The following is a 55803-nucleotide window of genomic DNA, read 5'->3' as shown; positions in this document are numbered from 1 at the left end:
GACGGCCCGCCGGAAGCACTCCTGCTTCCGGCGGGCCGTCCGCTTCCCGCCACACGGTCCTGCGTCCCACCCGCCGAAGCCGTGCGGGCCACGCTCCGGGGAACCAAGGCCCCGGGCGCACAGCGCGTGCGGCTACGAGAGGCCCGCCGGGCCGCGGTTCAGGCAGGGCACGGCGTAGTTGGTGATCACCGTGCAGACGTCCGTCGCATGGGGTTCCGCCAGCTCCTCGACGGAGACGTCCCCGGTGCCGAAGCTCCACCAGACGTCGGACCCGGCAGGAAGCAAGGTGTCGATCCGGGCCATTTCGCCTCCGGCGCCGCAGTGCGCGTTCGGGTTCGGGCGCACCGGGAGCCACGGTGACTCCTCGCGGGCGCGTTCCCAGGCCGCCTTGCCGATCACCGAGAGATTGACGGTGAACCGCACGCTTCTCGCGGCGTTGCCCCGGGACTTCTGGAAGTCCAGCTGGGCCCAGGCCTTGTCGTGCGGCAGCGCGTACCGCTGACCGGAGCCTTTGAAGCCCAGCGTACGCAGGTGCGGCACGATCCGAGCGCGCATCGCGTGCCCCGAGCACAGGCCCTCTGTTCAAAGGACCATTGCTTTGCCGATCATGGTGAGCAACGGTTCGAGTGGGTGCCTGTGCCGCGCCTGTCCCGATCGGGACGTACGGCGGAGGAGCTCCTAGGGGGGAGGTCCCCGGATGCGGCAGACGCATTTCTTCCGGTGGCTGCTGATGTGCGGCCTGACGCTGGTCGCGTGCTCATTGGGCGTGCACATCGCCACGCCGGATTACCCTGAACTCCGGCAGATCGACCTGACCGTGCTCGACGAGAAGCCCGACGGCAGGTGCACGGTCCGGTGGACGGATCCTTTCGAACACCGCGAGCGCGAAGCGCCGTACCTGTGCGATGCCGGACGGAGTTGGCGCCTGAAGGCACCGAACTACGAGACGGACCCCGGCTTCGGCTGGGACAGCGGATTCGTGATCTCCGAAGGCCCGGACAAGGGCGAGCTGTACTCACTGGAGGAGGACGACGGCGACCGTCAGAAGCAGATCGACCTCTCCGACACGCTGGTGGCGGTCGGGCTGCTGCTGACGATCGTCGCCCTCGTCGGCGGAAGCGCCGGCGCGCTGCGCGGGGACACCGATGCGCTGCGCGGGGACACCGGCGCACTGCGCGGGATCATCAGCGCACTGAACCGTGGGCGCGGTGCGGCCCCGAAGGTCGTCCGTGAGGCGATGCGGCTGCGGGAGGCCGCCGCGCTGGTGGCCCAGGACCACAGGAAGGCCGTGGAAGCGGTACGGACGGCATGGGCCCCGCTGCACCGGGAACTGGTGGACGGTGAGCTGAGCCGGATTCCCGTCACGCGGCTCCGGAAGACGGCCGGAGCGCGGGCGCGGGTCAGGGAGTTGGAGACAGGCGGGGTCCGGACCGTACGGGATGTGCTGGACACCGGGGAGTGGCGTCTGGGGCAGATTCCCGATGTGGGGCGGCCTGCGGCCGAGCGGGTGATGGCCGCCGCACGGCGGATCGCCGACGAGGTGCACGAGGCCGTGGCGGTGCGGATCGATACGACGCGGCCCGAGCCGCGGGCCACGGCACTGGTCGTCGCCCTGCAGGTGTTGGTGGAGGCCGGGCCAGGAGTACAGCACACGGCGGAGACCGGCGGGGAACTGATGGCGCGGCTGGATCCGTTGCTGGCCGACGCCGCACCGGCATCCAGCTGGAAGCAGATGCTCCGTGCGGGGAAGGAGGAGCGTCACAACGCCCGGGAGGCCGTGGCCGAACTGCGCGTGCTGCTGGCCGAGGCCGAACGGGAAGGCTTCGCACGGCGGTTTCGCCAAGCCTCCGTCGACCTGTTGCGGGGACCGGACAGCGGTCCGTCAGGGCTGTCCGCGTGGGTGGACTTCGACGCCCGGCCCAGGGAGTACTACGACCTGCTTGCCCAAGCCGTGGGCCCTGGACGACCTGCGGCCGGACGTCGCCGGTCCGGCCGATCCGCGGGAAGGGGCGGTCCGAGACCACGACCGCTCGGGCACTGGTGATCAGCGGACCGTGCGGTGCCACGAGGAAGGAGAACCAGCCGCCGACGGCGTCCATGCGGCGCAGACCACCCGGTCGGGGACCGTTGCCAAGGCCGCTGAGTCGGTGCCCGTACCGCAGGGTCGACGAATTGGCCGGCCAGGAGGCACATGCCCCTGCTGAAAAGCGTGAGCATCTCGGCCGCCGGTGTTCACAGGCCGCTCATGTGAGCGCGCGAAGGACAATCACCCGCCGGATGCTCACGCTTTTCAGCCGGGTGGGTGCCCCGAGCCCCCGAAAGAGCGCCTCCCGCCGGGCGGTGCAGCCGGTCGAGTACGGGGGAGGCACAGGCCACCGTCCCCATCAACGCGGCTCGGTGCCGGTGGATCGGCCGCCTCCCCAAACTGATGCGGCGTCGAGTTCCACGCCTCGGCCAGTCGGCAGGCGTGGTGCCTCTGCCGAGGAGGAGATCGCCGTCGTGGGGTTCGGCGACCTCGGCCGCAGGGCCGAGAGCGAGGAGTGCTGTGTCCGCCCGGGTGGGCCCGGCGGCTGCCGACGCCGTCCAGGCGCCGGGAGCGGCTCAGAGCCGGCTGTACTTCTCGATGTCCTCGGCGAACTCCTCGATCGCCTGCGCGGTCAACGTCGGCCGGGTGTCGGCGATGGCGGTCAGGTAGTCCTCGGTGGCGGCCGGCCTGCCCTGGCGGTGCGTGACTTCACGTTCGAACGCCGCCTGCGCGCCCTTGCGGGCCGCGAACTCGATGTCGGCCGGTGTGAACAGCTCACTGGCCGCGACCAGCCGGCCGAGGTCGACCGTGTCGGCGGCGTCCCTGAGGTAACGGGCCCAGATCGCCGTACGGGCGGTCGGGTCCGGAGGTCCGATGGGGATGACGTAGTCGAACCGGCCCGGCCGCAGGAAGGCCGCGTCCAGAGAGCGGACCGAGTTGGTGGCGCAGGCCAGCAGCCGCGCGTCCTGCTCGCGGAAGACGGGGATGAGTTTGAGCAGTTCGTTGGTCACCCCGTGCCCGGGATCGACCGCCTTCCCGGACCGTACGCCGGCGATCTCCTCGACCTCGTCGATGAAGAGCAGCACCGAGTCCAGTCCCGTCAGTTCCGTGAAAGCCTCCCGCAGCGCCGTGGCCAGCCCCTCGCTCGTGTCGGACGCGAGCCGGGACGGGAAGAGCTCCACGAACGGCCAGCCGAGCCGCGAGGCGACCGCTTTGGCGAAACTGGTCTTCCCCGTGCCGGGCGGGCCGAACAGAATGATCGCCTTGGGCGGTACGACACCGTAGCGGTCGGCCAGCGTCGGCTCCGTCAGCGGCAGCACGACACGGCGCTCGACGACGTGCTTCTCCCGCTCCATGCCCGCCATGGCGTCCCAGAGCCCCTCGGGCAGCATACGACCGCCCAGCGCCGCGAGAACGTCGGCGTTGGCGGCTCCGGGCGGTTCGAGCTTCTCGTAGTAGGTCAGGTCGTCGCGCAGCCGGTAGCCGGAGTTCTCCAGAGCCTTCGTCCCGGCGGCGCCCGCGGGCAGCAGCGCGCTGATGTGGCGCACGCCCAGTGCCCGCAATCGCCGTTCCAGCTCGCCGAGCAGAGCACTGCCGATCCCGCGCTCACGCCAGCGGGCGGCGAGCGCGACCAGGAGGACCCACCCTCGCTTGCCGTGCGCCTGGGCCACGGCCATGCCCACCAGTTCGTCGCCGACCACCGCGACCACCGCCGGCTGGCCGGCCTTGGCCGCGGCCATCACCTCGGAGACCGGAAACACCGGGTCCTCGTCGGCCCGGCGGCTCTGGTCCCAGATCTGGATGGCCTGGTCGAGATCGTCGTCGTGATAGTCCCGCAGATGCCACGCGGGCATCGCCACCACCTCATCCGGCCGGGAGCCCCATTGTCTCCCGCGGGGGCACCGGACGGCGAACCCCGCCGGACCTCTCCCGGCCGCCGACGGCGTCCCCGCGGCGCAGGCCGTCCGGCCGGGGGCCGTTGCCGAGGTCTTTGGCGTCGATGCCGGTGCCGGCAAGCTCGACGAGTCGGCCGGCCAGGCGTTCCACCTCCGCCACCACGTGAGCGGGGATGCCGCCCGCCACGTGGTCGTGGTCGGGGTCGTACTCCCAGCGCCAGTCCGTGCTCACCGGGCCGGCAGGCCGATGGCGACGTGGGCTTCGTCCAGGATCCACCCGATCCCGGAGGCGGTCCGCCGCACCTGGGCGGTGTCTGTCGGCCCGTCGGCCCCGGGGGACGCCGGAGCCGCACAGACGCAGTCCCGCCCTGCATCGCTCCGCGAAGCGGAGCGGAACGGAGCGGAGCGGAGCGCGTGGTCGCGGTACGAGCGGTCCACGCCGTGTACGCCGGACCGCCTTCGGTTCAGCTCCAGGTGTTCCCTGAAGGGTCCCGGTGCCGTCCGAGGCCGGCCGGCGGCGTACAGGCCGGCGCCGGCCGCCGTGGGCGGAACCTCGCCCGGCTGCCGCACTGCGGTTGCCCCGACCGTGTACACACGGTGACACTTTCGGAACTTAGAGTTCCCGATGTCGGGGTCCGAGGAAGCGAACCACGGTACGACCTGGCCGCGCGGCACCCCCGGGGCATCGAATCGGCCAGGAGGGACGACCATGGGCCATGTCGCGCCGAGAGTCTGGTGTTCGCTGACGTGCGTGATGCTTTTCGTCATGGCCGGGTGCGGCCGGCACGAGGCCGGCGCCGGGGCGGACACGGCCGGCGATCCGATCACCAAGGGGCTGGTCGCCGACCTGCGGAAGAGCGGGTTCCGGGTCAATCCGGGGTACCCGATGCTGTACACCCAGCAGGACTGCGAGAACTACACCTACCCCCTGCTGAAGAACTGCAGCTTGAACAACCCCGCGGCCCCGTACGTGGTGCCCGCCGTGAAGACCTGGCCGGACGAGTACGTGGACCCGGCAACGGCGAACGCTTCCGGCGAGACACGGCCCGGCTACACCACGACCTACCGGCTCGATCCGCGGGACGCGGTCGTGATCTACGGGAAGATGCCGCCCCCGGGCCGCTACATGGGCATGCAGACCTGGGAATTCAGCCAGAACGGGCAGTGGAAGGACAGTGACCGCCTCAAGTGGGAGAACACGGCCGACCGGCCTGTCCCCATGCAGTACCTGTTCGACACGATCCCACCCGACGGCCGGCGGTCGGGGCGGACCCAGAGCGTGTCCGCACTCGGGGACGTCGTCAACAACGTCGTCATGGAACGGCAGTCCGGCTACTCCTTCGAGAAGAACCGGTACTTCATCATCACCGCCAGCGCCACCACCGACCGCGCCGTACGCCGGGCCCTGCAGGCCCGGGGGGTTCCCGGCAAGGACATCTTCACCGAGCAGATCCCCGCCCGCGACGACCACGGCCCGATCGGACCGCTCGGCATGGGCAAGGACGCCATCGACTTCTTCACCGCGTTCCGGTACGCCGTCCCCGACCCCGGCCAGGAGCAGGCCGCGGACAAGTGGCGGAAGAATCCTCCGCTGACGGTGATGCGCGTACGGGCCCCCGACTCACTGGGGCCCGTCCAGCGCTACGGACCGCTGACCTTCGCGAAGCGCACGGCGAACAACGAGGCCCACCTGGCAGGTGACCTGCAGAACCTGGTCAGCGCGGTGTGCGACCGAGTCAGCAGTACGGCGCGTCTGCGGACCAGTGACTGCACGCAGCAGCCGCCGGCGTCCTCCCTGATGGTCGACCCGGTGCGGGACTACGGGTGGACCGGGCCGTACTGCCGCGAGATCAACATGAACTGCCTGGGCGACCAGCAGGACGCCGCCTACTTCCTGGCACGGCCGCTCCCGCTCGACTCCGGACAGGTCTACGCGGTGGTCGACACCCTCGCCACCGAAACCGGCAACGCGACCTACACCGCCCTGTCCGTCAACGACGCCTCACTGCTGGAGGGCGTGGCGAACGTCCTGAACACCACCCTCAAAGGTTCCGCGGACGGCTATGCGAGCACGGTCAAGAACAGCGGCAAGTTCTTCGTGCACTACTTCACCCGGGACTGCGCGGTGCTCCGGGACCTTCCCGGCTGGCCGAAGAACTGCACCGGGATCACCACTCGGATGCTGCCGTCGCACTCGGACACCTCCGCGAAGGGCGACCCCGCCCTGCACGGCATGTTCATGGCCTCGCTGCGTGACTACGTCAAGCCGGGAACCGAACGCGGGCCGGACTCCACGAAGCTGCTGACCCCGAGAATCCTCACGTTCACCCAGCCGGGGAAGTAGCTCACCGAAACCTCCGTCCCGCCGAGCCCGGCACGTCATGCGGCCCGTCGGCGACCCGTCGGCGGCCCGCGGACGGGCCGCACCATCTCACGTCGGCTCAGCAGGCTCCCGCCCGGTCCTGTTCCGGTGGAACGCGGCGGGGCATCAGCACGAAGGCGGCTCCCGCCACAACGAGCGGCAGGATGCTGACGATCAGCATGGTGAGCCGCAGACCGCCGGTGAAGTCCAGCCCGAGGTTCAGCCCCGAAGCCTGACGGAGCAGGTTCGGGTCGTACACGGTGCTGCCCGGGCTCTGCGCCATCCCGCTGCGCACGGCATCCACGGCCCGCGCGGCCCGGGCCACCGACAGCCCGCGTGCCTCCGCGTCCGCCAGCCACTGCCGCTGGAAGAAGAAGTTGAGCAGCAGAAGGTAGACGGTGGGCCCGAACGCGGAGCCGGTCACCGCGAAGGCCATCTGTGTGGAGGCCATCGTGCCGGAATGCCCGGGCGGCGCCTGGGAGAGGACCGTCTCGGACACCGATGTGGAAGCGACCACCGACCCGAGGTTGCACAGCCAGGTGGCCGGCACGAGCAGCCACACCGCCATCGTGGGGCCGGCGGTGCCCGCCAGCAACAGCCCGCTTGCCGCCATCACCAGCAGACCGGTGACCATCACCGGCCGCGGGGTGTACTTCCCGACCAGGTGTCCGGCCAGGATCACGGCACCGGCGATCAGCAGGGTGCCGGGCAGGTACAGCAGGCCGATGGACTCGGGGGACAGCGCCAGCACCACGCTGCCGAACTGCCCCAGGACGATGCTGAGCCCGGCGATCAGGAAGTTCAGCGTGAGGGTCGCCGCCAGGGCCACGCTGAACGGCGCGCTGCGGAACAGCGCCAGGTCCAACGCGGGTTCGGGAGTGCGGCGGGCGTGGAGCACGTACAGCACGACGGCGACCGTGCTGATCAGCAGCGGTACCCAGGTCTCGGGGCGGAGGACACCGTTCTGCGCCGCGGCGAGGCCGACGACGAGGGCCAGCAGGGTCACCCCGATCAGAGCGACACCCGCCACGTCGAGGCGACGGCCCGGCTGGACGGGTGACTCCGGGACGTACCGGGCGACCAGCCAGAGCGAGACCAGGCACAGCAGCGGGGCGATCAGGAACAGGAACCGCCAGCCGACGGCCGCCACCGCCCAGCCCGTGAACGCCGGGATCACCCCGCACAGGATCACGTCGACGGCCATCAGCACGCCGATGGCCACCGGCCGCTTCTCCGGCGCCACGGACACCTTCAGCAGGGCCAGCGGCACTCCCAGCAGCGCGGTCATCCCCAGCCCGTCCAGGAAGCGCATCGCCAGCAGGAAGCCATAGCTGGGGGAGAGCGTGGAGAGCAGGTCGACGACCGTGACGACGACCAGTCCCAGCATCAGCAGCCGCTTGAGCCCGACGGTGTCCCCGAGCCTGCCCGCGGCGAGGACGGAGGCGGCCATCACCAGCGTCGCCGCTCCGCCCAGCAACCCGACGACCTGCGGCGGCACATGGAGGGCCCGGCTCACCTGCGGCAGATTCAGGCTGAGCACCAGCGGGTCGACGACCGTGACCGTGAAGGCGAGGGCGAGCCCGAGGACGACCGGCAGAGTCGCCGCGCCGGTCCGCGACCCACTCGGCGGCACCGCGACACCTCCCGTGCTCCCACGTCGCATGCCGGTCGACGCTAATCCGGCAGACGTGTCCCGTCGGCCTTTCCCGGGCCGACGCGCGTGAAAGCCCGGCGTCCGGCTCAGCAGGGGCCCGTTCCGGGCCCCTGCGCGCGGGTTCTGAAGCTCCCGAAGCTGTCAGCCCCCCGCGGGGGCAACACCGATCGGGCAGGACACACCCGTCCCGACCAGGCCCGCAGTACCCGTTCGGGTTCTTGTCGAGATAGTGCTGGTGACTGCTCTCGCTCGGCCAGGATGGGTGTTCTGGCCCGCGCTGTCGGATGCTCAGCGCTCGACGAAGCGAGCCGGCCATGCGGTGATCGGCTCGCTGGACGCCGCTGTGGGACCGCCGGCCCTCCCCGCCAGGTCGAACGTCACTGGTCGCCGGAGCGGCACGGTGTTGTCATGGGTAGGGAGACGGGCGTGGACGAGCGGCCGCGAGGGCCGGGGTACCGCGCCGTCGCGAAGCGGAGGAGGTCGATGCCATGATGCACCGCCGCACGGTCGGTGACGTGATGACCGAAGAAGTCATCGCCCTCCGCCCCGACACACCGTTCCGCGAGATCGCCTCCCTGCTGGACGCGAACGACATCGCCGCGGCCCCGGTCATCGATGACGAGGGTGCCCCCATCGGCGTCGTGTCCGCGTCCGACGTGCTGCGGCACGAGACCGGCATGCCCGACCCGCAGGGGCAGGACGGGAACGACGAGCGCGCGTGGGGCAAGGCCCGGGCCCGGACCGCGGGCGCGCTCATGAGCAGCCCTGTCTTCACCGCCCGTGCCGACTGGACGATCCCCCGGGCCGCGCGGGAACTCCGCAGGCGGCACGTCAAGCAACTACCGGTCGTCGGCGACCACGGGCTCCTGACCGGCATCGTCAGCCGTAGCGACCTGCTGAACACCTTCATCCGCTCCGACGCCGAAATCCGCGGCGAGGTCGAGCGGGACGTCCTGGGGCACCTGGGGCACATCCTCGGCCTGGAAGAGGGCACCGTCGAGGTCGAGGTCCGGGACGGTGCCGTCACCCTGCGGGGTCACGTTCCGGAACCGCGTCTTGTCCCGGTGGTCGTGGGCCTGTGCCAGGGCATCGACGGTGTCGTCGCCGTGGACGCCCACCTCGCGGCCGCCCGGGCGGACTAGTCGCTGGTGACTTCGCGCGCCGGAGCGATGCACGTCGGGCTGTACGCCCGTGCTTGATCGCTCGGCGTCCGGGACTCACGGAACTGCCCGACCGGCTTGAAGAGCCCGGTTGCTGCGGCAGCGTCTTCGTCTGCGGTCAGCGACCGCAAGCGCGATGTGCCGACCGCCGGCAGCACGAGGCGGAGGGCGAGTGCTTCCCGGATGAGGTTGGTGCCGTGGCCCAGCTCTTCGGCGAGCCGTTCGCGGAAGCCCGCGAGCGCCGTTCGCCCGCTGCCCTCGTGGTAGCCGTTGGGACAGGTCGCGTAGGACCGGAAGGAGTCGCCCAGGCCGTAGGCGCCCGGGCGCCGTCGGATCTCTGCCGGCGGATCCGGGAGATCAAGCCGTACCACCTGATCTCCCGGAAGCGAGTCACTCACTCTTCCGCGAACTTCGCGACCCCGACCGGGCAGGAGACCCCCGTCCCGCCGAGGCTGTGTTGTCATGTGACCCGCCCTCGGTGGGGATTGGGTACAGAGCCCATGGCGCTGACCTCAGTCGGCCCCGTCGTCGCGGCCCCTCCTCGGTCCTGGGTCGTCAGTCGGCCAGAGGCAGGGCGGCCGCTATTTCGTTTCGCTCCTTGCGGCCGACCAGCGGGAAGACGATCCTCAAGCCTTGCTCGCTGTCCGCCGAGGAGATGACGAAGGACGAGTTGAGTACCCGCTCTTTGATCTCCGAGCGGACGAGACCGGCGCGCGGGATCGTCATCAGGTGTTCTTCCGGCCGGGCGAACGTCGGGTTCGCCCGGAAGATGAAGATGCGGCGGTCGGTCATCGCCAAGTACATGGGGGTCGGCGCCGGGATCACGGCCATTGCGCCGCCGCTCAGGAGCGCCGAGGCTGCTGCGAACGCTGTCGTCCGGCGCACGGTGACGGACGTCAGGTTGACGATGGTTGTCACCTCAACCTGCTCCCCGGACTCGAGCATGGGGTCGACGGCGGCCAAGAGAAGTCTGCGGCGCTTTCCGTTCACGGGCGTACTCCTGAGATGAGAGATCGGGTGAGAACCGTACGGGACCGTTCCGTGTGGCATGCGGCTGTCCGGCTCTTCTGGCGCCTCAGGGTCCCCGTACCCGGAAACAGCCAGGCCGGAGTCCCGCGCGGGGCCCGGCCGGCGTGAGTCGTCGGCATACCTTGCCATACGTGGTCGGGGACCCACCGAGATGCCCTGGACACATGTCTGAGAAGGACGGTGAATGTGGTGGTGGAGTGCGACCGCTGACCGGTAGCACCTCGTGCCGCATGGTCGACTCCGCATGGTGGGGGCCGACGCAGCAATACCGCCCAGGCATGCCCCCCGGTCATCTCCTCCCGTCAATCACGACGGATAGCCGACGGTCCACTCTGCAAACCCGACCACGGGCTTCGCGCAACCGCCTACCCGTCCTTCGCCTCCGGAGCCGGCGCGATACCTGTCGGGCAGGACGCTCCCCAGTTCGTCTCGAAGGGGTCACCCAGCTCGACCCCCGTCCCGCCCAGTCCGCAGTACCCGTTCGGGTTCTTGTCGAGGTACTGCTGGTGGTACGCCTCCGCCGGGTGGAAGGGGCGGCCGTCGGCCGGGAGGATCTCTGTGGTGATCGTGCCGTGGCCGGCTGCGGTGAGGACCTTCTGGTAGGCCTCGCGGGACGCTTCCGCGGCGGCGGCCTGGGCGGGGGTGTGGGTGTAGATCGCGGAGCGGTACTGGGTGCCGACGTCGTTGCCCTGGCGGAAGCCCTGGGTGGGGTTGTGGGACTCCCAGAAGGTCTTCAGGAGACGGTCGTAGGAGATGACCTTCGGGTCGTAGACCACACGGACCGCCTCAGTGTGACCGGTCAGGCCCGAGCAGACCTCCTCGTACGTGGGGTTCTCGGTGTAGCCGCCCTGGTAGCCGACCAGGGTGGTCCACACGCCCGCCGGGAGCTGCCAGAACTTGCGTTCGGCGCCCCAGAAGCAGCCCAGGCCGAAGTCGGCGATCTCCAGGCCCTCGGGGTAGGGGCCGAGGAGGGGGTTGCCGAGGACGGTGTGGCGGTCGGGGACCTCGAACGCAGGCGTGGACCGGCCCTTGAGCGCCTGCTCGGGGGTGGGCAGCTGCGGCGTTCGGCCGAAGAGCATGAGGGTCTCCCTGTCGGTCTGGGGCGGGCCCGCCCGTCACAACGGGCCCGTCGGTTCCGCCGCTCGCGGTGCGCGGGCGACGGCACTCAGGAGAACGATCCCGGTGCCGCCGGAATTCCAGCGCTCACGCGTTCGGCCCGGCGGCTGCGGCCACCGCCGCGGCCGAGGCGTCGCGGACGCCGCAGTAGTACTCGGCCATGTCGCCCCGGTAGCGCCACGGCAGCGCGTTCACGTACCCGTCGACCAGCTTGAACTGCTCGAGCGCCGCCTCGTCCCGGTCCTGGAGCGACAGGTAGTACGCCAGCAGGTGCCGCAGCTCCGGCAGCCGCGGATGCGCCGGATCGGCCGCTGCCGCGTCGGCGAGGGCGGCGTCGACCCGGGCCACCATCTCGGGCGTGCGGTCGACGGCGCTGTCCTCCGACTCGTCGTGCTCGTAGTGGGCGATGAGCGGCAGGGCCGTGAGCAGGCTGCCCAGCGGCGCGTCGGCCGCCGCCCGCTCGGCGAACTCGGTGGCCAGCCGCTCCGAGCCGCGCCACTTCGCACACCAGTACTGCAACGCCGAGAAGTGGGCCTCGTAGTGGTGCGGAGCACGAGCGGTGATGTCCGCCCACAACTTGTCCATCTCGGAGTTCGGGTAGCCGAGGCCGAGCGCGACCCAGATCTCCGTGATGTACGGGGTGGGGTCGTCGGGGTTCAGGGCGGCGGCCCGCGCTATCTCCTCGCGGGAGCGTGCCAGCATCCGGTGGAAGCCCTCGAACTGTTCCCGGGTCGTGTGGTTGGCCCGCTGGGCGCCCCGTATCTCCCAGGCGAGGATGACGGTGCTGCGGGCCCTGACCAGGGCGGCGTCCGGGTCGTCGGGGTGCTCGGTCTCCCAGCCGAGCAGCCAGGTGTCGTCCTCGGCCGCGTGCTCGGCCAGCAGGTACGCGGCGGCGGACCGGCGCTCCCAGTCGCGGCCGATGCCGCGCAGTACGTCGGCGGCGGGCCGCCACTCCCCGCCGCGCACCGCGCTCAGCGCGGCCGCCCAGTCGGCGGGCAGCGGGGCCGCGTGGTCGGTGTTCTGCCGCTCCGGGGGGAGCAGACCGAACTTCTCGGCGGCCTCCGAGTTGCCCTCGGCACTCGGCGAACGGGACTCCTTCACGTATTCCTTCACGAAGACCCAGGCCAGCCACAGGACGAAGAGCAAGGTGGGGATGGCCAGGATGCCCAGGATCCACAGCAGGACAGTCATCAGGGTGCGAGTCCGTTTCTCGGTCGTCGGGGGAGGCCGGGTGGCAACGGAAAGCTCAGGCGGTCCGCGCCGGAGGCAGCAGCGCGCGCAGCGGCCCGGTGTCGGGGCGGTCGGCGAGCGCGGCGTCCACGGCCGCGTCGAGCACGGCACCGGCCTCCGTGTCCTCGCCGCCGTCGGCGGTGGATCCGGGAAGGTGCGGGGTCGCCGCCCGCTCCCAGGAGAACTCCCAGCGCACCAGCGAGTGCGCGCTGAACTCGGCCAGCGCCATGCTCCGCAGCGAGTCACGCATCACCGGGCGGACGAACTCGCGGAAGGCGCGGCCCTTGGCGGCCGCCGCCTCGTCGGACAGCGGCAGCCGCTGTGCCAGCCGCCACAGCTGCCCGTCGTCGATCACCGTCAGCAGTCCGGGCAGGGTCGGCCGGTCCTTGGTGTAGAAGGCCAGAGCCCGGTGCAGGGGAGTGTCGAGGGAGGTGAGGGCGGCGGCCATCGCGGCGTCCAGCAGTTCGTCCCAGTCGGCGGTACGGCGGAACGTCCGTGCCTCCTCCGTCAGGACCACGTCCTCCAGTGCCGTCAGGGTCCGCTCCGAGTCGGTGAGCAGGTCGAGCGCGCCGCCCTTGGCCTCCTCGGTGCGTCCGTCGGCGGGCAGGGCCTCGATCCGGCGGACGCGTTCGGCGATCGGCGGGTGCGAGTCGTACGGGGATGCGGGCTCGTCCGGCAACTGCGTGCGCAGCTGTACGAGTTCCAGCGCGCGGGCGCTCAGCATCCGGCCGAAGCCGCCGAAGAACTCGCCGCGCGGCGGCATCAGCCGCGCCCGCACGCCGAGCGTGGCGTAGCACTCGAGGTAGAAGTCGTGCGCGGTGGCGAGGGCCGGGATCTCGCGCAGCGCCGACGAGGTCGCGTCGCGGCCTGCGATCCGGGCGGCGGCCAGGTCCGCCGCGTACTCCTGGTCGCGGGCCGTCGTCAGTGAGGCCCGCAGGTAGAAGTTGCCGTACAGCGTGTAGATCCGGGCCATCGCCCGGTACGTCAGCCCGGCCCCGGACGTGTCGATCTCCTTGGCCTCCCTGCCCTTGGCGGCGGCCTTGGCAGCGGCCTTCTCCTGGCGGGCGCGCTCCTTGGCCGCCGTGTGGCCGGCCTTGGCGTGGAGCTGTCCGATGACCCGTTCGATCTGCGTCCGGCCCCGGACGACGACGGCGGACAGCCGGGTGTCGCCGCCGGTGAAGTGGCCGTACTCGTGGGCGAGCACGGCGCGCAGCTGGGCCTCGCTCAGCCCGGTCATGAGCGGTATGCCGAGGTGGAGGCGGCGTGGGCCGGGGAGCAGGCCGAGGAGCCGTGGCCGTTCGGTGACGCCCGCGTTGACGTCGCCGGTGAGGACGATCCGGTCGGGGGCGCGGGTGCCGGCGGTGTCCGCGAGCTCCCGTACCAGCGCCCACAGCCGGGGTTCGTCGGCCTCGGTGACGGGCAGGCCCGCCACGTCCTCGTCCTTCGGCGTGCGGAGCATGAACATGCCGCGTACGACCGGGATGGCCAGCAGGACCGAGACGACCACGATCTTGCCGGCGACCGGGCCGGGCGCCCAGCGCAGCGCCGCCGCGTCGAGGGCGGCCAGTGCCGCGAGCAGGACGAGGTTCAGCGCATGGAAGCCGAGCAGCAGTGCGACGGCGCGCAGCGCGCGCGGAGTTGCGCCCATCGGGCGGATCCCCCCACAGGGCCTGTGAAAGCGGACATGGCGGAGCGGCGGCCGCTGGGAGGTGACCGCGCGGTGGTGCGTGTGTGGGGGGAAGACGCAGCAAGCGGAGTAGGCGGAGTATGCCCGACCGCAGGTCGGAGGGCAATTCCGGCCCCGGGCCGGCGGCCGGGCGCGCAGGGGCTTCGCGGCGGAGCCCCGGCCGGGCGGGGCGGGGCTTGTCAGCGCAGCAGCGTCGCCGGGCTGCCGCCGTTCGCCTCGTAGCCCGCCACCGCCAGGGCGCGGTAGACGGCGAACTCCGCCGCCGGGTCGGCGGACAGCGTCCACGGCAGGGCGCCCACGTGGCCGTCGATGTGTATCAGCTGGTTCATGGCCTCCGCCCAGCGCTCGCAGCGGACGAGGAAGAAGAGCAGCAGATGGCGGACGTGGGCCTGCATCGGGTCGTCGGAGCGGGCCGCGTGCACCGCGAAGAGCGCGCCGTGGACCGCCTTGGTCACGACCTCGCTCTGGTAGAAGCCCCGGACCAGGTTCACCTCGGGCAGGTGCTCGAAGACCGCGAAGAGCGGCAGGGCCGCCAGCAGCGAGCCCTGGGGCGCGCGGGCGGCCGCGGCCTCGGCGAACGACATCGCCAGCTCGCGCGAGCCGTGCCACTTCTCGCACCAGTAGTGCAGGGCCGCCAGGTGCGCCCCCATGTGGTTCGGCGCGCGGTCGAGGATCTTCAGCCACAGCTTCTCGAACTCCGGCTGCGAGTAGGCCAGGCCGCGCGCCACCGACAGTTCGACGATGCAGGGGATCGGGTCGCCCGGGGCCAGCAGCGCGGCCTGGCCGCACGCCTCCCTGGCCTCCTCCATGATGATCCGGAACTCGTCCGTGCCCGGCGTCGCCGTGCGCCACGCCTGCTGCACCAGGAACTCGGCGTGCACCGCCGCGCCGCCCGGGTCCTTGGGCGCCTCGGCCCGCCACACCCGCAGCCACTGCCCGCCCGGCGTCTCGCCGACCCCGCCCGGCCGCTGCTGCAGCTCCAGCGAGGCGGCGCCGGCGAAGGCCTGCACGCGCTGCCAGCGCTGTTCGTCCTCCTTCTCCGTGCCCGCGAGGAGCTGGGAGGCCGCCCGATGGTCCTGGGTCCGCTGCACCAGGTCCAGGACGTCCAGCAGGTCCTGGTCGGGTCCGGGCAGGCGGACGTCGAGCTCTTCCTGCCGCAGGAATCCGTAGTTCGCCGGGTCCGCGGCGTCCGGGTGCCCCGCGGGAACCTGCTCGATGGCACCGCGCCTGCGCCGCAGGTACGGAATCAGCACGAAGCCCAGCATGACCAGTGCCATCAGGACCCAGAGAATCTCCATGCCTCAAGCGAACCAGACGGCGCCGACAATTGGCCAACCCGTTCCACCGGCCTGTGGACAACCCGGTCGAGCGAGGGCGAGGAGGGCCCTGTCGTCCGGCACGGGACCGTCGAGTCGCGCCGTCCGGCACGGGGCCGTCGGGCCGTGCCGTCCGCCACCACTCCCGCGGGCGCACTACCCTCGGGCCCATGAGTGACAGGCAGATCAGTCAGCACTTCGAGACGCTCGCGATCCATGCGGGCAACACCGCCGACCCCCTCACGGGGGCGGTCGTCCCGCCCATTTACCAGGTCTCGACCTACAAGCAGGACGGCGTGGGCGGCCTGCGCGGCGGCTACGAGTACAGCCGCAGCGCCAACCCGACCAGGACCGCACTGGAAGAGAACCTCGCCGCCCTGGAGGGCGGCCGCCGCGGCCTCGCGTTCGCGTCCGGACTGGCTGCCGAGGACTGCCTGCTGCGTACGCTGCTCAGCCCCGGCGACCACGTCGTCATCCCCAACGACGCCTACGGCGGTACGTTCCGCCTCTTCGACAAGGTCGTCTCCCGCTGGGGTGTGGAGTGGTCGGTGGCGGACACCAGCGACCCGGCCGCCGTACGGGCCGCGATCACCCCGAAGACCAAGGCCGTGTGGGTGGAGACCCCCTCCAACCCGCTGCTCGGCATCACCGACATCGCCGCCGTCGCCCAGATCACCCGGGACGCGGGCGCGAGGCTCGTCGTCGACAACACCTTCGCCACGCCGTACCTGCAGCAGCCGCTCGCGCTCGGCGCGGACGTGGTCGTGCACTCGCTGACCAAGTACATGGGCGGCCACTCGGACGTCGTCGGCGGCGCGCTGATCGCCGGCGACGCGGCACTGGGCGAGGAACTGGCGTACCACCAGAACGCCATGGGCGCCGTCGCGGGTCCGTTCGACTCCTGGCTGGTGCTGCGTGGCGCCAAGACGCTCGCGGTGCGCATGGACCGGCACAGCGAGAACGCCACCAAGGTCGCCGAGATGCTGTCCCGGCACGCGCGCGTGACGCAGGTTCTGTACCCGGGGCTGCCGGAGCACCCCGGTCACGAGGTGGCCGCCAAGCAGATGAAGGCGTTCGGCGGCATGGTCTCCTTCCGGGTGCGGGGCGGCGAGGAGGCGGCCGTCGAGGTCTGCAACCGCGCCAAGGTGTTCACGCTCGGCGAGTCCCTCGGCGGTGTCGAGTCCCTGATCGAGCACCCCGGGCGGATGACGCACGCCTCCGCGGCGGGCTCCGCACTGGAGGTCCCCGGGGACCTGGTCCGTCTGTCGGTGGGCATCGAGAACGTCGACGACCTGCTCGAGGACCTGCAGCAGGCCCTCGGCTGACGATCACCAGCCGCTCACGGGTGGAGTCGTCTGCGACGGCGGCTCCACCCACGGCCGGACCGTCAGCACCCACACGGCGAGGGCCACGGTCACCGCGAGCAGCACCAGCCACAGCGCCCGGCGGACGGCTGTCCGGCGGCGCAGCACGCGCTCCCCGCGGTGCACCACGTCGTCGTACAGCTCCGTCGGCACCCGCGGCGGTCGCTGCTCCAGGATCCGCCGTGCGGCGGCCTCACGCTCGGTCCGGTTCACCGCCGCCTCCCCTCGTCCGGTCGTGGGCTCACGGCGCTCACGACGGCGTCACCCCGGGGCCGCGTACCGCCGGTGCCGGGCGGGCGGGTGAGCGCGACGACCGCGCGGTCGCAGAGGACGCGGACGCGGTCCGCGGGCAGCCCGAGCAGGGCCGCCGCCTGCTCCTCGGCCATCCCGTCGTACAGTCTGAGGACGACGACCAGCCGCTCCTGCGGGGTGAGGGCGGCCGTCGTGCCGGGAGACTGCCGGCGGGCGCGGCCCGGGCCTCCGTGCCGATGCCACGCCTCGCGGGCGAAGCGGGTGACCAGGTGCCGGCGAGCGCGGTCGTACGGGTCCTCGCCACGCGGCCGGTCCCAGCACGCGTACGTGTGCGCCAGGGCGAGGGTCAGCAGGCGTCGAGCGCGCGGGTTGTCGTCCGGGGCCTCCGCGGTGAGCAGCGTGGCGGCATGCAGCAGCCGCCCGGCCGCGCCCGCGACGAACACCTCGAACTCCCGGACGCGGCGAGCGCCTCGGGACGCCTGCCGTTCTCGCACCGCGCCTCCCCCCAAGGGCGACCGTGACAGCGGGACCCGTTCTCGTACGACTGTTCCCGTTCGGCTGTTCTTGTACGGCTGTTCTCGCACGGCATGCGGAACCGCGTACAGGTCCGGTCTCATATGAGGGCAGCGGCAGCCCGTCGGTCAAGAGCCGCGCAGAGGGCTCAGTACCTGCTTCGGGGCGCCGGCGGCGGACCCGGGGCGGCGGAAGGCGTTCAGGACGCCGACGGCGTGTCCGTCTGCGGTGCGCCGTGGGAGGCCTGGCGGGCGGAGAGGGCGTGGTTGAAGCGGGTCAGCAGCGAGCAGAAGGTCTCGCGCTCCCCCGGCTCCCAGTCCTGGGTCAGCTCGGCCATCAACTGCCGTCGGGAGGAGCGGACCTCCTCCAGCCGCGCCAGCCCGCGCGGCGACAGCTGCAGCACCACGGCCCGCCCGTCCTCGGGGTGGGAGGTGCGCTTGACGAGCCCGGTGTCGACGAGCGGTGCCACCTGGCGGGTGACGGTGGAGGAGTCGATGCCCATGCTCGCGGCGAGCGCCTTGACGCCCATCGGGCCCTCTTTGTCGAGGCGGTTGAGCAGCAGGTAGGCGGCGCGGTCCATGGAGTTGCGCACCTGCCCGACCCCGCCGAGCCGGGTCTGTTCGGCACGGCGGGCGAAGACCGCCACCTCGTGTTGGAGGGAGTCGAGGAGACCGGTGTCACCGGCGGTCGTCATGTCCGTCGACATGTCGGGAGTTGTGGGCATGGCGGGGGGCTCACTTCTGAAGGGCTGCTTGGGTTGGGGGACAGAGTACGCGGCTGTGGGGCAGGGCGTACCGACGCTGCGCAAACCGGTCCCGGAGGTTGGTCGCAACCGCGCCCGGTGGGCGTGAACTGCGAGACTTGAGGCATGAGCTACAGCACGGCCGGGCTGCTTCGGCCCGTCACCCTCGACGACGTACGCGGCGCGCAGAAGATGCTCTCGGGGGTGGCGCGGGTGACCGCGATGGAGGGCAGCAGGCACCTGTCCCAGCTGGTGGGCGCGCCGGTGCACCTCAAGTGCGAGAACCTGCAGCGCACGGGGTCGTTCAAGCTGCGCGGCGCCTACGTCCGGATCGCCGGGCTGCTGCCCGAGGAGCGCGCCGCGGGGGTGGTGGCCGCGAGCGCCGGCAACCACGCGCAGGGCGTCGCGCTGGCCTCGTCACTGCTCGGGGTGCACGCCACGGTGTTCATGCCGAAGGGCGCCCCGCTGCCGAAGATCAGCGCCACCCGGGACTACGGCGCCGAGGTGCGCCTGCACGGCCAGGTGGTCGACGAGACGCTGGCCGCCGCCCAGGAGTACGCGGCCCGGACCGGTGCGATGTTCATTCATCCGTTCGACCACCCCGACGTCATCGCGGGCCAGGGCACGGTCGGCCTGGAGATCCTGGAGCAGTGCCCGGGGGTGCGCACGATCGTCGTCGGCATCGGCGGCGGCGGACTCGCGGCCGGTATCGCGGTCGCGGTGAAGTCGCTGCGGCCGGACGTGCGGATCGTCGGCGTGCAGGCGGCGGGTTCGGCGGCGTACCCGCCGTCGCTGGCTGCGGGGCGGCCGGTGGCGATCGAGAACCCGGTGACGATGGCCGACGGCATCAAGGTCGGGCGGCCGGGTGACGTGCCGTTCGCGATCGTCGGCGAGCTGGTGGACGAGGTGCGCACGGTCACCGAGGACGAGTTGTCCGCCGCGCTGCTGCTGTGCCTGGAGCGGGCCAAGCTGGTCGTCGAGCCGGCCGGTGCGAGTCCGGTCGCCGCGCTGCTGGGCGGCGCGGGCGACATCGCGGGTCCGGTGGTGGCGGTGCTGTCCGGCGGCAACGTCGATCCGGTGCTGCTGCAGCGGGTGCTGCGGCACGGCATGGCCGCGCAGGGCCGCTACCTGGCCGTTCGGCTGCGGCTGACGGACCGGCCGGGCGCGCTCGCCACGCTTCTGGGGGTGTTGTCAGTGGTCGACGCTAACGTCCTCGATGTGAGTCACGTACGGACCGATCCACGGCTCGGGCTCACGGAGGCGGAGGTGGAGCTGCACCTGGAGACGAAGGGCCCGGCGCACTGCGCCGAGGTCGGCCAGGCCCTGCGGAACGCCGGCTACACGGTCATCGACTGATCCGGCGGGCGGTGGAACGCCCAGGTCACCGGCCTTTCGACTCACTCCCTGTCACTCGTTCGAGCAAATCCGTTGAGAGACGCGATATGTCGCGTTACAGTGTGTCTCGTGCCGCACGGATGAGCGCGAACGCTGCGCAGGCGAAATTCCCAGCGAAACAAGACCTGCCTCTCTAGGCTTTTCCGGCAATCCCTGACGACGTGGAGATTTCATATGCCAGGCGCCATCTATGCCGAAGGACTGGTGAAGACCTTCGGCGACGTAAGGGCTCTGGACGGCGTCGACCTCGATGTCCCCGAGGGCACGGTGCTCGGACTTCTCGGGCCGAACGGCGCGGGCAAGACCACCACCGTCCGCTGTCTGACCACCCTGCTGCGGCCCGACAGCGGCAAGGCCGTTGTCGCCGGCCTCGACGTGCTCGAACACCCCAACGAAGTGCGGCGTTCCATCGGCCTGTCCGGCCAGTTCGCCGCGGTCGACGAATATCTGACCGGCCGTGAGAACCTCCAGATGGTCGGCCGGCTCTACCAGATGCGGGCCGGCGCGGCGAAGACCCGGGCGGCTGAGCTGCTGGAGCAGTTCAACCTCGCCGACGCCGCCGACCGGCCCGCGAAGACCTACTCCGGAGGCATGCGCCGCCGGCTCGACCTGGCGGCGGCGCTCGTCGTCTCCCCGCCGGTGATGTTCATGGACGAGCCGACGACCGGCCTCGACCCGCGCAACCGCCAACAGCTGTGGGACGTCATCAAGCAGCTCGTCTCCGGTGGTACGACCCTGCTGCTGACCACCCAGTACCTGGAAGAGGCCGACCACCTGGCGCACGAGATAGCGGTCGTCGACCACGGCCGGGTCATCGCCCGCGGCACTTCCGACCAGCTCAAGGCCCGCACCGGCGGCGAGCGCGTCGAGGTCGTCGTGCACGACCGCGAGCACATCTCCACCGCCTGCGAGGTGCTGCGCGGCTTCGGCAAGGGCGACACCGCCGTCGAGGAGCACACCCGCAAGCTGACCGTGCCGGTCACCGGCGGTGCCAAGCTGCTGGCCGAGATCATCCGCGAGCTGGACGCCCGCGGGATCGAGATCGACGACATCGGACTGCGCCGCCCGACCCTCGACGACGTGTTCCTGTCCCTCACGGGCCATGTGGCCGAGGCCACGGACGAGGAGAACGGCGCGAAGGGCGCCGACGTCAGAGACCGCCGGATCGAGAAGGAGACCGTCAAGTGAGTGCCGTCACCGACAGTGCGCGGATCGAGCCGCCCGGCAACGCCGTGACGCAGTCCCTCCGGGACTCGCTGGTCATCGCCCGGCGGAATGTGATTCGCATGACCCGAATCCCCGAGATGGTCATCTTCGGGCTGATCCAGCCCATTATGTTCGTGGTGCTGTTCAGCTATGTGTTCGGCGGATCGATCAACGTCCCGGGTGCGGGTCTCAACGCCTCCGGGTACCGAGAGTTCCTGATGGCGGGCATCTTCGCACAGACCGTCACGTTCGCCACCGCCGGAGCCGGCGCGGGCATCGCCGACGACATGCACAAGGGCCTCATCGACCGGTTCCGCTCGCTGCCCATGGCCCGTGGCGCGGTCCTCACCGGCCGTACCTTCGCCGACCTGGTGCAGACGGCCCTGACCCTGGTGGTCCTCGCGGTCGTCGCCGTCCTGGTCGGCTGGCGCACGCACGAGAACTTCGGCAAGGTACTGGCCGGATTCGGCCTGCTGCTCCTGCTCGGCTATGCGTTCTCATGGATCGGTGCGCTGATCGGCCTGTCCGTACGCACCCCCGAGGCGGCCACCTCCGGCGGCCTGATCTGGCTGTTCCCGCTGACGTTCATCTCGAACGCGTTCGTACCGGCGGAGAACATGCCCTCGTTCTTGCAGACCATCGCGAACTGGAACCCGTTCAGCGCCACCGTGCAGGCCTGCCGCCAGCTCTTCGGCAACCTCCCGGCGGGCTATCCGGTGCCCGACGCCTGGCCCATGCAGCACCCGGTGTGGGCATCGTTGCTGTGGTCCGTGCTGATTCTCGTGGTGTTCCGGACGCTGGCGGTACGCAAGTACCGCTCGGCCGCGGCGTGAACGACAGCGACGACGGGGGAACCGGCAGACCGGCCGGAGCATGAGGAAGCCCCCGGCGCACGGACACAGCGCCGGGGGCTCACCGCAAGAAGGGCGGGTGCGCGTGGGCTCAGCCCTCGTACGGATCGGCCTTGAGGATCCTCACCGAGGCGATCTTGCCGTTCGGCAGCTCGTACTCCGCGTCCTCGCCGACCTTGTGGCCGATCACGCCGATGCCCAGCGGGGACTGCGGCGAGTAGGTCTCGATCTTGGAGCTGGCGTACTCGCGCGAGGCCAGCAGGAAGGTCAGAGTGTCGTCCTCGTCACCGTCGAAGGCGATCGTGACGACCATGCCCGGCGCGACGATACCGTCATCGGCCGGCGGCTTGACCTGGGCGGTCTCAAGGAGCTGAGTCAGCTGGCGCACGCGGAGCTCCTGCTTGCCCTGCTCCTCCTTGGCCGCGTGGTACCCGCCGTTCTCACGCAGGTCGCCCTCCTCGCGCGCGGCCGCGATCTTGGCGGCGATCTCCGTGCGCGCGGGACCAGTAAGGTAGGCAAGCTCGTCCTTGAGCTTGTTGTACGCCTCCTGGGTCAGCCAGGTGACGTTCTCGCTGGTCTGGGTCACAGGTGCTCCTCGTCGGTGCTGGGAATACAAAGCATCGCCCTACCCAGAAGAATGTTCCCTCTTGGATGGGCGAAACCACGAGCCTAACAACCCCCGCTCCAAAGGGGGAGGACATAAGCCGTGAGACCTGTGTCAACGCAGATCAGCACCCGCGTATTCCGGGCCGCCCGGATGCGCCGCCCGGATGGTCGCCCGGATGCGCCGGCCGACGCGTCAGCCGGCTTGGCAGCCCAGCAGCTCGGCCGTCGAGCCCCGCGCCGTCGTACGCAGCTTGACCACCTTGTCGATCCGCGTGGCCCGCTCGTCGAAGCGGAAGTCCGCCCGGCCGACCTCGTCACCGGTGGTGTCCCGCGAGCGCAGCGTGCAGTAGCCGCGGGCGTCGGCGTCCTTGTGGACCTCCAGATGGATCCGCACCGCGTGGTCCGAGGTCTGGAAGGCGACGACCTGCGCGCTGATCTTGTTCTGGCCGACGTAGTGGTAGGCGAAGTAGCCGATCAGGGCCAGCATGACCGCACCCAGGACGGCACCCGCGATCTTGAGCTTGCGGTCGGCACGCTCGTCCGGGGAGCGGCCGTAGCGGTCCTCGGGCGGCCTGGTGCTCGCCGTACTCATGATCGTCCTCTCGGCCGGGGCGGGACCTGTGTCCCGCGGGGGGCTCCCGGAGTCGTACCCCGGAATTATTCGCCCCCCGATTCGGTCACTATAGAAGCCCGCGCACGACTGCCCGACCGCCACCCCGGGACGACGTACCCGCGGGGCGGCACCGTTGACTGCCCGCTTGCGCCGGGCACCGACCTGACCTTGAGGACTGAGCCTTGACTGAGCAGTTGCGACTGATGGCCGTGCACGCGCACCCCGACGACGAGTCGAGCAAGGGCGCGGCCACCATGGCCAAGTACGTGTCCGAGGGGGTGGACGTGCTGGTGGTGACCTGCACGGGCGGAGAGCGCGGCTCCATCCTCAACCCCAAGCTGCAGGGCGACACGTACATCGAGGAGAACATCCACGAGGTACGCAGGAAGGAGATGGACGAGGCCCGGGAGATCCTCGGCGTCAAGCAGGACTGGCTCGGCTTCGTCGACTCCGGCCTGCCCGAGGGCGACCCGCTGCCGCCGCTGCCCGAGGGCTGCTTCGCCCTGGAGGACGTCGACAAGGCGGCCGGCGAGCTGGTGCGCCGGATCCGCTCCTTCCGCCCCCAGGTGATCACCACCTACGACGAGAACGGCGGCTACCCGCACCCCGACCACATCATGACCCACAAGATCACGATGGTGGCCTTCGAGGGCGCCGCGGACGCCGAGAAGTACCCGGAGGCGGAGTACGGCCCGGCGCACCAGCCGTTGAAGCTGTACTACAACCAGGGCTTCAACCGCCCGCGCACCGAGGCGCTGCACCAGGCCATGCTCGACCGCGGCCTGGAGTCCCCCTACGGCGAGTGGCTCAAGCGCTGGGAGAAGTCCGGCCACAAGGAGCGCACGATCACCACCCACGTCCCCTGCGCCGACTTCTTCGAGATCCGCGACAAGGCGCTGATCGCCCACGCCACGCAGATCGACCCCGACGGCGGCTGGTTCCGGGTGCCGATGGAGGTCCAGAAGGAGGTCTGGCCCACCGAGGAGTACGAACTCGCGAAGTCCCTGGTGGACACCTCGCTCCCCGAGGACGACCTCTTTGCGGGCGTCCGGTAGCCCTGAGGGACAATGTCTGACATGAGCGCAAGCGTGAGCCCGGCCATGACGCACCTCGTTCCCCTCGCCGAGGTCGACCCGAACAAGGTCACCCCCGGCGTCCTCGGATTCATCGTCTTCGCCGCGATGGCCCTGGCCATCTGGGGTCTGATGAAGTCCATGAACCGCCACATGAACAGGGTCTCCTTCAAGGAGGCCCCGGACCCGGAGGCGAAGTCCGGCGCATCCGCGGCCGACTCCGAGGACCGGCGGAGCTGACACCGGGCGGCGGGCGGTGCCGCCCTCACGGCCTGGCCGGCACCGCCACCCCCATCACCTCCCGCGCGTGCCGGCCCGGCACCATGCCCAGACGCCAGGCCTGCCAGCCCGCCTCCAGGCTCACCCCCCGCTCCAGCAGCAGCCGGTAGGCCGCGACGTAGTCGTCCAGCTTCCCGTCGCGCAGCGGATGGCCGCCGCGGGCGAGCCGGGACAGCTCCTCCTGGGCCACCGCCGAACCGACCTCCACCCCACCGGCAGCCGCGTACGGCAGCAGGGTGCAGCGCAGGAAGCGGGCCCAGTCCTCACCGCGGCGGTCGCCGTAGGAGGCGAAGAGGGGCACCGCCTCGTCGCACAGGGCGAGGGCCTGCTGGGTGCGGGCGTTGCCGGCGTCCACCACCGCCAGCTCCAGACACGTCCACGCCTCGCCGTGGGCGACGCCGATGCGCTGGAAGTCGGCGCGGGCGTCGACCAGCAGCTGACGGGCGAAACCGGAGTTGCGCAGCGAACCCGTCCGGGCCGCCAGCTGGTCCCGGGTCACCCGCGCCGAGTGATGCCGGGCACAGGCCAGGCCGTACACGTCGCGCATCCGGGAGAACATCGTGCGGGCCCGCTCCAGCTCGCGCACCGACCGGTCCAGGTCGCCGGTCTCCTCCAGCGCCTGACCGAGGTAGTACAGCGTCCAGGCCTCGCCGCGCGCGTCCTCGTTGTCCCGGTGCCGCACCGCCGCCTGCCGCAGCTCGTCCACCGCCTCCGACGCGTCACCGGCCACCAGCCGGGCCCGCGCCAGCTGGGTCAGCGCCCACGCCTCACCGCGGGCGTCACGGGTGCGGCCGTAGCGCTCCAGGGCCTGACGCAGATCCGCCTCCGCGTGCTCCACGTCGCCCAGGCGCAGCGCCAGCTGGCCCAGCTGGAAGTGCGCCCACGCCTCGCCGTGCACCGACCCGCCCTCCCGGTGCAGCACCAGCGAACGCGTCAGCAGGTCCAGCGCCTCGGCCAGCTGCGCCCGGTCCCGCTCCACCGCCGCCAGCGCGTGCATCGTCCAGGCCCGGTCGGTCGCCAGCTCCGGCACCGACTGCGACTGGAGCGCCTCGCGCAGCCGGGCCGCCGCCTCCGGCAGGTTCCCCTGGTGGTGCAGCGTGATGCCGAGCGAGGTCAGCGCGCGGGCCGCCCCCGCGTCGTGGTGGGCCTCCCGGTAGAGGTCGACGACCGAGGCCAGCGTCGTACGCGCCTTGTCCAGCTCACCGAGTTGCCGGGCCGCGATACCGGTGCGCCACTGCACCGACCGGACCAGCAGCCCCTGGTCCACGGCCTGCGTCAGCTCGCTGATCTCACCCAGGCGGTACAGGTCGCCGCGCAGCAGGCAGTAGTCGCACAGCGCGTCGAGCAGGTTCAGCACGGCCGCCTGGTTCACGCCCTCCGCGTGTCTGAGGGCCGCCGTGATGAAGCTCGACTCGTCGTCCAGCCAGCGCAGTGCCTCGTCCAGCGAGGTGAAGCCGTGCGGGCTGAACCGGTCCGAGCGGGTCGACATGTTGCCGTCGACCAGGCGCAGCACCGAGTCGGCCAGCTCGGCGTAGTTCGCGATCAGCCGCTCCTGCGCCGCCGTCCGCTCGGCCGGGTCCTCCTCGTCCAGGAGACGGGCGTGCGCGAAGGCCCGTACCAGGTCGTGCAGCCGGTAGCGGTTGCCCCGCACATGGTCGATCAGCCCCGCCCGGGCGAGGGCCACCAGGTGCCGGGTCGCCTCCGTCTCGTCCGTGGCCAGCAGCGCGGCCGCCGCCGCGGCACCCAGCGAGGTCCGCCCGGCCAGGGCGAGCCGGCGCAGCAGCCGGCGGGCCTGCTCCGACTGGTCGGCGTAGCGCAGCCACAGCGCCCGCTCCACCGGCTCCACCGGACCGTACGCGCCCAGGTCCGTGGCCAGCCGGCGGGGTGAGCGCGGGCCGAGGGCGGAGCCCGCGATGCGCAGCGCCAGCGGCAGCCCGCCGCACAACTGTCTGATCCGGTCGGTGGATTCGCCGTCGTACGGCTCCGAGGCGTCCTGCGCGGCCGCGCTCAGCAGCTCCTCCGCGCCCGCCTCGTCCAGGGCCTGGACCGGCAGCTGGTACACCCACGCCGGCAGGTCGGCGGGCAGCTCCAGGGGCTCGCGGGCGGTGACCAGGACCAGGCTGTCGGAGCGCTCGGGGACCAGGGCGCGGACCTGTTCGGCGTCCGAGGCGTCGTCCAGCACGATCGTGACCGGCACCCCCGTCAGGTGCTGGTGGTACATCTCGCCCAGCCGCTTGAGCTGCTGGGCCGGGGAGGACCGCTCGCGGAACAGCAGCTGCTCGCGGGGCGCGCCGAGCCGGTTCAGCAGGTGCAGCAGCGCGTCACGGGTCGGCAGCGGCGGCTCCTCGGGGCCGTCGCCGCGCAGGTCCACGACGACCGCGCCCCGGAACTGGTCCTTCAGGTCGTGGGCCGCGCGCACCGCGAGGGTGCTGCGGCCGGAACCGGGCGCCCCGTGCAGCACGACGACCGTCGGCCGGGTCCGCGTGCTCGCCCGGGCGGCCTGCACCCACTGCCGGATCCGCGCCATCTCCTGCCGCCGCCCCGCGAACACCTCGTCCGGTTCCGGAAGTTGCCCGAACGACTGCTCCAGCACACTGCGTCTGCGGGCCGCCGCGCTCTTGTCCGCGCCGCGCAGCGGGGGCACCGCCTTCTTCCCGGCGGCGGACGCGCCCAGCACCCGCTGCTGGTCGAGGAAGGGGCGGATCCCGCGCACCTCCAGCGCGGTGAGCCACTGCAGCCGCAGCTGCTCCGGCCCGCCCGGCTGACCGGCCGCGCCCGCACGGTGGTGCGCGGCGGGCAGATGGGCGGCGGTCACCTTCACCACCGTGGCGGCGGCGCCCACCGCTCCCGCGGCGACCCCCGCGCCCACGGCGGTGCCCGCGTCCGTCCCCAGCGCCAGATCGGCCACGAGGGCGGCCAGCCCCGCAACGGCCGCGACCAGCAGGGGAGTTCCCCCGCTCTCCCGCGCGTACCGCTGCGCGAACGTGAGCTGCCCGGCCGCCGCCTCGTCCAGCGCCCTCGTATACGCCTCGTACTCCTCCGCCGCCGTCCGGGCCAGGCCGTCCAGCGCCCCGCGCGCCCGCGACAGCAGCACACCCCCGTCCACCCGCCCGCCCGACCGGCGCACCTCCTCCTCCACGGCCCGAGCCAGCAGCCGCTCGGCATCCACCCGGTGCCCGTCCCGCATGTCCCGTCCCCCTCCGGCGACAACTCCTTTACCCACGAGTGTCCTTGGATGGGGGCGACAGCGCGAGAGGGGCGACGATCAGCGGACGGCCGGACCGGGCGCCGACCGCTCTCACGAGGGCGTACGGGGAGCCGTACGACGATCACGTTCCGTGCCCGGTGGGGTCCGGTGAGGCAGGATGGGGGTATGCCGAACCGACTGGCCCATGAGACGTCCCCGTACCTGCTCCAGCACGCCGACAACCCGGTCGACTGGTGGCCGTGGTCGGGGGAGGCCTTCGCGGAGGCGCGGCGGCGCGAGGTTCCCGTGCTGCTGAGCGTCGGGTACAGCAGCTGCCACTGGTGCCATGTCATGGCTCACGAGTCCTTCGAGGACGAGAACACGGCCGCCGTCCTGAACGAGCACTTCGTCAGTGTCAAGGTCGACCGCGAGGAGCGGCCGGACGTCGACGCGGTGTACATGGAGGCCGTGCAGGCGGCCACCGGGCAGGGCGGGTGGCCGATGACCGTGTTCCTCACCCCCGACGCCGAGCCGTTCTACTTCGGCACGTACTTCCCGCCCGCGCCCCGGCACGGGATGCCCTCGTTCCGGCAGGTGCTGGAGGGCGTGCGGCAGGCGTGGGAGACACGGCGGGAGGAGGTCACCGAGGTCGCCGGGAAGATCACGCGGGATCTGGCGAACCGGGAGCTCGACCACGGCACCACGCAGGCCCCCGGCGAGGAGGAGCAGGCGCAGGCGCTGCTCGCGCTGACCCGGGAGTACGACCCGCAGCGCGGCGGGTTCGGCGGGGCGCCGAAGTTCCCGCCGTCGATGGTGATCGAGTTCCTGCTGCGGCACCACGCCCGCACCGGTTCCGAGGGCGCGCTGCAGATGGCGCAGGACACCTGCGAGCGGATGGCCCGCGGCGGCATCTACGACCAGCTCGGCGGCGGCTTCGCCCGTTACTCCGTGGACCGTGACTGGGTGGTGCCGCACTTCGAGAAGATGCTGTACGACAACGCCCTGCTGTGCCGGGTCTACGCCCACCTGTGGCGGGCCACCGGTTCGGAGTTCGCCCGCCGTGTCGCTCTGGAGACCGCCGACTTCATGGTGCGTGAACTGCGCACCGGGGAAGGGGGATTCGCCTCGGCCCTGGACGCCGACAGCGACGACGGTACGGGCAGGCACGTCGAAGGCGCCTACTACGTCTGGACCCCGGAGCAGCTTCGCGAGGCCCTGGGTGAGGAGGACGCCGAACTCGCCGCGCAGTACTTCGGGGTGACCGAGGAGGGCACCTTCGAGCAGGGCGCCTCCGTGCTGCAACTCCCACATCAGGAGGGCGTCTTCGACGCCGGGCGGGTCGAGTCGGCCAGGCGACGGCTGTTCGGGAAGCGGGCCGAGCGCCCCGCCCCCGGCCGGGACGACAAGGTGGTCGCCGCCTGGAACGGGCTCGCGATCGCCGCCCTCGCCGAGACCGGCGCCTACTTCGACCGCCCGGACCTGGTGGACGCCGCGGCCGGCGCCGCCGACCTCCTCGTACGGGTGCACATGGACGAGCACGCCGCGCTCCACCGCACCAGCAAGGACGGCCGGGCCGGGGCCAACACCGGGGTGCTGGAGGACTACGCCGACGTCGCCGAGGGCTTCCTCGCCCTGGCCTCCGTCACCGGCGAGGGCGTGTGGCTGGAGTTCGCCGGGCTGCTCCTCGGGCATGTGCTCACCCGGTTCACCGACCCGGAGTCGGGCGCCCTGTACGACACGGCCGCCGACGCCGAGCGGTTGATCCGCCGCCCCCAGGACCCCACCGACAACGCGGCCCCCTCCGGCTGGACGGCGGCCGCCGGCGCCCTGCTCGGCTATGCGGCCCACACGGGTTCCGAGGCCCACCGCACCGCCGCCGAGAGGGCGTTGGGCGTGGTCCGGGCGCTCGGCCCGCGCGTCCCCCGCTTCATCGGCTGGGGGCTGGCCGTCGCCGAGGCCGTGCTCGACGGACCGCGCGAGGTCGCCGTCGTGGGGCCGTCCCCCGACGACAAGGCGGCAAAGACCCTGCACCGTACGGCACTTCTGGGCACCGCCCCCGGCGCGGTCGTCGTCTGGGGCACCCCGGAGAGCGACGAGTTCCCCCTGCTCGCCGACCGGCCCCTCGTCCAGGGCGAGCCGGCCGCCTACGTCTGCCGCAACTTCACCTGCGACGCCCCGACCACCGATCCCGAGCGGTTGCGGGCCGCGCTGGGCGGCTGAGACGGGGCTCGGGCGTCACCTCTGTTCGGCGTACCCGGCCAGGGCGCGCTCCACGATCGCCTCCAACTGGTCGTGGTGGGCGCCCTTCCAGTAGGCGCGGCCGCAATCGCGGCAGCGGGCGAAGACGTCGTACGTGCGATGCGTGCCGTGCTCCAACTGGTCGGCCACCTCCTCCTTCGTGGCGTCCTGAAGCAGGCCGTTGCAGGCGGTGCAGCGGGTCCAGGGGACGAGGGCGGGGCGGAAGCGGTCGAGGATGTCGTGGAGCTGGTCGTCGGGGCGGGTGCTGTAGACGAAGGCGCCCGCCCACAGTTCGCGGCGGCGCAGCAGGCCCCGGTCGCGGCTGAGCATGACGCGTTTCTCGGCGGCGGAGCGGGCGGCGAGGGCGGGGTCGCCGATGTCGGTCGACTCGTAGGCCGTGTCGACGCCCAGCAGGCGCAGACGGCGGGCGAGGGTGCCGAGGTGCACGTCGAGGAGGAAGCGCAGGGGTGCGCCGGGGACCTGCTGGGGCCGTGCCACGGCACGCACCCGCACCGTCTCGGCCGCCCGCGGGACGTGCGACACCGGCACCTCGCGGCCGTCCACCACCAGCGCGCCCACCTCGGTGAGCGGCACGCCCAGGGACTCCACGACGTGACCGAGCGTCGAGACGCCGTCGGTGACGACCGGGGTGGCGTCGCGGCGCCGGGCGTGGGGGACGAACAGGAGCAGGCCGGGGTCGAACTCGACGTGGATCTCGGGACCGTTCACCCGGCCAGGATGGCACGGGTGCGGGGCCGGATCTCAGGGTTTTTCGGTGGGCAGCCCGTGCTCGGCGGGTCAGGTCGGGACGGGTCGGGCTATGCGTGCTGGTACGCCACCAGCGAGATCCCCACGTAGTGGACCACGAACGCGGCCAGCGTGAAGGAGTGGAAGACCTCGTGGAAGCCGAACCAGCGCGGGGAGGGGTTCGGTCGCTTGATGCCGTAGACGACGCCGCCCGCGCTGTAGAGGACGCCGCCGACGATCACCAGGACCAGGACCGCGATGCCGCCGGTGCGCAGGAAGTCGGGCAGGAAGAAGACGGCCGCCCAGCCCATCGCGATGTAGCAGGGCGTGTAGAGCCAGCGCGGGGCGCCCACCCAGAAGACGCGGAAGACGATGCCGGCGACGGCCGCGGCCCATATGCCCCACAGCAGCCACTGACCCTTGGCGCCGGGCAGGAGCAGCAGGGCGAGCGGTGTGTACGTGCCCGCGATGATCAGGAAGATGTTCGCGTGGTCGAGTCTGCGCAGGACGCCGCCCAGGCGCGGCCCCCAGTTGCCCCGGTGGTACAGCGCGCTGACGCCGAAGAGCAGACAGGCGGTGAGGACGTAGATCCCGCAGGCGATCCGCCCGCGGGTGGAACTGGCCAGCGCGGTGAGGACCAGGCCCGCGACGAGCACGGCCGGGAACATGCCGAGGTGCAGCCAGCCGCGCAGCTTCGGCTTGACCGGATGCGGCAGGGAGAGCGCGGCCGGGCCACGGCCGGCGACCGGCGTGTCCAGGTGCGCGTCGGGGGCGGACGCAGTCATGCGCGCATCGTACCTACGGCACCGTAAGTCGGCTGTCAGTGTCGGACAGTGATGGCGGCGATCGGGTCGAACGCAAAAAGTTCTTCATCCGAACCCCAGGTGGACGCAAAGAATCACGGAAACCGTGGGATACGTCACGCCGCTCACTTGTGCGGCCCTCTGGACAGATGGGCACTCTCGTCGGATGATCAAATGAGTACGGTCGGCACCGGATGAGCGGCTACGAAGCATCCGGGCCGCGGCCCCCACGGGGCGACAAGTCAGAGATCCCTCCCCATAGGAGCAATCGTGGCGCGCGACATCGCGGCTCCCTCCGTCCTCCCGACCCACCACAAGGAACTGATCTCCTGGGTCAACGAGATCGCCGAACTGACCCAGCCGGACAGAGTGGTCTGGTGTGACGGATCCGAGGCCGAGTACGAGCGACTGAGCGAGGAGCTCGTCCAGAAGGGCACCTTCAGGAAACTCGACCCGATCAAGCGCCCAAACTCCTACTACGCGGCCTCGGACCCCTCGGACGTGGCCCGCGTCGAGGACCGGACGTTCATCTGCTCCGAGAAGGAGGAGGACGCGGGCCCGACGAACCACTGGAAGGCGCCCGCCGAGATGCGGGAGATCTTCCAGGGCAAGGACGGGGACGGTGGCATCTTCCGCGGCTCGATGAAGGGGCGGACGATGTACGTCGTCCCCTTCTGCATGGGGCCGCTGGGCTCGCCGCTGTCGGCGATCGGCGTCGAGATCACCGACTCCGCCTACGTCGCGGTGTCCATGCGCACCATGACCCGCATGGGGCAGCCGGTGCTGGACGAGCTCGGTGACAGCGGCTTCTTCGTCAAGGCCGTGCACACCCTCGGCGCCCCGCTCGAGCCGGGCCAGGAGGACGTCCCCTGGCCCTGCAACTCCACCAAGTACATCTCGCATTTCCCCGAGGACCGCGAGATCTGGTCGTACGGATCCGGCTACGGCGGCAACGCGCTGCTCGGCAAGAAGTGCTACGCCCTGCGCATCGCCTCCGTCATGGCCCGCGACGAGGGCTGGCTGGCCGAGCACATGCTGATCCTCAAGCTCACGCCCCCGCAGGGCGAGGCCAGGTACGTCGCCGCCGCCTTCCCGAGCGCCTGCGGCAAGACCAACCTGGCCATGCTGGAGCCGACGATCTCCGGCTGGACGGTGGAGACCATCGGCGACGACATCGCGTGGATGCGGTTCGGCGAGGACGGCCGGCTGTACGCGATCAACCCCGAGGCCGGCTTCTTCGGCGTCGCGCCCGGCACCGGTGAGCACACCAACGCCAACGCGATGAAGACGCTGTGGGGCAACTCGGTCTTCACCAACGTCGCGCTCACCGACGACGGCGACGTGTGGTGGGAGGGCATGACGGAGGAGATCCCGGCCCACCTGACCGACTGGAAGGGCAACTCCTGGACCCCGGACTCGGAGACGCCCGCCGCGCACCCCAACGCCCGCTTCACCACCCCCGCCGCGCAGTGCCCGATCATCGCGCCGGAGTGGGAGGACCCCAGGGGCGTGCCGATCTCGGCGATCCTGTTCGGTGGCCGCCGGGCGAGCGCGGTGCCGCTGGTGACGGAGTCCTTCGACTGGAACCACGGTGTGTTCCTCGGCGCGAACGTCGCCTCCGAGAAGACCGCCGCCGCCGAGGGCAAGGTCGGTGAGCTGCGCCGCGACCCGTTCGCCATGCTGCCGTTCTGCGGCTACAACATGGGCGACTACATGGCCCACTGGATCAAGGTCGCCAAGGACAAGGACCAGTCCAAGCTTCCGAAGGTCTACTACGTCAACTGGTTCCGCAAGAACGACGAGGGCAAGTTCGTCTGGCCCGGCTTCGGCGAGAACAGCCGTGTGCTGAAGTGGATCGTGGAGCGCCTGGAGGGCAGGGCCGAGGGGGTCGAGACGCCCATCGGCATCCTGCCGACCAAGGAGGCCCTGGACACGGACGGCCTGGAGCTGTCCGACGCCGACCTCGAGTTCCTGCTCACGGTGGACAAGGACGTGTGGCGCGAGGAGGCCGCCCTGGTTCCCGAGCACCTGAACACCTTCGGCGACCACACGCCCAAGGAGCTGTGGGACCAGTACCGCGCGCTCGTCGAGCGCCTGGGCTGACGGGAGCTGCCCCAACCCCCTCTGATCTCCGCGGCCGGCTGGCCGACTTGCCCTGACCTGCGACGTCGCCCGGCCGGCCGCGGCGCCCACCCGAGAGGCCGGGTGCGTCCAACGGCGTGCGCACCCGGCCTCTCCGGCGTGTCGCCGTCGTCCCCGCGGGGTACCCGGGAGGCGTCCAGGTGAAGGAGGGCTGAGGGCATGTCCGAAGACGAGGACTTCTACACCCGGGATCGCCCGGACAACCCCGACCTGGCCGAGGACCGCCCGCGTGGCGGCGGCCCCGAGGAGCCGGGCAGCCGCGGCAACTGGCCGGTGTGGCTCGTCGTCCTGCTGATCCTCGCACTGTTCGTGATCTTCACGGTCACGTTCGGCTGACCCCCGGCCCGCCCGGCCCGCCCGGCCCGCCGGGGTCTTCCGGGAACAGCGCCCGTTCCAGCAGCGTGTCGATCCGACGACCGTACCCGTACCCGACAGCGGTCAGCCGCCCCACGTCGGCGAAGCCGAACCGCCGGTGCGGTGCGGCCGACACCGCCGCCTCACCGCCGGAGCCCGCGACCACCGCGACCACCGCGACCATCGCGATCGCGCGCCGGACCCCGGCCCGGGTGCAGGAGCCCACCAGTTCGCCCAGCAGCGCACCGCCGAGCCCGCGCCCGACGGCGTCCGGCGCGAGGTGGGCAGTGTCCTCCACGGCGTACCGGTACGCCGGCTTCGGCCGCCGCGGCCCGGCATACGCGAACCCCGCGACCGTCCCCTCCTCCGCGGCGAGGAACGGCAGCCCGCGCTCCGTGAGGCCGTCGCACTCCAGCTCCCGCCCCGCCGCCGGGCGCGGCGTCTCGTCGGACGTGGCACCACTGTGCGGGGCGTAGTGCCGGTAATGGGCGGCAACGGCGGCAAGGTCCTCACGGACAGTGCTCCGAACCGCGGCAGTAGGAACAGTCGCGCTCTCTGCCGTTCCGCTCCGGCGCCGGACGACTCACCCCGCACGGATCTGCTCGAGCCGAACGCACTGGTACGGCGCCCGGTCCGCGTGTCGCTGCGGGTGCACGCGGACCGGGGCCGGTCGAGGGGCCCTCGGTGGAGGGCCAGGGCTTGTCCGGCGGATCATGCCGCAGAACGCGGGGTCTGGCACGCTCCCCCGAGCTCTTCGAGCAGGGGGCACCCCCACCCCCAAGCTCTTAATGAGCAGGGGGACCCCCATCACCCCCGCTCACCTGGGCCGGTAGCCGGCCGCCGATTTCCTGCGACTTGATCCGTCGGACAAGCCCTGGCCGGCGCGGCTCAGGTTCCGTCGCTCCCTCCGGGCCGCCGCGTGGGCGTCCATGCGTTCGGCGGCCAGGATCGCCGCCGTCGTGTCGGCGCGGGAGGCGGCGACGACGAGGGCGCGGCCGGCGAGGGCGTGGGCCCGGTCGTGCAGGGCGGAGGACTTGCTGCCGGCGGCCACCGGCACCGAGGCGCGGACCGGGGAGTGGCCCGCCCGGAGCCGGGCCACCTGCTCGGCGAGCCGTTCGGCCGCCGTGTCCAGGTCGGCGGACGGGGTCAGGCCGCGCAGCTCGTCCGTGACGGCGAGCAGCGCCGCGAGATGGCCGGCGAGCTGGATGTCCAGCTCCTCCTCGCGGGAGCGGTGCGGGAATTCGGAGGAGGTGCTGGAGGACCCGGTGCGTATCGGTTCGTACATGGGATGGCCTCCTGTGCTCTGACAGAAGGCATCCTAGCTTGGAACTCGTCTAAAGTTGAGCCAGTTCGCGGAACCGGTCCGTACGCGCACCGAGGGTGAGTGTCAGGGCTGGCTGTAGCCCTCCAGGAAGTTCCCGATCCGCTCCACGGCGTCGCGCAGATCGCCGGCCGTGGGCAGGGTGACGACCCGGAAGTGGTCCGGCTCGGGCCAGTTGAAGCCGGTGCCCTGGACGACCATGATCTTCTCGCGGCGCAGCAGGTCGAGCACCATCTGCCGGTCGTCCTTGATCTTGAAGACCGCGGGGTCCAGGCGCGGGAAGAGGTACAGCGCCCCCTTCGGCCGTACGCACGTCACGCCCGGGATCTGCGTGAGCGTCTCGTAGGCGACGTCCATCTGCTCCTTCAGCCGCCCGCCCGGCAGCACCAGGTCGTTGATGGTCTGCCGCCCGCTGAGCGCGGCGACCACGCCGTGCTGACCCGGCATGTTGGCGCACAGGCGCATGTTCGCCAGGACCGTCAGGCCCTCGATGTAGGAGTCGGCGTGCGCGCGCGGCCCGGAGATCGACATCCAGCCGACCCGGTAGCCGGCCACCCGGTACGCCTTGGACATGCCGTTGAAGGTGAGGGTCAGCAGATCCGGGGCGACCTTCGCGGTCGGCGTGTGCGTGGCGCTGTTGGGGTTGATGACGGCGATCGCCTTGGTGCGGTCGGTGACCTTGCGCTCCACGTCGGCCAGGTCCGGCATCCAGTCGGACTGCTCGTCGCAGCGGTAGTGGACGGCCGTGCCCCCGGCCAGGGAGACGGCGGCGGTCCACAGCGGGTAGTCCGGCGCCGGTACGAGGACCTCGTCGCCGTCGTCCAGCAGCGCCTGCATCGCCATCACGATCAGCTCGGAGACGCCGTTGCCGATGAAGACGTGCTCGACGTCCGTCTCGATGCCGAGGGTCTGGTTGTGCATGACGACCGCGCGCCGCGCGGCCAGCAGGCCCTTGGCGTCGCCGTACCCGTGGGCCGTGGAGACGTTGCGGAGGATGTCCTCCAGGATCTCCGGCGGGCACTCGAAACCGAACGCGGCCGGGTTGCCCGTGTTCAGCTTGAGGATGCGGTGACCGGCAGCCTCCAGCCGCATCGCCTCCTCGAGCACCGGACCCCGGATCTCGTAACAGACGTTGGCGAGCTTGGTCGACTGGGTCACCTGCATGTCAGGGAGCTTACGGCCGGGTAACGCCCCGTGGCGCGTGTTATCCGCCACGTGAGACACCCGCGTGTCGGCGCGCGCCGCTGATGCGGCGGGCAGGGAAATCCCTACGGCGGCCCTGTGGCAGCCCTATGACCCGGCCTCACGCCCTTGTTCACCCACCCCTCTGCGTTAACAATGCGCATGACAATCAAGCGGGCGGCCGGAAGATCTCCGGTCGCCTCCGTCGCAAGAGGGGACCCCACATGAGAAAGCCTCTCGTCGCCGCGCTGTTCGCCCTGGTGATCGCCGGGGCCGGCGCGGCACCCGCGGTCGCCGCGCCCGCGCACGAATCCGGCAGCACGGCCTCCGCACAGAGCACGGCCGGCACGGCCCCCGTCCAGAAAGCCGCCGCCCCCGCCCTCGCGGCCGTCGACTTCGCCGGCACCGTCGCACTGAGCAACTGCTCCGGCTCGGTCGTCCGCCTCCCCAGCTCCGTGGACAGCGACCCGGCGCTCGTACTCAGCAACGGGCACTGCCTGGAGACCGGCTTCCCGTCGCCCGGCCAGGTCATCGTCAACAAGTCCTCCAGCCGGACCTTCGGCCTGCTCAACTCGGCCGGCACCCGCGTCGCGACGCTTCAGGCGAACAGGGTCGTCTACTCGACCATGACCGACACGGACGTCGCGCTCTACCAGCTCACCAGCACCTACGCGCAGATCAAGAGCTCCTACGGCATCAACGCGCTGACCCTGAACGACACCCGCCCGGCCGCCGGCACCTCCATCAAGGTGGTCTCCGGGTACTGGAAGCGGATCTACAGCTGCAACATCGACGGGTTCGTGTACCGGCTGAAGGAGGGCGGCTGGACCTGGAAGGACTCCATCCGCTACACCGCCGCCTGTGACACGATCGGCGGTACCTCGGGCTCGCCCGTCATCGACAACGCCACCGGCAGGGTCGTCGCCGTCAACAACACCGGCAACGAGGACGGCGCCCGTTGCACCGTGAACAACCCCTGTGAGGTCGACGCGAGCGGCAACGTCACCGTCCGCAAGGGCATCAACTACGCCCAGCAGACCTACCAGATCCCCGCCTGCTTCGCCGCCGGCAACAGGCTGGACCTGAACAGGAGCGGCTGCACCCTGCCCAAGCCGTAACCCCTTCACGGCAGTCGACGGCGGGTGGTCACACCGGAGTCCGGCGGACCGCCCGCCCCGCCAGTACGTCCGTGCGCCGCCCGTCCTCGATCACGAACCGGCCGTCGATCAGGACGTACTCGATCCCCGTCGGCAGCGCGCGCGGCCGCTCGAAGGTCGAGCCCGGCGCGACGGTGGCCGGGTCGAACAGCACCAGGTCGGCCCGGTACCCCTCGCGGACCACGCCCCGGTCCGGCAGCCGCAGCCGGGCCGCCGGCCGCCCGGTCAGGTGAGCGACGCACTCCTCCAGCGACAGCACGCCCAACTCCCTTACGTACCGGCCGAGATACTGCGGGAAGGTGCCGTACGCCCGCGGATGCGGCCGGGCACCCCGCAGGATGCCGTCGGAGCCGCCGGTGTGGACGCGGTGGCGCATGATCGCCCGCACGTTCTCCTCGTGGCCGACGTGCTGCAGGACCGTCGTGCCGAGCCGGTCCTCGACCAGCAGCCGGCGGGCCGTGGCCCAGGGTTCCTCGCCGCGCAGGGCCGCCGACTCCCGCACCGTGCGGCCGACGTACTCGGCCAGCGCGGGGTCGGTGACACCGGAGACCTCGACCGTGTCCCACTCCACCGGCACGCCGTGGCAGCCGTCGGAGCCGGTCACCTCCAGGTCGTGGCGGATCCGTTCGGCGGCGGTCTCGTCGGTGAGCCGCCCGAGGGCAGCCTCGGGCCCGCCCTCGCTCGCCCAGCCCGGCAGCAGCGCGGCCAGGGTGGTGCAGCCGGGGGTGTAGGGGTAGGTGTCGAGGGTGATGTCGGCGCCGTCGGCGAGCGCGTCGTCCAGCAGCGCCAGCAGCTCGGGCGCGCGGCCCTTGTTGGGGCCGAAGTTCAAGGTGGCGTGGGCGAGATGCAGCGGGCAGCCCGCCTCGCGCGCGAGGGCCACCATCTCCTCGTACGCCCGAAGCGCCCCGGCCCCGTAACTGCGGTGGTGCGGGCAGTAGTAGCCGCCGTGGGCGGCCACCACCCGGCACAGCTCGGTCAGTTCGGCGTCGCTCGCGTACATCCCGGGCGTGTAGGTGAGCCCCGACGACATGCCGACGGCGCCCTGTTCCATGCCCTCGGCGACCAACTGCCGCATCCGGTCCAGCTCCTCGGGCGTGGCCCGGCGGTCCTCCCAGCCGACCACGAGCGCGCGGACCGTGCCCTGCGGGATCAGGTACGCGGCGTTCACCGCGATGCCCTCGCCGTCGAAGCCGCGGTCCAGCCGGTCCAGGTACTCGCCCACCGAGCGCCAGTCGAAGTCGATGTCGTCGCCGTGGCCGTTCCACCCGGTGATCGCCCGGCGGACCTCCTCCAGCGTGCGGTCGTCGACCGGCGCGTACGACAGTCCGTCCTGTCCGATGACCTCCAGGGTGACGCCCTGGGCCGCCTTCGCGCTGTGGTCCGGGTTGCGCAGCAGGGCCAGGTCGCTGTGGGCGTGCATGTCGATGAAGCCGGGGGCCAGGACCAGGCCCTCCGCGTCCAGCTCCCGCCTCGCCCGCGGGCGCTGGCAGCCCGCCGCCGCGGCCTCCTTGACGATCGAGACGATCCGGCCGTCCTTGACCGCGACATCGGCGCGGTAGGAGGGAGCGCCGGTGCCGTCGACGACGTCCGCGTCCCGGAGGGCGAGATCGGCGAAGTCGGCGAGTTCGACGGGATCCATGGGGCGCCTCCTTTCCCGAAAGCCTTCCCGAAACCCTTCCGGAAACCCTTCAGAAGCTCTCAGAAGAACGTACGGACGTAGTCGACGACCGTGCCGTCCGCCTCCGCCACCGGGATCAGCGGCCACTTGTCGAAGGACGTGCACGGGTGGGACAGCCCCAGCCCGATCCAGTCGCCGACCTCCAGATCCGCCCCGGGCCCGGTGCTCAGCCAGGCGTGCTGGTCGGACAGTTTGGTGACCCGGACACCGGTCGCCGGGCGCTCGACGCCGTCCCGGCGCACCACCTGGGCGAAGGGCAGATGGAGGTCGTACGCCGCGTCCCGCTTGCCCGCGTTGACGAAGGCCTGGTCGGGGGAGGGCCGGGAGACGACCTGCGCCCACAGCCGGAAGGCGGGCTCCAGGGCGCCCTCCTCCGGGACGCGGTTGAACGGCGTGATCTCGCGGTAGTGGCCGTCGTCGTGCGAGACGTACGCCCCCGAGCGCAGCAACTTCAGGACAGGGAGGGAGAGTTCGGGAATCTCCGCGAACACGTCGGCCACCGCGTCGAACCAGGCGCTGCCGCCCGCGCTCACCACGATCTCCTCTGTCTCCTCTGCCTCCTCAGCCCGCGCGAACCGCCCCGCCTTGTCGAAGTCCACGGCGAGCGCGACGAGCCGGCGCAGCCACGCGCGCACCCGCTCCTGGTCGGCCCGCGGGACCTCGCCCTCGTATCCGGCGACCCCGACGAGCCGCAGCGTGTCCGTGGCCGCCACCGCGTCGGCGACCGCCGTGCACTCGGCCTCCGTACGCACACCGGTCCGCGCGCCCTCCCCGGCGCCCAGCTCGACGACCACGTCCACCGCGCGCCCCCCGGCCCCCTTCAGGGCCGCGTCCATCAGCTCCACCCCGCGCACGGAGTCGACGTAGCAGACGAAGCGGAAGGCCGGGTCGGCGGCCAGTTCGGCGGCGAGCCGGCGCAGGGCGGCCGGGTCCACCAGCTCGTTGGCCAGGAAGATCCGCCGGATGCCGAACGCCCGTGCCACCCACACCTGGTGCGGCGTCGCGAGCGTGATGCCCCACGCGCCGTGCTCGATCTGCCGCTGGAAGAGCTGCGGTGCCATGGAGGTCTTGCCGTGCGGGGCGAAGGCGAGGCCGTGACGGGCCGCGTACGTCTCCATCAGCTTCAGGTTGTGCTCCAGCCGCTCGGCGGAGAGGGCGAGCACGGGGGTGGTGAAGCCGCCGGTGAAAAGGTTGCGCCGCTGGGCGGCCAGCTCGCCCACGGTGAGGCCGTCCGCGTCCGGCGGGAGGCCCTTGAAACGGTGGTCGACGCGTTCCTCGGCCAGACCGGCGAGCGCCTCGGTGCTCATGGAACCTCCCTGATCAGGTATGTTGCACTATTTGCAATGCTCATTGCGCGGATCGCTCAGCGCTGTCTAGCATCCCGGCCGGACGAGGTCAACGCAGAACCCGCGCCCCGAGTGACCGAGGAGTTACGAGCATCGTGACCGCCGGCGGCCCCCGCAACGGCACCGACGTGATGGACGCCGTGGACGTCGTGGACGTCGTGGCGCTCGGCGAGTCCATGGTCACGTTCCTGCCCTCCCGCCCGGGCCGCCTCGCCGACGTGCCGTCCTTCGAGCGGAGCATCGGCGGCGCCGAGTCCAACGTCGCCTGCACGCTCGCCGCCGCCGGGCACGCGGCGCGCTGGGTGAGCCGGGTCGGCGCGGACGGCTTCGGCGACCACCTGGTGGAGGCGATCGGGTCGTACGGCGTCGACGTGACCTCCGTACGGCGTGACCCCGACCGCCCGACCGGCGTCTACTTCCGCACCGCCGACGACCGGGCCGGCGACGCGCACGAGGTGGCGTACTACCGCGCCGGCTCGGCGGCCTCCGCGATGGCCGTCGGCAACCTCGACGAGACGGCGCTGCACTCCGGACGGATCCTGCACCTGACCGGCATCACGGCCGCCCTCTCGCCGGCGTGCCTGGACCTCGTACGACAGCTCCTCGCGCCCCGCCCCGGCCGCCCGCTGGTCTCCTTCGACATCAACCATCGCCCCCGGCTGTGGCGCGACAAGGACGGCGCACGGGTGCTGCTGGAGCTGGCGCGGGGCGCCGATCTCGTCTTCGCAGGGGAGGATGAGGCCGAGCAGGCGTGGGGCGTGCGGGGCGGTCCCGAGGTCATCAGGGACGTACTGCCCGAGCCGGCCGTCCTGGTCGTCAAGCAGGGCGCCGGAGGGGCCACCGCCCTCCACCCGGACGGTGCGGCCTTCGTGCCGTCCCCCCGGGTCGCCGTCGTGGCGACTGTCGGCGCCGGCGACGCCTTCGCCGCCGGGTTCCTCTCCGCCACCCTGCGCGGGCTGCCCGTCCGCGACCGCCTCCGCCACGGCCACCTCATGGCCGCCGCCGCCCTCACCGTCCCCGGCGACCTCGCCGCGCCCCCCGCCCGCGGCCTCGCCGACCGCCTCGCCGCCCTGGACGAGGAGGAGTGGGGGAGACTTCGACTCGGCCCCGGCTGGACGGCGCGTACCGCGGACGGGGACGCAGAGGAGGTACGTACGCCATGAGCCAGACCGTCGACCGTGCGCTGAGCATCCTGCCGCTGCTCGCCGAGGGCCCCGCCGACCTCGGGCGGGTCGCCGACCGGCTCGGCGTGCACAAGTCCACCGCCCTGCGGCTGTTGCGCACCCTCCACGGGCACGGCCTGGTCTACCGCCAGTCCGACCAGCGCTACCGCCTCGGCGCACGGCTCTTCGCCCTCGCCCAGGAGGCGATGGAGAGCCTCGACGTCCGCGAGATCGCCCACCCCCACCTCGTACGCCTCAACGAGACGTGCGGGCACACCGTGCACCTCGCGGTGCACGAGGACGGCGAGGTGCTCTACATCGACAAGGTGGACAGCCGCTACCCGGTGCGCATGTACTCCCGCATCGGCAAGCCGGTCGCCATCACCGTCGCCGCCGTGGCCAAGCTGCTGCTCGCCGACCTGCCCGAGGGCGAGCGGCGCGCGGTCGCGGAGAAGCTCGACTATCCGATGTACACGGTCCGTTCGACGCCGAACGCCGCCGCCTTCCTCAAGGAGCTGGCGACGGTGCGCGAACAGGGCTGGGCCACCGACCTCGGCGGCCACGAGGAGTCCATCAACTGCGTCGCCGCGCCGGTCCGCGGCGCCGACGGCCGGGTGGTCGCCGCGATGTCCGTCTCCGCGCCGAACGTCGTCGTCACCGCCGACGAACTCCTCACCCTGCTCCCGCTGGTGCGCCGTACCGCCGACGCGATCAGCGGTGAGTACTCCGGAAGAACGCCAGTGAAAGGCACCGCCGAATGACCGAGAAGGCTGCGAAGACCGAGAAGATCGCGCTCACCCCCAGCACCCGCACCACCCCGCCCGCGAAGTTCTCCCACGGGGTGCGGAAGGGCAACATCCTCCAGGTCGCCGGCCAGGTCGGCTTCCTGCCCGCCGAGGAGGGCAAGCCGCCCACGCCTGCCGGCCCCACCCTGCGCGAGCAGACCCTCCAGACCCTCGCCAACGTCAAGGCGATCCTTCAGGAGGGCGGCGCGACCTGGGACGACGTGATGATGATCCGCGTCTACCTCACGGACGTGGACCACTTCGCCGAGATGAACGACCTCTACGACGCCTACTTCGAGGAGCAGGGCCTCACCCAGCCCCCCGCCGCCCGCACCACGGTCTACGTCGGCCTGCCCCCGGGCCTCCTCATCGAGATCGACGCGCTCGCCGTGCTCGGCTGATTCGGAGGCGTCTTCGGGTGTCTTCGGGCATCTTCGTATAACGAAGTCGGGGCTGGCTGTGTCCGGCACAGGATCGTCGACCATACTGCCCGCTGTGGAGCAGCGCATAGGTTCGAGCAGCCAGCCCCTGAAGGCCGAGCCCGTGAAGGGCGCCGGATTCGACCCGGCGTACATCCCCGGCCTCACCGCCCCCGCGCCCGCGGAACCGGAGGACGCCCGGCCGCGGAAGGCCGAAGAGCCGTCCGAGGTGGAGGACGCGGTCCCGGAGGACACGGAGACCACCGAGGAGCCCGGACCGGAGGGACTCGGAACGGAGGGGGAGGAGGAACACCCCACGGACGGCCCCGTCTTCGAGGCCTCCGACCGCCGGGCCCGTGTCGTCGCCGATCACAAAGGCATGGGCCTGTCCCTGGACGACCAGGAGTGCGAGTTCCGCTGGGACGAGATCGGCGCCGTCGAGACGGCGGTCTCCCGCTTCGGCAAGCGGTTCACCGTCACCGTCCACACCCCCGACCGCCGCTGGTACCCCATCGAGATCGACGCCCCGGCCAGGGCGAGCGTCCCCGAATGGGAGAAGCAACTGGACGCGGTCCTGGACGCGTACTTCGAGGACGGCGAGACCGAAGAGGAAACTCCGGCCACGGAGGAGTGAGCGGACGCCGGAACGGGTGCCGCGCGGTGGCGCGGCACCCGTTTCTCAGCTCGGGGTCCGTGCTACGGGAGTGCGTGCACGTGCGGACCCACCGTGTTCGACCAGGTGTTGCCGGCCGTCGCGTCCCAGTTGGTGGACCAGGTCATCGCGCCGCGCAGGTCCGGGTAGGCCTTGGAGGGCTTGAAGGAGCCGCAGTTGGTGAGCTTCGTCAGGCAGTCCAGGGCGTTGTTCACGACCGTGGGTGAGACGTAGCCGCTGCCCGCGCCACGCGTGGAGGCGGGGACGCCCAGGCCGACCTGGGAGGGGGCGAGGCCTCCCTCCAACTGGATGCAGGCCAGGGCGGTGAGGAAGTCGACCGAGCCCTGGCTGTAGACCTTGCCGTCGCAGCCCAGCATCGAACCGCTGTTGTAGTACTGGGTGTTGACGACCGTGAGGATGTCCTTGACGTTCAGCGCGGTCCGGAAGTAGCCGGCCGACGTGGACTGCATGTCGATCGTCTGCGGAGCCATCGTGATGATCAGCGACGGGCCCGCCTTGGCCGACAGGGCGCGCAGGGCCTGCGTCATGTAGGTGGCGTTCAGGCCGTTCTCCAGGTCGATGTCGACGCCGTCGAAGCCGTACGTCTGCATCAGGGAGTGCACGGAGTTGGCGAAGTTCGTCGCGGAGGCGGAGTCGTTCACCGAGACGGTGCCCTTCTCGCCGCCCACCGAGATGATGACCTTCTTACCGGCGGCCTGCTTGGCCCTGATGTCCGCCTTGAACCGGTCGACGGTGTAGCCGTTCAGACCGGCCGAGTCGAGGTTGAAGGTCACCGCGCCCGGCGTGCCCGTGGCATCGGCGAAGGAGACCGCGATGATGTCGTACTGGGACGGGACGTCCGAGATCTTCTGGACGGCCGCGCCGTTGTTGAAGTTCTGCCAGTAGCCGGTCACGGCGTGCTTCGGCAGGCCCGTACCGCCGCCCCCGCCGCCGCCCGTCGTCGTGCCGGTCACGGTCGCCGACCTCGCCGACTCGCCCGCCGCGTTCGTCGCCGTCACCTGGAAGGAGTACGAGGTGGAGGCCGCGAGCCCGGTCACGGTCGCCGTCGTGCCGGTCACCGCCGTGACCTTCGTGCCGCTGCGGTAGACGTTGTAGCCGGTCGCGCCCGAGACCGTGTTCCAGGCCAGGGAGACGGACGACGACGTCGTGCCCGTCACCTTCAGGCCGCCCGGTGCCGCCGGGACCGTCGGGGCCGGGTCACCGCCGCCGCCCCCGTCGGGGCCGAAGACCGAGACGTCGTCGGCGTAGTACGCCGCCTGCCCGTACCAGCCGTGCAGGTACACCGTCACCGAGGTCGTCGAGGAGCCGGTGGTGAAGGTGGTCGACAGCTGCTTCCAGCCCGCCGAGTCCGGCGTCCACGTCGACACGTCCGTCGTGCCCGTGCCGGCCGCGCCCAGGTAGGTGTAGCCGCCCTGCACCCAGGCGCTCAGCGTGTACGTCGAGTTGGGTTTGACCGTCACCGTCTGGGTGCACTTGGCGTTGTCCTGCCCGGCCGGTGTGGCCTTCAGCGCGGCGGAGCCGCCGTGCACGGGGGAGGAGACGGTCGTACCGCTGCCGGCCGAGCACGTCCAGTTGTTCAGGCCCGACTCGAAGCCGGCGTTCCTGGCGTTGTTGACGTCCGCCGCCACGGCCTGGCCGGCACCGGCGAAGGGGAGGGCGAGGGCGAGGGCGGCGGTGACGGCTCCCGACCACAGGCGCAGCCGTCGTCTTCTGGGTCTGGGCATGCCGGATACGCGGTCCACTGGGGCCTCCGGTGGGGGAGAGGGGAGGAAGGCAGGACAGACGGTGGCCACCGCTTGGTCGTACAAGGTGGTCCAGACCATTTCCGTTGTCAAGAGGTCCAGACCAAATCGGGCCCGTCGGCTTCGAGGCGCCAACCTCCCTGCCGCGCACGCCGGTTACGGGCGCCCTTCCTCCCGCCACCGGTCCAGCAGCAGCCCCAGCGCGCACCCCGCCAGCAGTACCCCCGTCGACATCCACAGGGCCAGTGACGACAGGCCCGTACGCTCCCACCGCAGCGACACCGTCAGCAGTTGCGCCGCCACCGGCACCGCGCACGCCGCCACCGCGTGCCGCGCCGGCACCTCCCGCCACGGCGCCGGGTGGACCCGCGCCGCCGCCCAGGTCGCCAGCACGACGCACACCAGGTTCGGCAGGTGGACCAGGGCCAGCGCCGCGCCGAACGAGCCGACGCCCCGCGGGCCGACCAGGTTCCCGTACACCACCGTCATCTGGACGTACTCGGTGACGACGAGCACCACCACGCCCACCGCCCAGGCCCGGACCAGCGGCATCACCGCGCCCCCGCCCCCACGCACACCCCCGCCCCCACGCACACCCCCGCCCGCACCATCACTGGACCTGCACCGAGTCGATGATCTTCTTCAGGTCCGTGGACGGCAGCGCGCCCCGCGCCGCGTCGATCCGCACCGCGAACGCCTGGCCGTTGGAGTCCAGGCCCGCCAGGATCACGCCCTTGACCGGCGTGCCCTTGGGCGGGTTGCCGTCCTCGCCGGTCGAGGTGAAGGTGAAGTCGATGCGCTTGGCGTGGTCGGTGTCGGCCAGCTTCACGTCCTTCTCGCCCTGCACCTTCGCGCCCATCCGGATGCCGGCCTCCGCGGCGATGGCGGCCTGCTCGACCGAGCGCGCCTGGGTGAAGTCCAGCTGAACGGTGATCATCGACACCGTCCGGCCCGACTCCTCGCGCACGGCCGCCGCCGCGTTGTACTTGCTGCGCTCGGCCGGGCTCTGCTCCACGTACCCTCCCGGGCCCTGGGGGTACGACACGGAGACGCCCCTGGTCTTCAGGGTGCCCCAGCCCTCGGGGACGGAGGCCGTGTGCGTACTGCGCTTTCCGCAGCCCGCGAGGGCCACCACGGCGGCGAGCAGGCCCGCGGTCAGCAGTCGTGTCCTCATGATCAGGCCCTTCTGTCGGCGGAATCGGCGGGATCGGCGGGATCAGTTCGCACAGTAGCTGTAGGGGACGTAGGACCGGCTGTCGCCGTTCGGCGCGCCGAGGAACTGCGCGTTCGTCAGCGTCTCCGCCTTCTTCTCGGTGCCGACCGACAGGCCGAGGCTGAGGCCGAGGTTCAGCTCGAAGCCGAACTCGGCGGCGTCGACCTGGCCGGTGTACGTCATCCTGCTGGACGTGCCCTTGTCGAACATCAGTTGGCCGAAGGGGTCGTGGGCGCCCGGACGCCGCGTCGGCGCGTGGTCGTCGAACATGTACTGGAACGGCGTCCCCAGTTGTTCGTCGGCGCTGTTCAGCCACTGCTCGGCGATGGCCCGGTCGTGGTCGCCGGCGGGGCCCGGATCGAAGTTCAGGGAGTTGGTGACGACCTGGATGCCGGTGCTGCTGTCGGTGCCGTTCGCGCTCACGCCCGCGCCCCGCTTGTCCTTGCCCGACTTGCCGTTGTCGCCGCCGAGTCCGGCACCGTCCCGCTGCCCGCCCTGCTCGACGGTACGGGTCATGTCGATGCCGACCAGCTTGCCGGTGCCCTTGTCGTAGGTGACGGTGATGGTGCCGGTCCGAGTGGTGGAGGCCGAGGCGTTGCCGCTGAGCGGTCCGGCCTCGTAGCTCACGTCGGTGCCGTACTGGATGGACGAGGCGTACGTGTACGACTTGGTGCCGGCGTAGGCGTTGTCGGTCCAGGTGATCCCGGGGGCGTAGCTGAAGTTGCCGCCGAGCGCGGCGCTGAGCTTCTTCTCGTCCCCCGCCGAGATCTGCAGACCGGCCGCCGCGGAGGCCTCCAGGCCCACCGTGCCGTAGGTGATCTTCCGGTTGTCGCCCAGCGCCTTCCTCACCCGGTTCTCCGTGTCCTCCTCGTCCTTGAGCGGGCCGGTGCCGAACAGGTAGAGGATGCTGTCGCCGAGGCTCGCGTCCGCACCGCCCGGCGACTGGCGCCGTATCCGGTACATCTCCAGCTTCTCGATGTCGTCGCGGAACTTCCGCGCCTCCTCGGGGCTCTCGAACACCCAGGTGTCCCCGTTGGTGACCTTGATCCCGGCGCCCAGCTCCACCTTGTCGGTGCCGAGCTTCCCCATCTTCACGCCGGGCTTGAAGTCCTTCTTCGCGCCGACGGAGGCCGCGTCGGTGAAGGTGAGGTGGACCAGTTCGTCCTGGTCGTCGACCTTGCCGTCGTGGTTGACGTCCGTGTGCGCCTTGAGGCGCTGCTCCTGGAAGCCGTACTCCTTGCCGATCTCCCAGAAGGCGATCTTCGCCTTGGAGCCCGCCTTGTCGGTGACCGCCGAGACCTGGCACAGCGACGGCTCGAAGTCCGCGTCGGTCAGCGGCGGGTGGCCCGCCTGCCCGGTCCCGGTCCCGGTGCCGCAGTCGCCGCCGGTGACCTTGCAGATCTCCGCGGAGATCTTCTCGTGGACGGTCCGGCCGATACCGGTGGCGGAGATGCCGAGCACCACGGCGACGGCGACCACGATCATGCCCAGGTATTCGGTGGCACTCGCGCCCGAGTCGTCGTACCGGTACGTCCTGCGACAGGTCCTGCGACAAGTCCTGTTGTACGTCCCGTGACGCATCCGTCTGCCGCCCCCGCCGGCCATACGGCACCCCTCCTCGCACAGTGGCAAGCGCCTTCCAGGGCGGCGAGCGTAGGCGCGGAGCGAGCCGGGAGGCGTGGGCCCGGGGGCCCAAACGCGGGCCCACAGTCAACCGGCCGTACGGGGCCCATGCCTTCGGGTCGCGAAAGTATGCTCAACCTGCCCCGGTTTGACGTGACTTGCGCATGAAGCGTTGCGATCCAGGTGCAGAATCGCTGTTCTCCGGCCCCGGAGGCGTGGATACAGTGCTGAGGTAGTCACGCAGCGAAGTCAACTCGGCTTGCCTGAGGAACGACGGCGGGCCGACAGGGCGTCAAACGGGGAGCAGCGCGTGTCAACTGCCATTGCTGTGACGAGCGCCGACATGGCGCTGCCCGCGCAGGACGAACGGACCGTGCCCGCCGTCGTCCTGCAGGACCTGGACCGGCAGCCGCTCGAACAGGCACTGGACGGGATGCAGACGCTGATCGACCACCACGGGCATGTCGTCGTGGTGTGCTCGCGCGCCGCCCCCCGCGGGGTCGAGCGCCGGCTGCACACGATCCGCTCCCTGCTGGAGAGCGACCGCATCGCCCTGTTCCGGCCCGGCCTGCCCCCGCTCGGACTCGCCGTCCTCGCCCGCCAGTTGCGCCAGCTCGCCTCCTGCGACCTCAGCCCCGGCGTACTCGCCTCGGCCGCCCGGCTGCTCACCCACTACATCCACTCCGGCGCCGTCCTGGGCTCCGTCACCCGCCTCGACCGCGTCCCCGTCGACCTCAAGGCGCACGCCAAGTCCTGGGTTCCCGGAAGTCAGTTCGGCGTGATCGCCCACCCCGAGCCGCAGCTCGTCAGGATCGGCCCCGAAGCCACCCTGGCCGGGCCGGACTTCGGCACCTGGATGCTGCTGGCCAAGGGCCGGCTCCAGTCCGACTGGGCCGGTTCCACCCTCGCCCCGGCCTGGAACGTGCAGGGACTGCGCGAGACCGCCCTGCCGGCCGAGTCCGCCACCTGGTGGGGGACCGGAAAGCTGATCGAGTTCTGCACCTACCTGCCCGACCTGTCGGTGCTCTACCAGCTGGTCACCTCGGTCCGCCAGGGCGTGTGCCACTGGTGCGGCATCGACGTCATCGGAGACCGCTGCGTCTTCTGCTCCGCCACCCCGCCTCCCGCCCGAGAGAGCCCGGCACCCACCGGGTTCGGGTGAGCCCCGAGCCACCGCCCATCGATCCCGCTCGACACCGCCGACCGACATCCCCCATGAGGTTGCAGGGTTCATGAACTCCCGTCAGCGCCGCGGCGTGATACTCCTGATTCTGTCCGTCATCTGCGCCCTCGGCGCGTTCGCGGGCGTGCTCTCCGTCATCAGTGACGTGAAGTCCAAGGTCGGCCCCGAGGTCACGGCCTACCAGCTCAAGACGAACGTGCCGCCGTACACCGCGCTGAACACGGGCCAGTTCGAGAAGGTCAGGATGCCCAAGCGGTGGCTGTCGCCGAACGCCGTCACCGACCTCGCGCAGATCCAGGGCAAGATCGCGGTCACCACCCTGCGCCAGGGCTCCCTGCTGCAGAGCGACATGATCGTGGACCGGCCCGCCCTGCAGCCGGGGCAGCAGGAGGTCGCCATCATGATCGACGCGGCGACCGGTGTGGCCGGCAAGATCACGCCGGGCTCCACGGTCAACGTGTACGCCACCTTCGGCGGACAGCGGCAGGGCGACCCCGCCCAGTCCAAGATCATCGTGACCAACGCCAAGGTCCTGGACGTCGGCCGGATCACCGCGCTGCAGCCGAACGCCGACGACCGCGGCCGGCAGCCCACCGACGCCGTCCCCATCACCTTCGCGCTGTCCGCCATCGACGCCCAGCGCATCACCTACGCCGAGTCGTTCGCCCAGCGGGTCCGGCTCGCGCTGGTCGCTCCCGGCAGCGACACCAGCGTCTCGCCCAAGGACCGGACCTACGAACTCGCGAACGACAAGTGAGAGGCCCGCACGCATGCCCACCAGGATCCTCCCGGCAGTCGGCGACGCGGACGCGGCCCGGTCCATCGTCACCCTGCTCAGCCAGCTCCCCGACGCCGAGCCGGTGCCCCCGGTCGCCGACTCCACCCAGCTCATCGACACCCTGGCGCGCCTGGCCGCCGAGTCCGTCGACGAGCTGCCCGAGATCGTGGTGGTGCACGAGCGGATCGGCCCGGTCCCGGCCCTGGAGCTGATCCGCGAGGTGGCCCTGCGCTTCCCGGCGGTCGGCGTCATCCTCATCACCTCCGACGCGAGCCCCGGCCTGTTCTCCGCCGCCATGGACTCCGGCGCGCGCGGCCTGGTGGCGCTGCCGCTGAGCTACGAGGAACTGGTCAGCCGCGTACAGGCGGTGGCCCAGTGGTCGGTGGGCGTACGACGCCACCTCGGCCACGGCGGTGACGTGTTCACCGGGGCCGGCGGGCGCGTGGTGACGGTGAGCGGCGCCAAGGGCGGGGTGGGCGCCACCCTCGCCGCGATACAGCTCGCCCTCGCCGCCCAGACGTCCGGCCACAGCACCGCCCTGGTCGACATGGACCTCCAGACCGGCGACATCGCCTCCTACCTGGACGTCCAGTTCCGCCGCTCGGTCGTCGACCTCGCCACCATCACCGACATCTCCCCGCGCGTCCTGGCCGACGCCGTCTTCCGCCACGACACCGGACTCGCGCTGCTGCTCGCCCCCGGCGAGGGCGAACGCGGCGAGGAGGTCACCGACCGCGCCGCCCGCCAGATCGTCAGCGCCCTGCGCTCCCGCTACGAGGTCGTCGTCCTGGACTGCGGCGCCCAGATGGGCGGGGCGAGCGCGGCGGCCGTGGAGATGGCCGACACCGCCCTGCTCGTGACGACCCCGGACGTGGTCGCGGTGCGCGCCGCCAAGCGGACCGTACGGATGTGGGACCGGCTGCAGATCCGCAAGGCCGAGGAGACCACGGTCGTGGTCAACCGCCACACGCGCGGTACGGAGATCCAGCCGCCGCTCATCCGGAAGATCACCGGCACGGTGGTGGCGGCCACGGCCGTCCCCGCGGCCTTCAAGGAACTCCAGGGCGCGGTCGACGCCGGCCGCGTCCACGAACTCGACAACCGGAGCACGGTCAAACAGGCCCTGTGGGGCCTCGCGGGCGAACTCGGCATCGTCAAGGCCCCCGAGGGCGCCCACAAGGGCGGCGGCCGGCTGCGGGGTGGCGACCGCGGGTCGGTGAGTTTCCGGCGGCGCAGGGAGACAGGGGGATGAGAGGGGGCATGAAAGGGGGCATGAAAGGGGGATGAGGATGCGGGCAGGCACAGGGGAGAGACGGTTACGGCGGCGGCTGGGCTCCGACAGCGGGCAGGTCGCCGTCGAGTTCCTCGGCATGGCGCCGACGATCATCATCACGCTGGTGCTGCTGTGGCAGTGCGTGCTCCTGGGATACACGTACACGCTCGCGGGGAATGCTGCGGACGAGGCGGTACGGGCGGCGACGGCGGCGAATCGGGGCAGCAGGGCCGCGGCCTGCCAACAGGCGGGGTTGGACAAGCTGTCGGACGCGTGGAGGGGTGGGGCGCGGGTGGACTGCGGGACGAGCAACGGCTACGTGACGGCCGACGTCAAGCTGAGGGTTCCCGTCCTCTTCCCCGGCCTGATCGGCTTCCCGATCCCGGTGACCGGCCACGCCGGCGCCGTCGAGGAGGCGACGGACTGACATGCCGTACGACCGCGGACGACACCGCGACCACGACCATGACCGAGACCGAGACCGCGATCGCGACCGCGGTCAAGTGGCCATCGAATACCTGGGGTTCATCCCGATCCTGATGCTGGTCGCCATGGCCGTCATCCAGATCGGCCTGATCGCGTACACCGCCCAGCAGGCGGGGACGGCGGCCCGCGCCGGGGCGCGCGCGGCCTCCCTGAGGCAGAGCTCCGAGCAGGCCTGCGCGAGCGCGGTCAGCAGCTGGCTGGCGGACGGCACGAGCTGCCCGGCCTCGTACGGCGGCAGGGAGGTCACCGTCACCGCCGGCGTCGACATCCCCTCGATCGTCCCCGGCTGGGACTTCGGCCGGGCCCACAAGACCGCCACCATGCCGCTCGACCACTGACCAAGGACGTACCCATGAGCCTCCGCGCACGCATCAACTCCCCCGAGGAGCACGGCAGCCGGGGCGAGGACGGCCACCTGGTCGCCTCCTACCGGGCGAAGCTGCTGGAGGAGATCGACCTCGCGGAGATGAGCTCGCTGGCCGCCGCCGAGCGCCGGGCGCGCCTGGAGCGGGTGCTCGGCCACATCATCAGCCGCGAGGGCCCGGTCCTGTCCACCGTGGAGCGCTCGCAGCTGATCCGCCGCGTGGTCGACGAGGCCCTGGGCCTGGGCATCCTCGAACCACTCCTGGAGGACGCCTCCATCACGGAGATCATGGTGAACGGCCCCGACGCGATCTTCGTCGAGCGCGGCGGCCGGGTCGAGCAACTGCCGCTGCGCTTCGCCTCCAACGACCAGCTGATGCAGACCATCGAACGGATCGTCTCCACGGTCAACCGCCGCGTGGACGAGTCCAACCCGATGGTCGACGCCCGCCTGCCCTCCGGCGAACGCGTCAACGTGATCATCCCGCCGCTCTCCCTCACCGGTCCCACCCTCACCATCCGCCGCTTCCCGCGCTCCTTCACCCTCCAGGAGCTGATCGGCTTCGGCTCGCTCGACGAGCACATGCTGTTCCTGCTGGCCGGTCTGGTGCAGGCGAAGTTCAACATCATCGTCTCCGGCGCCACCGGCACCGGAAAGACCACCCTGCTCAACGCCCTGTCCGGCCTGATCCCCGGGGGCGAGCGCATCATCACCATCGAGGACTCCGCCGAACTCCAGCTCCAGCAGTCGCACGTGATCCGCCTGGAGTCCCGCCCGCCCAACGTGGAGGGCCGCGGCCAGATCACCATCCGCGATCTCGTCCGCAACTCGCTGCGCATGCGCCCCGACCGCATCGTCGTCGGTGAGGTCCGCGGCGGCGAGTCCCTGGACATGCTCCAGGCGATGTCCACCGGCCACGACGGCTCGCTGGCCACCGTGCACGCCAACAGCGCCGAGGACGCGCTGATGCGCCTGCAGACCCTGGCCTCCATGTCCGAGGTGGAGGTCCCCTTCGCCGCCCTGCACGACCAGATCAACAGCGCCGTCGACGTGCTCGTCCAGCTCACCCGCTTCGCCGACGGCGCCCGCCGCATCACGGAGATCGCCCTGCTCGAAAGCCACGGCAGCGAGCCGTACCGGCTGGCGACCGTGGCCCGCTTCGCCGCGCAGCCCATGGCGGCCGACGGCCGGATCTACGGCGCCTTCGAGTACCACCCGCTGCCGCGCCGCACCGCCGACCGCCTCTACATGGCGAGCCAGCCGATCCCCCAGGCCTTCGGCGTCGCCCAGTCCGCAGACCAGCTGGCCACCCGAGAAGCCGGGTAGACAGGCAGACAGGTAGGAACCGCCCCCATGGATCTGAGCACCCTCGTCACCCTCACCACCGGCGCCACCCTGCTGACCTGCGTCCTTGCCGTCATGGGCCTGCACGCCCACACCACGGGCAGGGCCCAGCGGGCGGCCCTCGTCGACCGCCTCTCGCAGACCGGCGAGATCACGGCCGGCCGCAGACGCCGCTTCCGCACCCTCGACCGCCGTCTGCGCCGTACGCAACCGGGCCGCAGGCTGGAGCTGAAGCTGGCCGCGACCGGCCTGGACGTCACCCCCGGCGAGTTCTTCGCCTACATGCTCGCCACGGTGGCCGCCCTGTGGCTGATCGGCCAGGCCGCCCTGGCCCCCTTCTTCGGCCCGCTCGCCGGACTGCTCGGCGTCTGGGCGGCGGTGCAGTTCCTCAACTGGCAGCGGCAGAAACGCATCGAGAGGTTCATCAACCAACTCCCCGAACTGGCCCGCATCCTGGCCAACGCCACCCAGGCCGGCCTGGCCCTGCGCACCGCGATCGGCATGGCGGCGGAGGAGCTGGAGGCCCCGGCGGGCGAGGAACTGGGCAAGGTGGCCCACCAGTTGGCGCTGGGCGCGTCGATGGACGACGCGCTGGGGGAACTCGCGGACCGCCTGCCCTCACGCGAACTGGTGGTCCTGGTCACCACGCTCGTGTTGTCGAATCGGGCGGGTGGCCAGGTGGTCGGCGCCCTGCGCAACCTCACCGAGACCCTGGAGGAGCGCAAGGAGACCCGCCGCGAGATCCGCACCCAGCTGTCCCAGGTCAACATGACCTCGTACGCCGTCCCCGTGCTGGGCGTCGGCGCGCTGTTCCTGATGAACGGTGTCAAGGCCGGCGCACTGGAGCGTATGACCGGCTCCCCGTTCGGCCAGGCGGCGGTGATCATCGCCTTCGCTCTGTACGCCGTCGGCTTCGTCCTCATCCGCCGCATGTCCCGCATCGACGTCTGAAGGACCGGAGGGAAGGGAGGGGAGAGAGATGGCACTGCTGCTCGCATTGGTGACGGGCCTGAGCGTCTGGGGCGTCTTCGCCGGCATCCGCATGTACCGGGCGGACGCCCGGCTGCCCGGCGACCTGCAGCTGGCCCTGGAGGTGGGCTCGACCCGCACCGGCGCCGTGGACTCGGTGATCGACCGCCTCGGCATGCGCTACGCCCCCGCCGTGCTGCGCCTGATGGGCCCCGGACTGGTGGCCAAGTACCGCCGCAAGATCGACCTGGCGGGCAACCCCGGCGGCCTGACCATCGACCGCTACGCGGCCCGGCGCGCGGTCTACGGCTTCCTGGGCGGCGTGGGCGGACTGGTGTTCCTGCTGCGCGGCCAGTTCTTCGTGGCCCTGCTCCTGTTCGCCTTCGGCGCCTTCTGGACCGAGGTCGGCATCTGGTCGGCGATCCGCATCCGCAAGGACGAGATCGAACGGACGCTGCCGGACTTCCTCGACGTCCTCGCGGTCGTAGTGAGCGCCGGACTGGGCTTCCGCCAGGCCCTGGACCGCGTGGCCGACAAGTACGAGGGCCCCTGGGCGGACGAGCTGCGCATCACGCTCCGCCAGATGGACCTCGGCATGAGCCGCCGCCATGCCTTCGCGGAGTTACGGCGGCGGAACGACTCCGAACAGGTCGCCATGTTCGTGACCGCCCTCCAGCAGGGCGAGGAACTGGGCGCGCCGATCGTCGACACCCTCGTCTCCCTGGCCAAGGACATGCGCCGCACCGACGCGCAGAACGCCCGCCGCAAGGCCGCCCGCGCGGTGCCCAAGGCCACCATGATGATCACCACGTTCATGGTCCCGGCCACGATGATCCTCCTCGCGGCGGGCCTGCTCCTCGGCTCCGGCGTGGACTTCGGCTCCCTCACGGGCACGGGCGAGTAGGGGGGGGCGACGACGGACATGGCGACGATGGAGGAACGCACGGGACCGCTGCGCCGCCGCCCGAGGGCGCCCGAGATCACCACCCCTCCCGCGGGCACGGTCCTCCCGGCCCACGTCCGCACGGGCGCGCCGGACATCCCGGTGACGTCGGTGACGCCGGCGTTGCCGCCGGGGTGGGAACCGGCGAAGCCGCCGCGGGAACGGGAAGCCGCCGACGGTGAACGACCCCCACAGGGGCCGCCTGAGCCTGCACCGGCGCCCGCGCCTGCGTCGGCGTCCACGCCTGTGCCCGCGCCCGCGCCTGCACCGGCGCCCACGCCTGCGTCGGCGTCCACGCCTGCGTCGGCGCCCGCGCCTGCG

The 55803-nt window shown here is 71.5% G+C and carries 52 protein-coding genes and 1 pseudogene; 25 read left to right on the top strand and 28 right to left on the bottom strand.

Features of this window, described 5'->3' with window-relative positions:
* Positions 1-132 precede the first annotated feature (132 nt).
* Entirely contained in the window at positions 133-540 is a 408-nt protein-coding gene (locus DEP02_RS21160; RefSeq protein ID WP_157977500.1) for a DUF4304 domain-containing protein, read from the bottom strand.
* A gap of 157 nt (positions 541-697) precedes the next feature.
* Here DEP02_RS21160 and DEP02_RS21155 point away from each other — a divergent pair, with 157 nt between their 5' ends.
* Positions 698-2044, top strand: a complete 1347-nt coding sequence (locus tag DEP02_RS21155; protein WP_198668511.1) for a hypothetical protein — start codon at positions 698-700, stop codon at positions 2042-2044.
* 557 nt (positions 2045-2601) lie between these two features.
* On the opposite strand, the gene DEP02_RS21150 is transcribed toward DEP02_RS21155, so the two are convergent.
* Positions 2602-3888, bottom strand: a complete 1287-nt coding sequence (locus tag DEP02_RS21150; RefSeq protein WP_198668510.1) for an ATP-binding protein — start codon at positions 3886-3888, stop codon at positions 2602-2604.
* A gap of 1 nt (position 3889) precedes the next feature.
* Positions 3890-4153, bottom strand: a complete 264-nt coding sequence (locus DEP02_RS21145; protein ID WP_232839217.1) for a hypothetical protein — start codon at positions 4151-4153, stop codon at positions 3890-3892.
* Between the two features lie 519 nt (positions 4154-4672).
* On the opposite strand from DEP02_RS21145, the gene DEP02_RS21135 reads away from it, so the two are divergent.
* A complete protein-coding gene (locus DEP02_RS21135) occupies positions 4673-6265 on the top strand; it encodes a hypothetical protein (protein ID WP_157977499.1) in 1593 nt (530 codons plus the stop codon).
* Positions 6266-6362: 97 nt separating this feature from the next.
* On the opposite strand, the gene DEP02_RS21130 is transcribed toward DEP02_RS21135, so the two are convergent.
* The gene (locus DEP02_RS21130) at positions 6363-7946 is read right to left on the bottom strand and encodes an MFS transporter (RefSeq protein ID WP_112469249.1); all 1584 of its coding nucleotides are present in this window, start codon (positions 7944-7946) and stop codon (positions 6363-6365) included.
* A gap of 132 nt (positions 7947-8078) precedes the next feature.
* Positions 8079-8199: pseudogene (locus tag DEP02_RS35565) on the bottom strand (peptide-methionine (S)-S-oxide reductase MsrA); the annotation flags it as partial.
* A 226-nt stretch (positions 8200-8425) separates the two neighbouring features.
* Here DEP02_RS35565 and DEP02_RS21120 point away from each other — a divergent pair.
* Positions 8426-9079 carry a CBS domain-containing protein gene (locus tag DEP02_RS21120; RefSeq protein WP_112469248.1) on the top strand — a complete coding sequence of 218 codons (654 nt, stop codon included), beginning with the start codon at positions 8426-8428 and terminating at the stop codon, positions 9077-9079.
* On the opposite strand, the gene DEP02_RS21115 is transcribed toward DEP02_RS21120, so the two are convergent.
* The 6 genes from DEP02_RS21115 to DEP02_RS21090 all read right to left on the bottom strand — a co-directional run bounded on the left by DEP02_RS21115 (position 9076) and on the right by DEP02_RS21090 (position 15457).
* A complete protein-coding gene (locus DEP02_RS21115) occupies positions 9076-9468 on the bottom strand; it encodes a hypothetical protein (RefSeq protein WP_112469247.1) in 393 nt (130 codons plus the stop codon). The two genes, DEP02_RS21120 and DEP02_RS21115, sit on opposite strands and share 4 nt — an antisense overlap.
* Positions 9469-9652: 184 nt before the next feature.
* Positions 9653-10087, bottom strand: coding sequence for a hypothetical protein (locus DEP02_RS21110; RefSeq protein WP_112469246.1), 435 nt, complete (start codon positions 10085-10087; stop codon positions 9653-9655).
* Between the two features lie 404 nt (positions 10088-10491).
* Positions 10492-11205 (bottom strand): peptide-methionine (S)-S-oxide reductase MsrA, encoded by a 714-nt coding sequence (gene msrA, locus DEP02_RS21105; protein ID WP_112469245.1) that lies wholly within the window; start codon positions 11203-11205, stop codon positions 10492-10494.
* A gap of 124 nt (positions 11206-11329) precedes the next feature.
* Positions 11330-12433 carry a hypothetical protein gene (locus DEP02_RS21100; RefSeq protein WP_112469244.1) on the bottom strand — a complete coding sequence of 368 codons (1104 nt, stop codon included), beginning with the start codon at positions 12431-12433 and terminating at the stop codon, positions 11330-11332.
* 55 nt (positions 12434-12488) lie between these two features.
* Complete coding sequence (locus DEP02_RS21095) at positions 12489-14120, bottom strand: M48 family metallopeptidase (protein WP_112469243.1); 1632 nt, start codon at positions 14118-14120, stop codon at positions 12489-12491.
* Positions 14121-14338: 218 nt separating this feature from the next.
* Complete coding sequence (locus tag DEP02_RS21090; RefSeq protein ID WP_112469242.1) at positions 14339-15457, bottom strand: hypothetical protein; 1119 nt, start codon at positions 15455-15457, stop codon at positions 14339-14341.
* A 188-nt stretch (positions 15458-15645) separates the two neighbouring features.
* On the opposite strand from DEP02_RS21090, the gene DEP02_RS21085 reads away from it, so the two are divergent.
* Positions 15646-16800, top strand: a complete 1155-nt coding sequence (locus tag DEP02_RS21085) for a cystathionine gamma-synthase (RefSeq protein WP_112469241.1) — start codon at positions 15646-15648, stop codon at positions 16798-16800.
* Between the two features lie 3 nt (positions 16801-16803).
* Here DEP02_RS21085 and DEP02_RS21080 read toward each other — a convergent pair whose 3' ends face one another.
* From DEP02_RS21080 to DEP02_RS21070, 3 genes are all read right to left on the bottom strand, one after another.
* On the bottom strand, positions 16804-17052 hold the full coding sequence (locus tag DEP02_RS21080; RefSeq protein ID WP_112469240.1) for a hypothetical protein: 249 nt from the start codon (positions 17050-17052) through the stop codon (positions 16804-16806).
* Positions 17049-17585, bottom strand: a complete 537-nt coding sequence (locus tag DEP02_RS21075; RefSeq protein WP_112469239.1) for a sigma factor-like helix-turn-helix DNA-binding protein — start codon at positions 17583-17585, stop codon at positions 17049-17051. Before DEP02_RS21075 ends, DEP02_RS21080 begins: the two co-directional genes overlap by 4 nt.
* A gap of 218 nt (positions 17586-17803) precedes the next feature.
* Positions 17804-18328, bottom strand: coding sequence for a MarR family winged helix-turn-helix transcriptional regulator (locus tag DEP02_RS21070; RefSeq protein ID WP_232839216.1), 525 nt, complete (start codon positions 18326-18328; stop codon positions 17804-17806).
* 144 nt (positions 18329-18472) lie between these two features.
* Between DEP02_RS21070 and ilvA the strand changes: the two genes are divergently transcribed.
* The 3 genes from ilvA to DEP02_RS21055 all read left to right on the top strand — a co-directional run bounded on the left by ilvA (position 18473) and on the right by DEP02_RS21055 (position 21780).
* On the top strand, positions 18473-19702 hold the full coding sequence (gene ilvA / locus DEP02_RS21065) for a threonine ammonia-lyase (RefSeq protein WP_112469237.1): 1230 nt from the start codon (positions 18473-18475) through the stop codon (positions 19700-19702).
* Positions 19703-19915: 213 nt separating this feature from the next.
* The gene (locus DEP02_RS21060; protein ID WP_112469236.1) at positions 19916-20929 is read left to right on the top strand and encodes an ATP-binding cassette domain-containing protein; all 1014 of its coding nucleotides are present in this window, start codon (positions 19916-19918) and stop codon (positions 20927-20929) included.
* Positions 20926-21780, top strand: coding sequence for an ABC transporter permease (locus tag DEP02_RS21055; protein WP_112469235.1), 855 nt, complete (start codon positions 20926-20928; stop codon positions 21778-21780). Before DEP02_RS21060 ends, DEP02_RS21055 begins: the two co-directional genes overlap by 4 nt.
* 109 nt (positions 21781-21889) lie before the next feature.
* On the opposite strand, the gene greA is transcribed toward DEP02_RS21055, so the two are convergent.
* Together greA and DEP02_RS21045 are read right to left on the bottom strand one after the other, a co-directional pair.
* On the bottom strand, positions 21890-22384 hold the full coding sequence (greA, locus tag DEP02_RS21050; RefSeq protein ID WP_112469234.1) for a transcription elongation factor GreA: 495 nt from the start codon (positions 22382-22384) through the stop codon (positions 21890-21892).
* A 213-nt stretch (positions 22385-22597) separates the two neighbouring features.
* On the bottom strand, positions 22598-22996 hold the full coding sequence (locus DEP02_RS21045) for a DUF4307 domain-containing protein (RefSeq protein ID WP_112469233.1): 399 nt from the start codon (positions 22994-22996) through the stop codon (positions 22598-22600).
* A 224-nt stretch (positions 22997-23220) separates the two neighbouring features.
* On the opposite strand from DEP02_RS21045, the gene mca reads away from it, so the two are divergent.
* Together mca and DEP02_RS21035 are read left to right on the top strand one after the other, a co-directional pair.
* Entirely contained in the window at positions 23221-24072 is an 852-nt protein-coding gene (mca, locus tag DEP02_RS21040; RefSeq protein WP_198668512.1) for a mycothiol conjugate amidase Mca, read from the top strand.
* Positions 24073-24084: 12 nt separating this feature from the next.
* On the top strand, positions 24085-24330 hold the full coding sequence (locus DEP02_RS21035; protein WP_112469231.1) for a hypothetical protein: 246 nt from the start codon (positions 24085-24087) through the stop codon (positions 24328-24330).
* 25 nt (positions 24331-24355) lie between these two features.
* On the opposite strand, the gene DEP02_RS21030 is transcribed toward DEP02_RS21035, so the two are convergent.
* Complete coding sequence (locus tag DEP02_RS21030) at positions 24356-27556, bottom strand: tetratricopeptide repeat protein (RefSeq protein ID WP_112469230.1); 3201 nt, start codon at positions 27554-27556, stop codon at positions 24356-24358.
* 186 nt (positions 27557-27742) lie between these two features.
* Between DEP02_RS21030 and DEP02_RS21025 the strand changes: the two genes are divergently transcribed.
* The gene (locus DEP02_RS21025) at positions 27743-29776 is read left to right on the top strand and encodes a thioredoxin domain-containing protein (RefSeq protein WP_112469229.1); all 2034 of its coding nucleotides are present in this window, start codon (positions 27743-27745) and stop codon (positions 29774-29776) included.
* 15 nt (positions 29777-29791) lie between these two features.
* Here DEP02_RS21025 and DEP02_RS21020 read toward each other — a convergent pair whose 3' ends face one another.
* Both DEP02_RS21020 and trhA read right to left on the bottom strand, forming a co-directional pair.
* On the bottom strand, positions 29792-30523 hold the full coding sequence (locus DEP02_RS21020; protein WP_112469228.1) for a Mut7-C RNAse domain-containing protein: 732 nt from the start codon (positions 30521-30523) through the stop codon (positions 29792-29794).
* A gap of 89 nt (positions 30524-30612) precedes the next feature.
* Complete coding sequence (gene trhA, locus DEP02_RS21015) at positions 30613-31326, bottom strand: PAQR family membrane homeostasis protein TrhA (RefSeq protein WP_112469227.1); 714 nt, start codon at positions 31324-31326, stop codon at positions 30613-30615.
* 288 nt (positions 31327-31614) lie between these two features.
* Here trhA and DEP02_RS21010 point away from each other — a divergent pair, with 288 nt between their 5' ends.
* Together DEP02_RS21010 and DEP02_RS34100 are read left to right on the top strand one after the other, a co-directional pair.
* The gene (locus DEP02_RS21010) at positions 31615-33447 is read left to right on the top strand and encodes a phosphoenolpyruvate carboxykinase (GTP) (protein WP_112469226.1); all 1833 of its coding nucleotides are present in this window, start codon (positions 31615-31617) and stop codon (positions 33445-33447) included.
* 198 nt (positions 33448-33645) lie between these two features.
* Positions 33646-33822 (top strand): hypothetical protein, encoded by a 177-nt coding sequence (locus DEP02_RS34100; protein WP_198668509.1) that lies wholly within the window; start codon positions 33646-33648, stop codon positions 33820-33822.
* Here DEP02_RS34100 and DEP02_RS21005 read toward each other — a convergent pair.
* From DEP02_RS21005 to DEP02_RS20995, 3 genes are all read right to left on the bottom strand, one after another.
* Positions 33809-34255, bottom strand: coding sequence for a GNAT family N-acetyltransferase (locus tag DEP02_RS21005; protein WP_112469225.1), 447 nt, complete (start codon positions 34253-34255; stop codon positions 33809-33811). The genes DEP02_RS34100 and DEP02_RS21005 overlap by 14 nt on opposite strands.
* A gap of 402 nt (positions 34256-34657) precedes the next feature.
* Complete coding sequence (locus DEP02_RS21000; RefSeq protein ID WP_112469224.1) at positions 34658-35125, bottom strand: SCO4983 family protein; 468 nt, start codon at positions 35123-35125, stop codon at positions 34658-34660.
* Between the two features lie 102 nt (positions 35126-35227).
* On the bottom strand, positions 35228-36325 hold the full coding sequence (locus DEP02_RS20995; protein WP_112469223.1) for a pyridoxal phosphate-dependent aminotransferase: 1098 nt from the start codon (positions 36323-36325) through the stop codon (positions 35228-35230).
* 242 nt (positions 36326-36567) lie between these two features.
* Between DEP02_RS20995 and DEP02_RS20990 the strand changes: the two genes are divergently transcribed.
* A complete protein-coding gene (locus DEP02_RS20990) occupies positions 36568-37461 on the top strand; it encodes a S1 family peptidase (RefSeq protein ID WP_112469222.1) in 894 nt (297 codons plus the stop codon).
* Between the two features lie 28 nt (positions 37462-37489).
* On the opposite strand, the gene DEP02_RS20985 is transcribed toward DEP02_RS20990, so the two are convergent.
* Positions 37490-39139 (bottom strand): N-acyl-D-amino-acid deacylase family protein, encoded by a 1650-nt coding sequence (locus DEP02_RS20985; RefSeq protein ID WP_112469221.1) that lies wholly within the window; start codon positions 39137-39139, stop codon positions 37490-37492.
* A gap of 59 nt (positions 39140-39198) precedes the next feature.
* Positions 39199-40485: an amino acid deaminase gene (locus tag DEP02_RS20980; RefSeq protein WP_112469220.1), complete on the bottom strand. Its 1287-nt coding sequence runs from the start codon at positions 40483-40485 to the stop codon at positions 39199-39201.
* 134 nt (positions 40486-40619) lie between these two features.
* Between DEP02_RS20980 and DEP02_RS20975 the strand changes: the two genes are divergently transcribed.
* From DEP02_RS20975 to DEP02_RS20960, 4 genes are all read left to right on the top strand, one after another.
* Positions 40620-41687 (top strand): sugar kinase, encoded by a 1068-nt coding sequence (locus DEP02_RS20975; RefSeq protein ID WP_438947786.1) that lies wholly within the window; start codon positions 40620-40622, stop codon positions 41685-41687.
* Entirely contained in the window at positions 41684-42448 is a 765-nt protein-coding gene (locus DEP02_RS20970; RefSeq protein WP_112469219.1) for an IclR family transcriptional regulator, read from the top strand. The genes DEP02_RS20975 and DEP02_RS20970 overlap by 4 nt, the downstream gene beginning before the upstream one ends.
* A complete protein-coding gene (locus tag DEP02_RS20965; protein ID WP_112469218.1) occupies positions 42445-42873 on the top strand; it encodes a RidA family protein in 429 nt (142 codons plus the stop codon). Before DEP02_RS20970 ends, DEP02_RS20965 begins: the two co-directional genes overlap by 4 nt.
* Positions 42874-42967: 94 nt before the next feature.
* Complete coding sequence (locus DEP02_RS20960; RefSeq protein ID WP_112469217.1) at positions 42968-43525, top strand: hypothetical protein; 558 nt, start codon at positions 42968-42970, stop codon at positions 43523-43525.
* Between the two features lie 62 nt (positions 43526-43587).
* Here DEP02_RS20960 and DEP02_RS20955 read toward each other — a convergent pair whose 3' ends face one another.
* The 4 genes from DEP02_RS20955 to DEP02_RS20940 form a co-directional block, all read right to left on the bottom strand.
* On the bottom strand, positions 43588-45288 hold the full coding sequence (locus tag DEP02_RS20955; protein WP_232839215.1) for a chitinase: 1701 nt from the start codon (positions 45286-45288) through the stop codon (positions 43588-43590).
* Between the two features lie 174 nt (positions 45289-45462).
* Positions 45463-45858, bottom strand: a complete 396-nt coding sequence (locus tag DEP02_RS20950; protein WP_112469215.1) for a hypothetical protein — start codon at positions 45856-45858, stop codon at positions 45463-45465.
* 58 nt (positions 45859-45916) lie between these two features.
* Positions 45917-46480, bottom strand: coding sequence for a hypothetical protein (locus tag DEP02_RS20945; RefSeq protein ID WP_112469214.1), 564 nt, complete (start codon positions 46478-46480; stop codon positions 45917-45919).
* A gap of 42 nt (positions 46481-46522) precedes the next feature.
* On the bottom strand, positions 46523-48004 hold the full coding sequence (locus DEP02_RS20940) for a hypothetical protein (RefSeq protein ID WP_232839214.1): 1482 nt from the start codon (positions 48002-48004) through the stop codon (positions 46523-46525).
* 481 nt (positions 48005-48485) lie between these two features.
* Here DEP02_RS20940 and DEP02_RS20935 point away from each other — a divergent pair, with 481 nt between their 5' ends.
* The 8 genes from DEP02_RS20935 (at position 48486) to DEP02_RS20900 (ending at position 55443) form a co-directional block, all read left to right on the top strand.
* Positions 48486-49304, top strand: a complete 819-nt coding sequence (locus DEP02_RS20935; protein WP_112469213.1) for a hypothetical protein — start codon at positions 48486-48488, stop codon at positions 49302-49304.
* Between the two features lie 70 nt (positions 49305-49374).
* Positions 49375-50082 (top strand): Flp pilus assembly protein CpaB, encoded by a 708-nt coding sequence (gene cpaB / locus DEP02_RS20930; RefSeq protein WP_112469212.1) that lies wholly within the window; start codon positions 49375-49377, stop codon positions 50080-50082.
* A gap of 13 nt (positions 50083-50095) precedes the next feature.
* Positions 50096-51355: a CpaE/TadZ family protein gene (locus DEP02_RS20925; protein WP_112469211.1), complete on the top strand. Its 1260-nt coding sequence runs from the start codon at positions 50096-50098 to the stop codon at positions 51353-51355.
* Between the two features lie 37 nt (positions 51356-51392).
* On the top strand, positions 51393-51803 hold the full coding sequence (locus DEP02_RS20920; RefSeq protein ID WP_112469253.1) for a TadE/TadG family type IV pilus assembly protein: 411 nt from the start codon (positions 51393-51395) through the stop codon (positions 51801-51803).
* Position 51804: 1 nt separating this feature from the next.
* Complete coding sequence (locus DEP02_RS20915) at positions 51805-52200, top strand: TadE/TadG family type IV pilus assembly protein (RefSeq protein ID WP_112469210.1); 396 nt, start codon at positions 51805-51807, stop codon at positions 52198-52200.
* 14 nt (positions 52201-52214) lie between these two features.
* The gene (locus DEP02_RS20910; protein WP_112469209.1) at positions 52215-53552 is read left to right on the top strand and encodes a TadA family conjugal transfer-associated ATPase; all 1338 of its coding nucleotides are present in this window, start codon (positions 52215-52217) and stop codon (positions 53550-53552) included.
* A 27-nt stretch (positions 53553-53579) separates the two neighbouring features.
* Complete coding sequence (locus DEP02_RS20905; RefSeq protein ID WP_112469208.1) at positions 53580-54521, top strand: type II secretion system F family protein; 942 nt, start codon at positions 53580-53582, stop codon at positions 54519-54521.
* 28 nt (positions 54522-54549) lie between these two features.
* A complete protein-coding gene (locus tag DEP02_RS20900; RefSeq protein WP_112469207.1) occupies positions 54550-55443 on the top strand; it encodes a DUF5936 domain-containing protein in 894 nt (297 codons plus the stop codon).
* Positions 55444-55803 lie beyond the last annotated feature (360 nt).

The organism is Streptomyces triticisoli, assembly GCF_003270085.1.
GTDB lineage: Bacteria > Actinomycetota > Actinomycetes > Streptomycetales > Streptomycetaceae > Streptomyces > Streptomyces triticisoli.
This window is presented reverse-complemented; position numbering and strand designations above follow the sequence as displayed.

What these genes read in the sequence shown, in the direction of transcription:
- DEP02_RS21155 (WP_198668511.1), top strand. Translation starts at nt 698, where the DNA reads ATGCGGCAGACGCATTTCTTCCGGTGGCTGCTGATGTGCGGCCTGACG.
- DEP02_RS21130 (WP_112469249.1), bottom strand. Translation starts at nt 7,946, where the DNA reads ATGCGACGTGGGAGCACGGGAGGTGTCGCGGTGCCGCCGAGTGGGTCG.
- DEP02_RS21120 (WP_112469248.1), top strand. Translation starts at nt 8,426, where the DNA reads ATGATGCACCGCCGCACGGTCGGTGACGTGATGACCGAAGAAGTCATC.
- msrA (WP_112469245.1), bottom strand. Translation starts at nt 11,205, where the DNA reads ATGCTCTTCGGCCGAACGCCGCAGCTGCCCACCCCCGAGCAGGCGCTC.
- DEP02_RS21100 (WP_112469244.1), bottom strand. Translation starts at nt 12,433, where the DNA reads ATGACTGTCCTGCTGTGGATCCTGGGCATCCTGGCCATCCCCACCTTG.
- DEP02_RS21095 (WP_112469243.1), bottom strand. Translation starts at nt 14,120, where the DNA reads ATGGGCGCAACTCCGCGCGCGCTGCGCGCCGTCGCACTGCTGCTCGGC.
- DEP02_RS21090 (WP_112469242.1), bottom strand. Translation starts at nt 15,457, where the DNA reads ATGGAGATTCTCTGGGTCCTGATGGCACTGGTCATGCTGGGCTTCGTG.
- DEP02_RS21085 (WP_112469241.1), top strand. Translation starts at nt 15,646, where the DNA reads ATGAGTGACAGGCAGATCAGTCAGCACTTCGAGACGCTCGCGATCCAT.
- DEP02_RS21070 (WP_232839216.1), bottom strand. Translation starts at nt 18,328, where the DNA reads ATGCCCACAACTCCCGACATGTCGACGGACATGACGACCGCCGGTGAC.
- ilvA (WP_112469237.1), top strand. Translation starts at nt 18,473, where the DNA reads ATGAGCTACAGCACGGCCGGGCTGCTTCGGCCCGTCACCCTCGACGAC.
- DEP02_RS21060 (WP_112469236.1), top strand. Translation starts at nt 19,916, where the DNA reads ATGCCAGGCGCCATCTATGCCGAAGGACTGGTGAAGACCTTCGGCGAC.
- DEP02_RS21045 (WP_112469233.1), bottom strand. Translation starts at nt 22,996, where the DNA reads ATGAGTACGGCGAGCACCAGGCCGCCCGAGGACCGCTACGGCCGCTCC.
- mca (WP_198668512.1), top strand. Translation starts at nt 23,221, where the DNA reads ATGGCCGTGCACGCGCACCCCGACGACGAGTCGAGCAAGGGCGCGGCC.
- DEP02_RS21035 (WP_112469231.1), top strand. Translation starts at nt 24,085, where the DNA reads ATGTCTGACATGAGCGCAAGCGTGAGCCCGGCCATGACGCACCTCGTT.
- DEP02_RS21030 (WP_112469230.1), bottom strand. Translation starts at nt 27,556, where the DNA reads ATGCGGGACGGGCACCGGGTGGATGCCGAGCGGCTGCTGGCTCGGGCC.
- DEP02_RS21025 (WP_112469229.1), top strand. Translation starts at nt 27,743, where the DNA reads ATGCCGAACCGACTGGCCCATGAGACGTCCCCGTACCTGCTCCAGCAC.
- trhA (WP_112469227.1), bottom strand. Translation starts at nt 31,326, where the DNA reads ATGACTGCGTCCGCCCCCGACGCGCACCTGGACACGCCGGTCGCCGGC.
- DEP02_RS34100 (WP_198668509.1), top strand. Translation starts at nt 33,646, where the DNA reads ATGTCCGAAGACGAGGACTTCTACACCCGGGATCGCCCGGACAACCCC.
- DEP02_RS21000 (WP_112469224.1), bottom strand. Translation starts at nt 35,125, where the DNA reads ATGTACGAACCGATACGCACCGGGTCCTCCAGCACCTCCTCCGAATTC.
- DEP02_RS20995 (WP_112469223.1), bottom strand. Translation starts at nt 36,325, where the DNA reads ATGCAGGTGACCCAGTCGACCAAGCTCGCCAACGTCTGTTACGAGATC.
- DEP02_RS20990 (WP_112469222.1), top strand. Translation starts at nt 36,568, where the DNA reads ATGAGAAAGCCTCTCGTCGCCGCGCTGTTCGCCCTGGTGATCGCCGGG.
- DEP02_RS20985 (WP_112469221.1), bottom strand. Translation starts at nt 39,139, where the DNA reads ATGGATCCCGTCGAACTCGCCGACTTCGCCGATCTCGCCCTCCGGGAC.
- DEP02_RS20980 (WP_112469220.1), bottom strand. Translation starts at nt 40,485, where the DNA reads ATGAGCACCGAGGCGCTCGCCGGTCTGGCCGAGGAACGCGTCGACCAC.
- DEP02_RS20970 (WP_112469219.1), top strand. Translation starts at nt 41,684, where the DNA reads ATGAGCCAGACCGTCGACCGTGCGCTGAGCATCCTGCCGCTGCTCGCC.
- DEP02_RS20965 (WP_112469218.1), top strand. Translation starts at nt 42,445, where the DNA reads ATGACCGAGAAGGCTGCGAAGACCGAGAAGATCGCGCTCACCCCCAGC.
- DEP02_RS20955 (WP_232839215.1), bottom strand. Translation starts at nt 45,288, where the DNA reads ATGCCCAGACCCAGAAGACGACGGCTGCGCCTGTGGTCGGGAGCCGTC.
- DEP02_RS20950 (WP_112469215.1), bottom strand. Translation starts at nt 45,858, where the DNA reads ATGCCGCTGGTCCGGGCCTGGGCGGTGGGCGTGGTGGTGCTCGTCGTC.
- DEP02_RS20945 (WP_112469214.1), bottom strand. Translation starts at nt 46,480, where the DNA reads ATGAGGACACGACTGCTGACCGCGGGCCTGCTCGCCGCCGTGGTGGCC.
- DEP02_RS20940 (WP_232839214.1), bottom strand. Translation starts at nt 48,004, where the DNA reads ATGATCGTGGTCGCCGTCGCCGTGGTGCTCGGCATCTCCGCCACCGGT.
- DEP02_RS20935 (WP_112469213.1), top strand. Translation starts at nt 48,486, where the DNA reads ATGGCGCTGCCCGCGCAGGACGAACGGACCGTGCCCGCCGTCGTCCTG.
- cpaB (WP_112469212.1), top strand. Translation starts at nt 49,375, where the DNA reads ATGAACTCCCGTCAGCGCCGCGGCGTGATACTCCTGATTCTGTCCGTC.
- DEP02_RS20925 (WP_112469211.1), top strand. Translation starts at nt 50,096, where the DNA reads ATGCCCACCAGGATCCTCCCGGCAGTCGGCGACGCGGACGCGGCCCGG.
- DEP02_RS20920 (WP_112469253.1), top strand. Translation starts at nt 51,393, where the DNA reads ATGCGGGCAGGCACAGGGGAGAGACGGTTACGGCGGCGGCTGGGCTCC.
- DEP02_RS20915 (WP_112469210.1), top strand. Translation starts at nt 51,805, where the DNA reads ATGCCGTACGACCGCGGACGACACCGCGACCACGACCATGACCGAGAC.
- DEP02_RS20910 (WP_112469209.1), top strand. Translation starts at nt 52,215, where the DNA reads ATGAGCCTCCGCGCACGCATCAACTCCCCCGAGGAGCACGGCAGCCGG.
- DEP02_RS20905 (WP_112469208.1), top strand. Translation starts at nt 53,580, where the DNA reads ATGGATCTGAGCACCCTCGTCACCCTCACCACCGGCGCCACCCTGCTG.
- DEP02_RS20900 (WP_112469207.1), top strand. Translation starts at nt 54,550, where the DNA reads ATGGCACTGCTGCTCGCATTGGTGACGGGCCTGAGCGTCTGGGGCGTC.